Raw genomic sequence first — 55,851 nt, forward strand, 5'->3', positions numbered from 1 at the left:
GTTGGCCTGCGTGACCGTGAAGACGCGGACATCGTGCGCCTGTGCCTTCGCCTCGAGCTTGCGGCGGTGCTCGGCGACGCCGGAGTCCTCCACACCGTCGTCCAGGATGACCAGAGCGGGCCGCAGCTCCTCCGGCTTGTCGAACGGGTCGGCGAAGAGGTCCCGGGCCGGCTGGTTGAGCACCGGCAGCAGGTGACCGGCGTCAGCGGCCAGAGCGGGCCGTCCACTCGCCAGCCGGAACGCCTCGACCACACGGCGCGCAGCACGCGCCGCGAGGACCGAACCGCCCCACACCAGCGGCAACGCGTCGGCCAGCACCAGCGCGAGGTCCTTGGCCGGATTGGAGGCGACGTCGTTGTTCGGCGAGCACTCGATCGCGACGTCGTCCAGGATCGACGCGACGGCCTTGTGATCCACCTCGGGCCCGAGATCCATCTGGTGCAGCGCCTGCAGTACGGCGACCGCGGAGGCCAGCTGGTCGTCGGACTGCGACGGCAGGCGGATCGCGTGCCGCAACCCCGCCGAGGCGATCGCCACGGGCGAGTCCTCCGGCGCGGCCACCATCAGGCCGCAACCCCGCCGTACCGCCTCGCCCGCGGCCGAGACCGCGTCGAGGTCCTCGGCGGCGCCGGCGAGCACGACGACCAGGTCCAGCGGGCCGGCCCAACCGGGCAGACCGGGGCCCGGCCAGGCCAGGAACGGAACAGGGCAGACCGGCTCGAGCACGGCCCGGACCAGCCGGGCGTCGCGGCCGGCGGCCACCACGGCGCGCGGGCGGAAGCCGTCGGACGTCAGCTTGGACAGGACGTCCTCGGACGCCTCCAGCTCAGCACGGACGCGGGCACCGGCCATCGCCAGGCGGCGCAGCAGGTGGTCCGCCGCCTCGAGTGCGGCCGGGTCGTCCAGCCGCGTGTCGTCGAAAACGCTCATCAGGAGTCCGTCGAGGCCGTCTCTCGCGTGTCCCGGGCCTCGTCGATCAGCAGCACCGGGATGTCGTCACGCACCGGGTACGCCAGCGCGCAGCCGGCGTTGGTGCAGATCAGCTCGTTCGCCTCGTCGTCCACCCGGAACTCCGAGCGGCATTTCGGGCAGACCAGGATGCTCAGCAGGTCCGGGTCCAGATTGACTGCCATTCAGTTCTCCTCCACCGATGCGCCGGTGATCAGGGCCAGTACTTCGTCACGGACGCGTTCCATCTCGGCCCGGTCCGCGGCCTCGACGTTCAGCCGTAGCAACGGCTCCGTGTTCGACGCACGGACGTTGAACCACCACTGTCCCGCCGACACCGTCAACCCGTCCAGATGGTCGACCGTCACGCCGTCGACGCCAGAATACGTATCCTCGATGGCCGCGACGGTCGCCGCCGCGTCGTCGACCGTGTTGTTGATCTCGCCGGAGGCGACATACCGCTCGTAGTCGGCGAACAGCTCACTGGCCGGCTTGTCCTGCTCGCCCAGCGCGGCCAGGACGTGCAGCGCGGCCAGCATGCCGGTGTCGGCGCGCCAGAAGTCGCGGAAGTAGTAGTGCGCGGAGTGCTCACCGCCGAACACCGCGTCGGTCTCGGCCATCTTCTGCTTGATGTTGGAGTGCCCGACCCGGGTGCGGACCGGGACGCCGCCGTGCTCGGTGATCAGCTCCGGCACGGCCTTCGAGGTGATCAGGTTGTGCAGGATCGCCGCGCCCGGGTGCTTGGCGAGCTCGCGGACGGCGACCGCGGCGGTGATCGCGCTCGGCGAGATCGGGTCGCCCTTCTCGTCCACCACGAAGCACCGGTCGGCGTCGCCGTCGAAGGCGAGGCCGAGGTCGGCGCCGGTCTCGCGGACCTTGGCCTGCAGGTCGACCAGGTTCTTCGGGTCGAGCGGGTTGGCCTCGTGGTTCGGGAAGCTGCCGTCGAGCTCGAAGTACATCGGGACGATCGTCACCGGGCCGTCGGCGAACACGGCCGGGACGGTGTGGCCGCCCATGCCGTTGCCGGCGTCGACGACCACGGTCAGCGGACGGATGCCGCTGAGGTCGACCAGGTCGTGCAGGTGGTCCGCGTACGCCGTCAGCAGGTCCTTGCGGGTGATGTGCCCGCTCGAGGACCCGGTCGCCGGGCCCTCGGTCAGCGCCTTGGCGACCAGGTCGGCGATGTCGCGCAGACCGGAGTCGGAGCCGACCGGGGCGGCGCCCGCGCGGCACATCTTGATGCCGTTGTACTGCGCCGGGTTGTGGCTGGCGGTGAACATCGCGCCGGGCAGGTCGAGCCGGCCGGACGCGAAGTAGAGCTGGTCGGTGGACGCGAGGCCGATGTCGATCACGTCCGCGCCGGTGCTCGCCACACCTTCGGCGAAGGCCGCCGCCAGCGCCGGGCTGGACGGGCGCATGTCGTAGCCGATCACGACCGCGCCGGGACCCGCGAGCACGTCCAGGACCTCGACGAACGCCGCACCGGTCGCCCGGGCCACGGACTCGTCCAGCTGCTCCGGCACCACACCCCGGACGTCGTAAGCCTTGAAGATCCCCGCAACATCAGCCATGCACGGACCCTATCCGGCCCACCGGCAAAGCTGTATCTCAGCCTCGGTCCGCGCGGCGCGGCCGCCGCAGGCAACAACTAGGCATCGTTGTCAGCCGGTGTCCTGACGCTGCCCCCTTCGTTCCGTATGTTCGGGCCTGGTCACCGAGCGGCGTGGCCTGGCGGCTGGGGGGTGGCCAATGACGTTCCTGCGGCAGGCTCTGCGCTACCGGTGGTCCCAGGCGATGGTCCTGGCCGGGGTCAGCCTGTTGATCGGCACCTGCGCGGCGTTCGCGCCCTGGTTCGCACGCGCGGTCGAGCAGACCGTCACGACCGAGACCCTGGCGCGACAGTGGAACTCGGCCGCCTGGCAGGTCAAGACGGTCCCGAAGACGACCGTCGGCGGATCGTCCGAACCAACTCCGCCGGAGGAACTTGCCGAGCTCATTCCGGCCGACCTGAAGCAACTGTTCACCCCACCGGTGTACGGGCGGGCCGCCGCGGTCGTCTGGGGCCTCGGCGACGACCGACCGACCGTCCAGGGCCGGGTGGTCTGGCGGGACGGTTACTGCGCCCAACTCGAACTGACCGCCGGCCGGTGTCCCCGCAGCCCCGGTGAGGTCGCCGCGTCGGCAGCCGACGCGAAGAACTTCGGCCTGGCGGTCGGGGCGACGATCAAGGCCCAGACCGCCAGCAACCCCACGCGCAGCCCACTCCGCGTGGTCGGGATCTACCAGGCGGACGCCGAAGCCGTCTACTGGTTCGGCCGGAGACCGATCGGGAACTCGCGGCAGGCCAGCGACTCGCAGCCCCCGCTCGGCGACTTCCTGCTCACCGAGCGGGACACCCTCTCCACGGGGCCTTGGGGCACCTACTCGACGCTGGACACCCGCCCGCAGCCGGGAAGCGTGCGAGTCGACGACCTGGCTCGGATCCGTCAGGTGACCGATCAGCTCGAAGCACAGATCGCCGAACGCGGCATCGACGCGCAGAACAGCTCAGGGCTGATCGACGTCATCGACGGCATCCAGGCGGAGCGGCGCCAGGCCACGACGATCATCCCGCTGGTGATGGTGCAGGTGGCCCTGTTCGGCGTGGTCGTCCTGGCGCTCGCGCTGGCCACGGTGGTCGACCAGCGCCGCCCCGAGCTGGCCGTCTCGCGACTCCGCGGGTCGGGGGCAGGGTCGGTCGGCCGGGCGCTGGCCGTCGAGCTGAGCGTGCCCGTGCTGCTCGGTACGGTGCTCGGCGCGGCCGCCGGTTTCGCGATGCTCCTCGCCGTACGAGCGGCCTGGTTGGCCGGAGTACCGCCCCTCGAAGTGCCGTGGACGGTTCCGGCCGCGGTCGGTCTCGCAGCTCTGGCAGGGCTGGCAGTCGTCGCGCTGTCGGTTCGTACGGTCGTACGCCGGCCGATCTCCAGCTTGCTCCGGCGGATCGCGCCGCGCGGCAGCCACCGGACCATCGGTCTGATCGATCTGATCGTCATCGTCGTCGCATCGGCCGGACTGGTGACCGGACTGACCAGCGGCGGACGGGGTCCGTTGCCGATCCTGACCCCGACGCTGCTCGCGCTGGCCGCCGGCCTGGCCTTCGCCCATCTGCTGCTCCCGGCCGCCGGCCTGGTGAGCCGTCGGGCGCTGCGCAACGGGCGTCTCGGTCTCGCGCTCGGCGCTCTGCAGGTGGCCCGGCGTCCAGCCGTGACACGGCTCGTCGCCGTGGTCGCGGTCGCGACGGGCCTGGTGTCGTTCGCCGGCCAGGCGGCTTCGGTCGCCGGTCGGAACCGGGACACCAGAGCCGGCTACGAGACCGGCGCCGAGGCGGTCCTCGCGATCGACACCATCAACCTCATCGACTTCACCGCGGCGATCGACAAGGTCGATCCCGACCGGCGATGGCTGACGCCGGTCGTGCTCACCCAGGCGCCCGCCGCCGAGAGTCTGCGCGCCGTGCTGATCGAGCCGGACAGCTATCGGCGGATCGCCTTCCGCGGCGACCTGCTCGCCGAGACCGAGGGGTTCGGCAACCTCCGGGCGCCGGCGGAGCCGCAGCCGATCAAGGTCGTCGGCGACCAGCTGAAGGTGACCGCCGACGTCGGGACGACGGCGTCGTACGCGCCGCCCACCAGTGACGGCGAGGAGCTCGCTCCCGAAGGCCGGGCGAGGTCCGTGATCCTGCAGGCGACGGTGGTCAACCAGCGCAGAGGGGCGCGCTACCTGGTCCGTTTCGCGCCGATCCCGCTGGGCCGCAGCGGCCCGGTCCAGCTGAGTACGCCGATGGACTGCCGGCCGTCCTGCCAACTGATCCGGCTCGGAGTCGCCCGTGAGGTGGGTGACCCGGTGGGCGCCAAGGGCGAGATCGCGATCAGCCAACTGGCGACCGACACCCAGCCGTCGATCCCGCTGGGCAGCGCCCGGGACTGGACGAGCGGCCCGCAGGCAGGCGACGACGACCAGAGCCACATCGCGGCCAAGAGCCGGCCGAACGGACTGACGCTCGAGGTGACCAGTCTCGGGAGCGACCTGACCCTCCAGCATGCCGCGATCCCCACGCCCGTCCCGGCGCTGGTGAGTCAGGACTTCTCCGTCAGCGAGGTCCAGACCGTGCCCGGCCTCGACGGGCTGTCGATCCCCGTCACCAAGGTGGACAGCCTGCGGACACCGATGCCGCGGCACACCGAACGCGCCGCCGTGATGGACCTGGAGACCGTCCGCCGGCTCGGCGGGAACGTCGACGACACCTCGACCGATCTCGAGCTCTGGCTGAACGCCGACGGGCTCGCGAACCTCGGCAAGGTCGTCGACGGGCTGACCGCGGCGGGGCTGACCCCGACCCTCGTCGATCGGCGCTCCGACCGGATCGAGGGGTACGGGCGGTCCGCGAGCGCCCTCGCGCTCCAGCTCACCCCGGTCGTTGGACTCGCCAGCTGGGCTCTCGCGGTCATCGTGCTGCTGCTGATGGGAGTCAGCTCCTGGCGATCCCGGGCCCAGGACTACGCCAGCCTGCGCATCAACGGCGTACCGGCGTCCACGACCGGAGGGGCGGCGCGCTGGGAACAGACCGGTCCGGTCGCACTGGCGGCCTTGCTCGGGTCGGCCTGCGGCATCGTCGGCGCCCACGTCGCGCTGCCGATGTTCCCGCTCTTCGCGGAGACCGCCGACCCCTCGCCGATCCCGCTCGACCTGGCGATCAACTGGACCGGGGCGGTGATCCTGTGGCTGGCCGGAACCGTCGTACTGACGGCGACCACGCTGGTGCTGGGCACCGGTGTGAACCGGCGCGCGGGGTACGGCCGGATCCGGGAGGAGCTGTCATGAGCGGACTGGCGATCAGCACGAGCGGCCTGGTGCACATCTACCGCAGCCAAGGCCATGACGTCGCCGCCCTGTCGGGGATCGGGATCACCGTGCGTCCCGGCGAGCTGGTCGGACTGCTCGGCCCGTCCGGCGCCGGCAAGTCCACCCTGCTGCAGCTGTGCGGAGGTCTGCTGACGCCGAGCGCCGGGCGGCTGCAGATCGGCGAGCACAACCTGACCACGATGACCGAGCCCGAGCTCGACAAGATGCGCGCGCATGACGTCGGCATCGTGCTGCAGGGGGCCGGCCGCAATCTCATCCCGTACCTGTCACCCGTCGACAACGTGCGCTACGCACAGCGCGCCGCGTCGCGCGACCAATCCCTGCCGGCCCCGGAGGAGGTGCTCGGCCTGGTCGGTCTGGCCGACCACGCCCGTACTCCCCTGGCAGCGTTGACGCCCGGGCAGATCCAGCTCTGTGCGGTGGCGGTAGGGATCGCCACCTTCCCCGGTCTGCTGCTGGCCGACGAGCCCACGAGCCAGCTCGACCACCGGGCCCGGGACGAGGTGCTCGCCGCGATCTCGACCGTGAACGAGAGCACCGGTATGACGGTCCTGCTGGTCACTCACGACCCCGACGTCGCCGCGCTGCTCCCCCGGACCGTGACCATCCGCGACGGCCGGATCGCGTCCGAAGGGCGCAGCGGCGAGGAGTTCGCGGTCGTCGCCACCGACGGATCGCTGCCGCTGCCGCCGCACGTCGCCGAGCTGCTGGCCCCCGGAACCCTGCTCCGCGTCACCACCACCGAGGACGGCGACGTTCGCCTGAGCCGCGTACAGCACCATGGACAGCAAGAAGGTCAGTCGTGATCACGGTCACCAACCTCACCGTCGCGTACGACGGCCTCGTCGCCGTCGCGGACGTGTCCCTGCACGTGCCGCCCGGGTTCGTCCTCGCGGTGAGCGGGCCGTCCGGGGCCGGCAAGAGCTCGCTGCTGTGGGCGATCGCCGGCGCGGTCCCGGCGAAGTCCGGCCAGGTCGAGGTGGACGGCCTGACGATCGGCGACCGGCCCGCGGCCGCGGCGCACGGCATCGTACTGATCCCGCAGGGCAACGGGCTGGCCCGGGTCCTGACCGCGCGGGAGAACCTGTCGATGCCGCTGCTCGCCAAGCGCACCGAGCCGGAAGCGGTCGACCGTCACGTCGAGCAGGCACTGGCCGACGTCGGGCTGCAGGACAGCGGCGACCATCTGGTCGAGGAACTGTCCGGCGGCGAGCAGCAGCGTGTCGCCGTCGCCCGTGGACTCGCCCAGCAGGGCCGGGTCATCCTCGCCGACGAGTCCACCAGCGAACTCGACGGCGCGAACCGTGAGCGAGTCCTCGACCTCCTCCGCCGCGAAGCCGGCCGCGGCGCCGCGGTGATCATCGCCACGCATGACCCCAACGTCGCGGCCGACGCCGACGGCCACGCCACCATGGACGAAGGCCGCCTCACCTGGCAGCGGAGACTCTGACCGCTCTCAGGCCTTGTCGAACCAGCCGACGTCCTTGCGGTGGTGGACCGTCGGGAGTTGGCGGGGGCTGGTCGGGGCGGCCCACTTCGCGGCGTTGGCGATGATCTGCTGGACCTCGGGCTGGTGGTACGTCGGGTACTCCTGGTCGCCGGGGCGGAAGTAGAAGACCCGGCCCTGGCCGCGGCGGTAGCAGCAGCCCGAGCGGAACACCTCGCCGCCGGAGAACGAGCTGACGAAGACCAGCTCGTCCGGCTGCGGGATGTCGAACAGCTCGCCGTACATCTCCTCGCGCTCGATCACCAGCGGGTGCGGGATGCCCTGCGCGATCGGGTGGCCGGCCGCGACCGTCCAGATCAGCTCCCGGTCGTTCTCGGCGCGCCAGTCGAGCGAGCAGGTGGTGCCCATCAGCTTGATGAAGATCTTGCTGAAGTGCGCCGAGTGCAGCGCGATCAGGCCCATGCCGGACAGCACGTGCTGCTGGACCCGGTCCACGACCGCGTCGTCGACGTCGCCGTGCGCCGCGTGACCCCACCAGGTGAGTACGTCGGTGTCGGCGAGCACCTCCTCGGTCAGACCGTGCTCGTCCTGCTGCAGCCACGCCGTACGGACGACCACCTCTGGATTGTCACCGCCGAGCTTGTCCCGCAGCGCGGCGGCGATCGTCTCGTGCATGGTGTCCGGGTAGACCTTGCGCACGGTCTCGTCGCGGCCCTCGTGCACGTTCTCGCCCCACACCGTGACGCGAATCGGATCAGTCATGGAGCACAACCTCTCGTCCTGCCTTCGCCGAGGCGTAGCAGGCGTCGATGATCTCGGTCCGCAGCAGCGCCTCGGACCCGTTCTGGCCTTCCCACTCACCGCTCTTGACGATCCGGACGAACTCCGCCACGACCGCGCGGTGCCCGAGCCCGGCGCCGGTCGCCGGCTTCACCTCGGCCGGTACGCCGCCCACGTCGGTGAAGATCCGCAGGGTGTCGTCGTTGGTGTAGTTCTGCACCTCGATCTTGGCGCCGCCGTCGGTGCCGAACAGCTCGATGCCGAAGTTGTCACCCGGCGCCCGGTACGTCGCCCAGCTGGTCTCCAGCTGCAGCGCGCCGCCGCCCTGCAGCCGCAGGTACGCCGTCGCCAGGTCCTCCACCTCGAACGCCGAGCCGAGCGTGTTCGCGTTCGGGTCCCGGCTGCCCTTGCCGCGCGGGCCGAGCTCGGCGAAGGTGTTCGCCGAGACCGTGGTCACCTGCGGCTCGCCCATCAGGTGCAGCGCCATGTCGAGGATGTGCACGCCGAGGTCGATCAGCGGACCGCCGCCGGACAGCTCCCGGTTCGTGAACCAGCCGCCCATGCCCGGGATGCCGTTGCGGCGCATCCAGTGCGCCTTCGCGTAGTAGATCCGGCCGAGCTGGCCCTCGTCGATCTGGTGCTTGAGCGCCGCGACGTCACCGCGCTCACGGTGGTTGAAGACGACCTTCAGCACCCGGCCGGCCTGCTTGGAGGCCTCGACCATCGCGGTGCCCTCGGCCACCGTCCGGGCCAGCGGCTTCTCGGACAGCACGTGCAGACCCTTCTGCAGGGCCTTGAGGGCGATCGGGGCGTGCAGCTGCGTCGGCGTACCGATGCTGACCGCCTCCAGGCCCGGGGTCTCGAGCAGGTCCTCCCACTTCTCGTACAGATGCGGTACGCCGTGCTTCTCGCCCAGGCTGGTCAGGATGTCCTTCTCCAGACCCGCCAGCGCGATCACCTCGACATCCGGCAGCTCGGAGAACGCCTCCAGCGCCGTCCGCCCGGCAAAGCCCAGTCCTACGACACCGACCCGCAGTTTTTGATCGTTCACAAAGACGATCCTCTCCCGATGACAACGAAGGACACAACCGCTTCCCACACTACGGAACAGGTTTCAACACCCGTCAACCGACTTGTTTTAACAGACCGGTAACGGGCCGTGCGGCCGGCGCTACAGCTCAGTCGTCGTCGGAATCGAAATCCGGGTCGATCTGCTCGGGAGACAGCGCCAGGACGTCGGCGAGCTCGAGCACCAGCGCGGAGCGGACCAGCCAGGCCAGGCCGGCGCCGGAGCGTTCGGCGCGGAGCTCGATCGGGCGCCGGAACACGACGATCCGGTACGGCTCGTGCGACGTACCGCCGGTGGCGTGGGTCAGCGGGATCTCGGTGGCGTCCAGGTCCAGGTTCGGCACGTCCTCGATCGCGAACTCGACCCGCGCGACCACCTGCGGCAGCCGCTTCTCCAGCCGCGTCACCTCGATCGCGACCACCTCGTCGAACTGCGCCGCGGCGGACCGCTGCAGCGGCAGGCCCCGGGGCGCGAACGTGCTCGGCCGGCTGATCGGGCCGAGCATGCCGCGGCCGTGGCGGTCGATGTGCCTGCGATGACGGCGAGCCTCGGTCACGCGCTCAGCCTAGTGGGGGTAACGTCTGTCCGTGAGCATCGCCAGGATCTGTTCGCGTGCCGGATGTCAGAAGCCGGCCGTCTCGACGCTCACCTACGTGTACGCCGACTCCACCTGCGTCCTCGGTCCGCTCGCGACGTACGCCGAGCCGCACTGCTACGACCTGTGCGCCGACCACGCCGACCGCCTCACCGCGCCGAACGGCTGGGAGGTCATCCGGCTCGCTCCGGACCCCGCGGCCGCCGGTCCGTCCTCGGACGACCTGGAAGCGCTGGCGAACGCGGTCCGCGAGGCAGCGCGCCCGCTGCCGCGCCGCGAGCCCGGAACCGGTACGCCGGGAGCCCCGGTCGAGGTGGCCCGCCGAGGCCACCTGCGGATGCTCCAGGACCCCGGCGCCACCACGAACACGAACGAGGGCTGACCTACCGCAGCGCGGCGCTCACGTCGGGCTGCGCGCCCAGCTGGGCCCGGAACACCAGCGACGTGCTCAACGGCCACACGGCCACCTGCGGCACGTCGTCGTCGGCCGGTTTCGCGGCCGGCATCAGCGTGACGCCCGCGACGACGCTCCCGCGCGTCTGCTGAACCATCAGGTACGTCGGCCGCGGCTGCGCCGGGAACGAGATCTGCGACGTCGCGCCGCCGACGACGTCGAGCGCCCGCGTGCTCAGCACCCGGTCGACCGCGTCCCGCAGCTCGAACTTCACGCTGCCGTTCTTGCCCGGCGCCGTCACCTGCAGCACCGCCGGCTGCTTGTGCGCCGGGATGACCAGGTACGCCGGGCCGGTCAGCGCCTCGGCCGACCCGATCGACGCGAACTCCGTCCGGCTCGCGTCGGTCATCCGCAGCGACGCGGTCACCGGCTGGTCCGAGGTCAGCGTGACACCGCTGGCGTCGCCGTGCAGCACCGGGTCGAGCATGAAGGTCTTCACCGACCCGGCCGCGATCTGCACGGTCTCCAGACCGGCCGGCTTGAACGGTCCGTTCGGCCCGTTCACCGTGAGGCTCGCGGTCGCCTGCAGGTCCGTGGGGTTCGCCACGGACAGGATCCGCAGACCGCTGCCGGGCGCCACCGCGGGTACGAACACCTTGGTCGCGGGCGCTGCCGAGGTGTTCAGCCAGTCCACACCGGCCGGCTCGTTGCCGTTCGACGCGTTGGACCGGACAGCGGCCGCGACCCGGCCACCCGTCGATTCCACGTGCAGAGCGATATCGCGCAGGTTCGGCGCGACCTGCTTGAGGTACAGCTCGGCCGAACCGCGCGCCGGGACCACGATGCCGCGCGCCGCGGGCAGGTCCTGGGCACCGGTCCGCGCGTACACGCTGACGTTCACTTCCGCGTTGATGGTGTCCAGGTTGGTCAGCACCAGCACGTCCCGGCGGTCGCTCGCCCCGGACGCGCCGACGAACCAGAAGTCCGAGCCGGGCACCTGGCACGGCACGCTGGCCATGCCGCGGTTCACGCCTTCCTGCGCGGTCGTCGTACTCGTGCCGACCGTCCCCGCGGCCAGCGCTCCGGTGCCCTGGATGGACAGGGTCTGCGGCTTGACCACCACCGGGCTCGACCCGATGGTTCCGCGCTTCAGCAGCGATCCGACCGGGTCGGACGTCGCGGGCAGCGGAGCGATCGACAGCGGCTCGGCGGCCCCGGACGCGGTCGGCGTGCCGGCGGGCAGCGTCGGCGCCACGCCGTTCACCAGGCTGGCCATCTTGCCGCCGGGAGACAGCGCCGGACACGCCAGCGCCGTCCGGTTCACCACCGTGCGGGCCGGCTCGGTGACCGCGGCCTCCGCCCGGGTGTCCGCCTGCTTCGGGTGGGTGACGACTCCGAGCCCGGCCAGTGCGGCCATGGCAACGACAACGGCTCCGATCCGCAGTCGCGGGTCGGACAGCAACCGGCTCACCGGACCCTCCTCGCGTGGGTGCCCTGCGGTACGGCGACGGTGCGGCGCACGGTCGGCAGGCAGAAGATCAGTGCGAGGATCCAGCCGATGATGCCGAGGATCCGCCAGATCGTGTGGGTCTCGTCGGCCAACGGTGTCTTGCCCTCGACCTTCGACCGGTCCACCAACCAGGACGCGTCGCCGTCGTTCGCACTGGCCCTGGTCAGGCCGGGCAGTGAGTCGAGCGTCGACTGCAGCGTCGGATCCACCGGACCGGGCAGGTACACGTAGTCGATCGCGAGCGCGGCCAACTGCCGGCCTTCCTCGCCGCTACCGCCGCCGCCGAGCGTCGCCAGGACGTCGGTGAGCGGCTTGGTCTGCGCCGGTGTCGGCGCCGCCTCGAGCGATCCCATCCGCGGCCCGCCGTCCTTGACCAGCGAGAACCGCATCTGGCCCTCGGGCGCCTTCCGCACCACCAGGATCGACTGGTTCTCGGGTGGGTCCTGCGCGGCGACCAGGTACGCCGGGAGGTCCTGCGCGGGGCCGCGCCACAACGGGCCGTCGGTGCCACGCACCAGCCAGAAGCCGGCCGTCACGACGGTCGTCAGCAGCACGACACCCAGCACGCCCTGGACGATGATCTCGGTGGACTTGCCGAGCGAGTCCCACGCGACCGTGACGGTGATGATCCAGCCCGCGGTCATCAGGAACATCAACGGACCGCTGCCGCCGCCGAGCCGGCTGGCGACCAGCGTCCCGGCCAGACCGGCCAGTGCGGCAAACCAGCCGAGCAACTCGTACCGCTGCCGCGACTGACGCAGCAGGCTCACCAGCGCCACCACGATCAGCGGCACGGCGAACCACCACGGCGTCGGCGCACCGATCGGCGTACCGGTCAGCAGATGCGGCAGGCTGTCGCCCGGACCGACCGCCGCGGTCGGCGGACCGCCCGCCTCCTGGCCCAGCTTCGACGGGTGCCGGACGAGGTCGATCGTCCACGGCAGTACGAGCACCAGGCCCAGGACGACCGAGAACACCAACTGCCGGCCCTGTCGCCGCCAGCCGAGCCCCAGCACCGCGCCGAGGACCAGGCAGACAGCGACCAGCAGACCGAGCGCCGGAGTGAACGCCAGCAGCACGGCGAGGCAGATCCCGGCGAACCACGCGGCCCGCCAACTGCCCTGGACGTAAACGCGCCTGCGGCGGGCGACGGTGTGCACGGCCGCGCCGAGCAGCGGCAGCACGATCGCCGCCACACAGGTCCCGAGCCGCCCCTGCGAGATCGCACCGGTGGTGAAAACCGCCAGCCCGTACGCCGACGCGCCCCAGGCCCGCGCCACCCGGTCGACGACGAAGGACCGCAGCAGCGCCCACGCGGCGAGCCCGGCCAGCGGGACCGCGCCGAGCAGCAGGACGTTCGTCGCACCGGTCGGACCGAACATGACTGTCGAGAAGGCCCAGAACTGTGCCAGCCAGGCGGGCGGCGTCACGCCCGGCGGCGCCGAGGCCGCCGCATGCCACAACGCCGCAAGAGACTCGTGCGCCGGCAGCAGCAGGTGCGAGCGCAGCACTCCGCTGCCGATCAGTGTGCGGGCCGAGATCAGCGCGCCGATGGCCAGCACGACCCACGCGACCAGGAACGGCCGCCGGATCAGCTGCCGCCGCCACCTCGGCTGGTCGACCGCCACGCGCGCGGTCGACTTCGCGCGGCGCGCGGTCGTGACGACCTGCTCCTCCGGCTCGTCCGCCCAGGCCTCGCGGATCCGCTCCGAGATCGTGCTGGTCGTTTCCTCCAGGTTGTGCCGCAGGGCGTGCACCGACCGGGAGAACAACCCCTTGATGTCGTCGTACGGAACCTGGTCGAGATTCCGGCGGTTCTTGCGGGCCTGGGTCCAGCCACCGGCCAGCAGTGTGCCGAGCAGCGCGGTCCACTCGTCGACGGCGCCGGACGGCGTCTTGCCGAGCAGGAACCAGATCGACCGCATCACGGCGCCGAACAGGAACCGCAGGATCAGCAGCGGCAGCAGCTTGCCGGGAGCGTTCGCGAGCACGGTGTAGTACGCGTGCGCACGGTCGAGCTGGTACGCGTGCCGCCGGGTGCCGGCCAGCGCCCGCTCACCGGTCGCCGCGGCCTGCGCGTGGTAGACGACCGCGTCCGGCGCGACGCCGACCTGGTACCCCGCCCGGCTGGCCCGCCAGCCGAAGTCGATGTCGTCGCGGAACATCGGCAGCCGCGGGTCGAAACCGTGCAGCGCGTCCCAGACGTCGCGACGGACCAGCATGCCGGCCGAGCTGACCGCGAGCACGTTGCGCAGCTGGTCGTGCTGTCCCTGGTCCAGCTCGCCGTTCTCGACGCCGGTGTCGCGGCGGCCGCCGAGCGACGTGGTGACACCGACCTCGAGCAGCTCACGGTCCCGCGGCCAGAGCCGCAGCTTCGGGCCCCAGACGCCGGTGGCCGGCGACATAGTGGCCTGGAGCAACAATTTCTCCAAGGCCTTCGGCGCCGGCGCACAGTCGTCGTGCAGCAGCCAGAGCCACTCCACCACCGGCATGTGGCCGTCGTCGCCGTACGGACCGACGGCGCTCGGGATCGGCGCGAAACCGTGCGTCTCGAGACCGCGGGCGACCGCCGTCCCGAAACCGGTGCGCGCGGACACGCTCACCACCGGCTCGACGCCGGGCATCGCGGCGAGCAGTTCGGCGGTGTCGTCGGTGGATCCGGTGTCGACCGCGATCAGCCGGTCCGGGCGTGGGTTGAGCGCCCACAACGCCTCGGACAGCCACGGCAGCCAGGCCGCGCCTTCATGCCCGACCACCACCGCGGTGACGACATGCCGGACCCGCGGACGACCCATCGGGTCGTCGATGTGATCGGTCGGGAAGTCGACGGAGTCGAAGAACTCCCAGCCGGCCGGGGCTTCTTGTTCCATGCGGAGCTGTGACACCTCGATGCTTGCGGACGGTCACCGCGACCGCAGTCCCGGCGAGGAATCACCATACAGCCGCTCCAGGAGCGCTGGAAAAAGCCGCGGGCCCCGGGGTGATCGCCCCGGGGCCTCGCGGAAGTCCGTCGTGAAGTTGTGCTGCTGGTGTCCGGACCGTCAGACGGCCTTCTTCTTCAGCTTGCGGCGTTCCCGCTCCGACAGGCCGCCCCAGATCCCGAAGCGTTCGTCGTTCTGCAGCGCGTACTCGAGGCATTCGCCCCGGACGTCGCAGCCGAGGCACACCTTCTTGGCCTCGCGGGTGGATCCGCCCTTCTCCGGGAAGAACGCTTCTGGGTCGGTCTGGGCGCACAACGCCCGTTCCTGCCAGTTCGGCTCCTCCTCGATCGCCTCACCGTCGACAATCGCCATCAGGCTCTCTGTCACGGTCCGACCTCCTCGACCCTGTTCGTTCCCCTGTACATGTGGGTTTGCGGTCCACATGCCTGACCTCGTCCGTCCTGCGCTCTGCAACGGTCCCCGATACCGAGTGTCCTAACGAACGACACGGTTGAAATTACATTCCTGCAATCCACGAAAGTCAAGCCGTGCTCTGCTATTGGGATCATCCGCAACATGCCCGCAAAAGAACGAGAGGCCTGTAGATACAGGCCTCTCGCGCTGTGTACCCGGGGACAAACCTGATGTTGCCGGGATTTTCCCGCAGGGCTTGGTAAGGGCTTGCTGTCGCAGACCGCCCGAACTGTTGCCCGATCAGGAAGGCTGCGACCACCAGCCCTGCTGACCCTGACCCGGCTGGTTCGGGTCGTTCTTGTCCGACTCGGTCCGCGGGTCGATCCGGGTCTCGTCGGCGGACTCGGCCTGCTGCGGCTCGCTCGGCTGCGACTCCGCGGCCGGCGTCTCCTCAGCCTGCCAGGCCTGCTCCTGCTGCCACGCCTGCTGGGCAGGCTGGGCCTCGGCCTGCTCCTGGGAGCCCTCGGTGGCGCCGTGCTCCTGCTGGCCCCACTCCTGCCCGGACGCAGCCTGCTGGCCGTATTCCTGGCCCGCGGGGGTCTGCTGGCCGTACTCCTGGCCGCCCCACTGCTGCTGGCCGGCGTCGGCGCCGCCCCACTGCTGCTCCTGCGGCCACTGCTGCGCCTGCTGGCCCTGCTCCTGGCCGCCCCACTGCTGCTGGCCTTCGGAGCTCCACGCCTGCGTCGGCTCGACGCCCTGGCCCTCGGCGGGCCACGCCTGCTCAGAGCCCTGCTGCGCCGAGTGCTGGCCGCCGTGCTGCTGGGCCTCGGCCTCACCGGCCGACCAGGCCTGCTGCTGCTCGCCCTGGTTCCAGCCCTGCTCCTGCGGCCACTGCTGGCCCTGCTCCTGGCCGGCGGCGTAGCCACCAGCCGCACCAGCAGCACCAGCAGCACCCGCGGCACCAGCTGCGTAACCGCCGTACTGCTGGCCCTGGTCGTATTGGCCGCCGTACTGACCCTGCTGCTCGTAGCCCTGCTGCTGGCCGTAGCCCTGCTGCTGACCGTACGGCGCCTGCTGGCCGAACTGCCCCGGCTGGCCCTGCTGCTGGAACTGGCCCGGCTTCGGCGCACGCACCGGCGCGGGCAGCGTCTGGAACGTCTTCAGTGCGTACAGACCCACACCGCCGTACAGCGCGAGACCGCCGAGCGAGTAGATGAAGCCGACGATCTTCTCACCGGTCGTGCCGCTGCCGTTGAACTGCGCGAACGTGGCGATCAGGCCGATCAGCAGGAACAGACCGGTGATGACGAGCGTGCCCAACACGACGATCCGTGCGTTCGGCGTCCGCTCGCCTTCGTTCACCAGCCAGACCGCACCGACCAGCGCCGCGAGCACCATCAACGTGAAGTTCGACGGCGGGACGATGACGGAGTGCACGCCGCCGGAAGCGGCGACGAAGCCGATCCCGCCGACGAACAGCTGGAACAGCGAGGCCAGGACCAGCAGGCCGGCGAATGCGAGCAAGATGTACGCGACCGGCTCTCTGAGCTTCTTGGTTGCGTCGGTGACCACGAGGGCTCCTCGGATGTTGGGGGGCCGTACAACTGAGCTGTGCGGATGTGATGACCCTCCGCAGCATAGTCGTGCGGTGGTCCGACGCATTGACGACTCGGGCAGACTCTTCCCATGCGATTGACAGTGCTGGCCGGCGGCATCGGCGGCTCCACCTTCCTGCGCGGCCTGCTGAAGGCCCGTCCGGACGCCGAGATCACCGTCGTGGGGAACACCGCGGACGACATCACCCTGTTCGGGCTGCGGGTCTGTCCCGACCTGGACACCGTGATGTACACGCTCGGCGGCGGCATCTCGGAGGAGCGGAAGTGGGGCCGTGAGGACGAGACCTGGGTGATCAAGGAGGAGCTCGCCGCGTACGGCGTGGAGCCGACCTGGTTCGGGCTCGGCGACCGCGACGTGGCGACGCACCTGGTGCGGACGCAGATGCTGGACGCCGGCTACACGCTCAGCGCGGTCACCGAGGCGCTCTGTGCGCGGTGGAAGCTGCCGGTCCGGCTGCTGCCGATGAGCGACGACCGGATCGAGACCCACGTGGTGGTGGACGACCCGGAGCAGCCCGGGCGGCGCAAGGCCATCCACTTCCAGGAGTACTGGGTGCGCTACCAGGCCGAGGTTCCCGCGCACCAGATCGTTGCCGTCGGCGCCGACAAGGCCAAGCCCGCACCCGGCGTCCTGGAGGCGATCGCGGACTGCGACGTGCTGATCGTGCCGCCGTCCAACCCGGTGGTGTCGGTCGGCACCATCCTCGGCGTCCCCGGGATCCGGGACGCGGTCCGCGAGACCGCGGCGCCGGTGATCGGATTGTCGCCGATCATCGGCACCGGACCGGTGCGCGGCATGGCGGACAAGGTGCTCGCCACCGTCGGGGTGGCGTCCACCGCGTCGGCGGTCGCGCGGTACTACGGCTCGCGCGCGTCCGGCGGCGTCCTGGACGGCTGGCTGATCGACACCTCCGACGCGATCCAGGCGGACTCGATCGCCGGCGCCGGAATTCACGTCCAGGCCGTGCCGTTGTGGATGACGGACGAGACCACCACCGCCGCGATGGCTGACGCGGCACTGACCCTCGCGGAGGCCGTACGGCGATGAGGAAGCACCTGGAGATCTTCCCGGTGACCGGACTGCCGGAGGTGACGGCCGGGGACGACCTGGCCGCACTGATCGCCGACGGCACCGACCTGCGCGACGGCGACGTCGTCTCGGTGACGTCGAAGATCGTCAGCAAGGCCGAGGGCCGGCTGACGTTCGGCACCCGGCGCGAGGCGGTCGACGCCGAGCTGGTGCGGGTCGTCGCGCAGCGCGGTGAGACGCGGATCGTGCAGACCCGGCACGGCCTGGTGATGGCCGCCGCGGGCACGGACACGTCCAACACGGCGCCTGGCACGGTCCTGCTGCTCCCGGTCGACCCGGACGCGTCGGCGCGCGCCCTGCGGGCCGCGTTGAAGGAGCGGTACGACGTCAACGTGGGCATCGTCGTCACGGACACGCTCGGCCGCCCGTGGCGCAACGGCCAGACCGACCTGGCGATCGGCGCGGCGGGCGTCCGCGTCGTGGAGGACCTGCGCGGCACGACCGACAGCCACGGCAACGTCCTCGCGGTGACCGAGCCGGCGCTGGCCGACGAGATCGCGAGCGCGAGCGAACTGGTCAAGGGCAAGGCGGACGGGGTGCCGGTCGCCGTACTGCGCGGGCTCGACGACGCCGTGCTGCCGGTCGGCGAGCACGGGCCGGGCGCCCGGGCGCTGGTGCGGGACGCCGAGGCCGACATGTTCAGCCTCGGGACGCGCGAGGCCGCGCGGGCCGCCGTACTCGACCGGCAGCCGCCGGCCGGGCCGCGGGAGGTCGACCCCGCGCTGTGGTCCGGGCTGCTGGCCGATGTCGACGGCGTCCGCCTCGACCTGGCCGACAACGCTGTCACGGTGTTCGGCGACGAGCCGGTGACCGTCGGGGTGGTGGCCGAGCGTCTCGCCGTCCTGCTGCACGCCGAGGGGTACGGCGTCACGGTGCGGCCGGGGCCGGGCAGCGAGGCCACGGTCACGTTCGGCTCACGGTCGAAGTAGTTTTCTAGGCAACTTCTTAGGGTCACCTCGTACACTGCCCTGGCACGGCGGCGCGGTGGCCGCCCCTGTCCGGGAAGACCAACACTGTGGGTAAAGCGTCGTCGCAGAAGCAGTCGCGCCGCGAGATGATCGAGAAGATGCAGCGGGAACAGGCCCGGTCGGACCGCCGCCGCACGATCCTCATCGTGGTGTGCTCGATCGTGGTCGGCCTGGCCATCATCGCCTACCCGGCGATCAAGCTGATCCAGGATTCCCGGACCAAGGACCAGGCGCTGACCGACTTCGGCGTCGCCGCGTCGGCGGCGTCCTGTGACGCGGTCACCAACGACGACGGTGGCGGCACCCAGGACCACCGCCCGGAGGGCGAGAAGATCATGTACCCGGTCTCCCCGCCGTCGTCGGGCCCGCACTACCCGAACTGGGCGCCGTTCGACAAGAAGTTCTACTCGACCGGCGACCGGCCCGCGGTGGAGAACCTGGTGCACAACCTGGAGCACGGCTACACGATCCTGTGGTACCGGGACACGCTGCCGAAGGACCAGATCGACCAGATCGAGAAGATCTCCAAGTCGAAGCTCCCCGAGAGCTCGCTGAACAAGTTCATCGCCGCCCCCTTCAAGGCGGACGAGGGCAAGGCCTGGCCGGACGGCAAGAACCTCGCCTTCGCCCACTGGAGCGGACCGGACGCTTCCAACAAGTCGTTCGGTCACCGCCAGTTCTGCGGATCGGTCAGCGGTGACGCCCTGAAGCAGTTCATGGACAAGTACCCGGCCACCGACGCCCAGGAGCCGAACGGCGGCTGACGCCGAAGCCTGTGAGAACGCCCCCGAGGAGCATCTCCTCGGGGGCGTTCTCGTTCAGTCCAGGGCAGCCGCCTTGCGGAGCAGGACCGAGCGTTCGGGCTGGTTGGGGCAGAGGCGGGCGGCCAGTTCGAGTTCGGCGCGGGCCTCCGGGTGGCGGCCGAGACGCGTGAGGAGTTCGCCCCGGACGGTGGGGACCAGGTGTGACCCGGGGAGACGGTTCGTGGCGACCAGTTCGTCGACGATGAGCAGGGCCTGGGCCGGGCCGGTGGCCATCGCTACCGCGACGGCCCGGTTGAGTTCCACGATCGGTGACGGGGCGACGCGACCCAGGGCCTCGTACAGGACGACGATCTGCTCCCAGTCGGTGTCCTCGACGGACACTGCCGACGCGTGCGCGGCGGCGATCGCGGCCTGCAGGCCGTACGGGCCCAGGCCACGGGTGGACGCCACGGACAGCGCGGCGAGACCGCGCCGGACCGCCGCGAAGTCCCAGCGCGTGCGGTCCTGGTCCTCGAGAAGGATCGGCGTACCGTCGGCGGCCGTCCGGGCCGGGAAACGTGCCGCGGTCAGCTCGCACAACGCGAGCAGGCCGTGGACCTCCGGCTCGGTCGGCAGCAGCGCCGCCAGGGTGCGCGTCAGCCGGATGGCCTCGTAGGCGACGTCCGGACGGACCAGCCGATCACCGGACGTGGCCGTCGAGCCCTCGGTGAAGATCACGTAGAGGACGCTGAGCACACTGCCCAGCCGCTCCCGGCGCTCGTCCGGCGGCGGCAGCTCGAACGGCACCCCGGCGGCGGCGATCGTCTTCTTGCCGCGGGTGATGCGGGCCTGCACGGTCGGCACCGGTACCAGGAACGCGCGGGCGATCTCCTCGCTGGACAGGCCCGCCACGACGCGCAGGGTCAGCGCGATCCGGGCCTCGGGTGAGAGCACCGGGTGGCAGCTGATGAACATCAGCGCCAGCACGTCGTCGTCGATCGTCTCGGGATCGATCTCCTCGTCGACCGCGGCGGTAGGTGCCAGTAGCGCGTACCGGTCGCGGAGGGCGGCGCGGCGGCGGATCGCGTCGATCGCCCGCCGCCGGGCCGTGGTCATCAGCCAGCCGGCGGGATCGGCCGGGACGTCGTGCGGCCAGGACACCAGCGCCTCGGCCACCGCCTCCTGCGCCGCGTCCTCGGCCAGCCCGAAGTCGCCGGTGAACCGGGTCAGCGCGGCGACGATCCGCGCCGACTCGATCCGCCAGACAGCCGCGACGTCGGCCGTCGTCCCCATCAGACTTCCGGGACCTCGTCGTCGCCGGCCACCCGCCGGACCTCGATCTTGGAGCCGCGGGCCGCCGGGACCCGCTTGGCCCACTCGACCGCCTCGGACTGCGACGCGACGTCCAGCAGGAAGTAGCCGCCGAACAGCTCCTTCGTCTCCCCGTACGGCCCGTCCGTGACCACCGGAGCCGCACCGCCGAAGTCGACCACGACGCCCCGCCGCGGATCGTCCAGTCCCTCCGCGGCCAGCAGGACGCCGTCCTTCAGCATCTCCTCGATCAGCCGCCGGGTGGCGGCCATCGACTCCTCGATCGAGGCCATCATCGCCGCGTTCGACTCGTCGGTCCCCCGCATGATCAGCATGTACTTCGGCATCGTGTCCTCCTCGTCCCGCGGAGCCGCCTCCCGGCCCTCGCCCCCACAGGTCGAACGGGGGATCCCCGGATCGACAACGCTCCCGAAGTATTTTCCCCTGCGGGTCAGATGTAGCTGGAGTGGTCGGACTGGACCTGGGCGACCAGGTCCTTCACGCGTTCGCCGTCCGACAGCGGGCAGACCATCGTGACGTCCTGGGTGTGCACGATGATGTGACTGCGCAGCCCGACCGCCGCGACCAGGTGGTCCGGGTCGTCGGTGACGATGATGTTGTCGTGGGAGTCGAGCAGGCAGCTCAGCGTGATGCTGTCGGTGCGGTTGCCGTTCGCGTCGGCGGCGTAGGTGTCCGCGAGCGCCGCCCACGAGCCGACGTCCAGCCAGTGCACGGGCATCGGTACGACGACCACGTCCGCGTCGACCTTGCCCTGCGAGGCCGGCTCCATGACCGCGTAGTCGACGCTGATCTTGCGCAGGTTCGGGTAGATCTCCGCGAGCGTGTCCTCCCGCGCCGGGGTGTCCCAGACCGCGGCCACCTCACGCAGCCGCGCGGCCGGCTCCGGCAGCAGCGCGTCCAGCACGTTCAGGACCGTCGACGCCTGCCACACGAACATCCCGGAGTTCCACCAGAACCGCCCGGTGGCCAGGTACTCCTCGGCGGTGGCGCGGTCCGGCTTCTCCCGGAATCGGTCCACGACGTACGCCGACGTGCCCTCGATCGGCGCGCCGCGCTCGATGTAGCCGAGCCCGGTGTGCGGATGCGTCGGCTCGATCCCGAACGTCACCAGCGACCGGGGCCGCGCCTCCACCACCTCGAACCCGTGCTGGATCGCGGCCCGGAACTCGTCCTCGGGGCTGATCAGGTGGTCCGACCCGACGAACGCGACCACCGCGTCCGGGTCGTTGCGGGCGACCACCGCGGACGCCAGCCCGACGGCGTTCGCGGTGTCCCGCCGGGCGGGCTCGCCGATGATGTTGTGCGGGCCGAGCTCGGGCAGCTCCTGACGGACGACGTCGGTGATCGCGCCGACCGTGCAGACGTAGATGTTCTCCGGCTCGACCAGCCCGAGCAACCGGTTGTACGCCACCCGCAGCAGCGACTGTCCTGCCGCCAGCGGCAGCACCTGCTTCGGCCTGTCGTCTCTGGACATCGGCCACAGCCGCGTCCCCGAACCACCCGCCAGGATCACCACGTTTCGCATGAGGAGAGACCCTACCGGTCGTCACCAGGCGGCTGCGGAATCCGCAGGTGCTTCAGATCCGGCGGCACCGGCGTGTCCGCGGGCTGCCAGAACAGCTCGGACTGCCCGTCGAGCGCCGTCGCGGGCGCGTCCGTGAGCCGGAACCGGTCGCGCAGCCGGCCGTAGAAGTCGGTCGGCCGCAGCCGGACCAGCCGCAACCGCTGCGGTGACCCGTACACCCCGATCCAGTCGCCCGGGTCGAGGACGCCGCGCAACTGCCCGTCGATACTGACCGCGGCCTGTCCCGAGTGCGGCAGCACGCGGAGCGCGATCGGCTCGTCCGGGGCCGCGACGACCGTCCGGTTGAAGGTCATGTGCGGCGCGACCGGGGTGAACACGATCGCTTCGGTGTTCGGCGACAGGATCGGCCCGCCGGCCGCGAAGCTGTACGCCGTCGACCCGGTCGGCGTCGCCACGATCACCGCGTCGGCGGAGTACGACGCCAGCAGCCGGCCGGACAGGTACACACCGAGCGCCACCTGGTGGTCACGCGCGAGCTTCTCCACGACCACGTCGTTCAGCGCGGTCACGTCGAGCGCCATCCCCCAGCCGTCGCCCTCGGCCATCTCGTGCCGCACCGGCGGCGGGGGCAGCGCGGGTCCGTGCCCGTACCGCAGCAGGGACTCGATCCCGGTCGGGATCTCCAGCGGACGCGAGGCCCGCATGGTCAGCGTCATCCGCTCCTCGTACGTCGCGCTGCCGTGGTGGACCGCTTCGAGCGCCTTCTCGACGTCCTTGCACGCCACCTCGGTGAGGAACCCGACCTTGCCGAGGTCGACCCCGAGGACGGCGGCGTTGTTCTTGGCCGCGATCCGCGCGCCGCGCAGGAACGTCCCGTCACCGCCGAGCGTGACGACCAGGTCGGGGTCGCCGGCGTGATGCAGCTCGTCGGTCCCGGTCCGGCGTTCCTGGTGGTCCTTCCAGACGTCGATGTCGGTGCAGCCGATGTCGTGGGCGGTGGCCCACTTGCGCACCGTGTCGGCGGTCTCCACCGCCACCGGCCGCCCCTGATGAACGACTAGCCCCAGCCGCCTGATCGGCACGACGGTCCTCCTCCGGACGATTCCTGCCTACAAGCTACCTACAACCTAATCGGTGGCCCTGGTGCGGGCCGCCGCGCTGATGATGGGGTCGGTCTCGTCGTTGAACTCGCCGATGACCTCCTCCAGCAGGTCCTCGAGGGCCACCACGCCGATCGCTCGCTCGCCGCCGCAGACCACGGCCAGCTGGGAGCGTTCGTCGCGCATCGTACGGATGGCCTTGGCGACCGGGGTGTTCTCGCCCAACTCGAGCGCGGGCATCATCAGGTCCGACGCACGGCTGGCCGTGTCGCCGGCGGTGGTGACGCGGGCCGCGTCGCGGACGTGGACGATGCCGCAGATCCCGGGCTCCCCGTCCGCACCCGCGCTGACCACGGCCAGCCGGGAATGGCCCTCACGGCGGCTGGTGAGCTCGACCTCGCGGGCGGTCGCGGTCGACGGGACCGTCGACAGCCGCGCGATCGGCGTCATCACCTGGCCGACAGTGGTGTTCTGCAGCGCGAGCATCGCGGTGAGGAGCTCGTGCTCGGGTTCTTCGAGGGTGCCGTGCTCGCGCGAGGACTCGATCAGCAGCCGCAGCTCGTCCGGGCCGTGCGCGTTCGCGAGCTCGTTCTGCGGCGTCACGCCGACCAGCCGCACGCACAGGTTGGCGAGCCAGTTGAGGACGATCAGCAGCGGCCGGAAGACCCACGTGAACCCGCGGAACGGCACCGCCAGCACCAGGGCCGACCGCTCCGGATCGCTGATCGCCCACGACTTCGGCGCCATCTCGCCGAGCAGCACGTGCAGCAGGCCGATCCCGGCCACCGCGATGATCAGCGCGATCACATGGCCGACGCCCTCCGGGATGTGCGCCAGCTCGAACAGCGGATGCAGCAGGTGCGCGACCGCCGGCTCGCTCAGCGAACCCAGTCCCAGCGTGCACAACGTGATCCCCAGCTGGGCCCCGGCGAGCATCAGCGACAGCTCGCTGACCCCGGCGATCGCGGCCCGCGCCGCGAGGCTGCCGGACGCCGCGGCCTCCTCCAGCCGGTGCCGCTTCGACGCGACCAGGGCGAACTCGGCCGCGACGAAGAACCCGTTCAGCGCGAGCAGCACGACGGAGATGATCAACGCCCACGTCGTACTCATGCCGTCCGCTCCATCACCACGACGCCGGGCACCCGGCGCTCGATCGACTGCACCGTCAGCCGGACGAACTCGGCCGGGACCGGCCGGCCGTCGTGGTCGATCCGGTGCGGCAGCTCCACGACCAGCGAGTCGCCGACGTCCGGGATCCGGCCGAGCCGCGCCATCACCAGACCGGACACCGTCTCGTAGTCGTCGCTGTCCGGCAGCTGGACGCCGGTGGCCTCCGCGACCTCGTCGAGCCGCCACCGCGCCGGGACCGTCCAGGACCCGTCGCCGCCCTCGACCAGGCCGGTCTCGGGCAGGTCGTCCTCGTCGCGGATCTCGCCGACCAGCTCCTCGGCGATGTCCTCCAGCGACACGATGCCCGCGAACCCGCCGTACTCGTCGACGACGATCGCGAGCTGCCGGCGCGCGACCCGGAGCCGTTCGAGAACCGCGGGCAGCGGGAGCGTGGTCGGGACGGCGACCGGCGGCGACGCCAGCGAGCCGACCGCGATCGTGGCCCGGTCGGCCGGCTCGAGCTCGACCACCTCGCCGATCGCGACCACGCCGATCACCTCGTCGACCGACGCCCCGACCACCGGGAACCTGCTGTGCCCGGTGTCCTGCAGCTCCACCACCCGGGTCAGCGGCTCCTCGCGGTGCACGGTGACCACGTCGACCCGCGGGACCATCGCCTCGCCCGCGGTCCGGCCGCGGAAGTCCAGCCCGCGGTCCAGCAGCCGCGTCGTGTCCTGGTCCAGCAGGCCCTGCTCGTACGACGTCTCGATGATCCGGTCGAGCTCCTGCGCGGTCGCGCCCTGCGGCAGTTCCTCGACCGGCTCGATCCCGACCCGGCGGAGGATCCGGTTCGACGCCGAGTCGAACAGGTGGATCAGCGGCCCGGCGACGGTCAGGTACAGCAGGGTCGAGCGGGCCAGCCGGAGCGCGATCGCCTCGGCCTTCGCGATCGCCAGGTTCTTCGGCGCCAGCTCGCCGAGCACCATCTGGATGATCGTTGCCAGCAGCAAGGCCAGGAGCACGGAGATCGACGTGCTCACCGCGTGCGGTACGCCGGCCGCGCCGAGCAGGTGCTCGAGCCCTTCGCCGAGGTACGGCTCGGCGAAGTACCCGGCCAGCAGGGCGGTGATGGTGATCCCGACCTGCGCCCCGGACAGCACGAACGACAGCCGGGCGGTGACCTTCAGTGCTCGCGCGGCGGCCGCGTCACCTTCGGCGGCCAGCGTCTGCAGGCGGCTCCGGTCGACGGCGACGTACGCGAACTCCTGGGAGACGAAGTAGCCGGTGGCAACGGTCAGCACCAGGATCAGGCCCAGGCCGGCCAGGATCAGCATGGGACGACCTTATGAGAACTCCGGCGACCGGAGTACCACGGGGTCACGGCCGAACCGCGGATCGTCGCACCACTCACATTAGTTAGGCTAACCTAACCAGGCTGGAGGATCTTACGGCCTCCAGGCGAGCACCTCGCCGTCGCGGATCAGCTCGCCGTACCGGGCCGGGTCGACGTGATCGGCGAGGATCAGGTCGGCGATCGGTACGACGGCGTCGGCCGGCGACTTCGCCTGGCTGAAGTCGTCGAACCACGGGCGCGACGCGCGGGTGTCGACGAGCCCCGGGCAGACGGACGCGACCAGGGTGTTCTCGGCGAGGTCCCGCTCCCGACGCCCGGCCGCGACGGCACGGACCGCGGCGACCTGGGCCACCTTCGACGGCAGGTTGATCCACTCCGGCCAGCCCTGTGCGGCCGCCGTACCGTCGTGCACCGCCGTCCGCCACTCCTCCACGACCTTCTCGACGTCCTCCAGCGAGGCGCCGTCGAACCGGTCCCACAACTGCGGGGGCCAACTGCGCCAGCGTTCCCAGCGAACTCGCCACCACGATCAACCGCCCACCCGGCCGCAGAATCGCCCCGAAACTCCGCAGCACGTGCTGCGCCCCCAGATTGGCCACGTCGACGAACTCGTCCACCTGGTCCACCGGCGCCTTCCCCGGCTCCAACGGCCCCACCGCGTTGGACACCACGATGTCCACCCCACCCAGTTCCCCAGCCAGCCGAGCGACCGCCTCGCCGTCCGTCACGTCCAGCACCCGCCCCTCGACCCGCGCCTTCCCCTGCACTTGAGCCGCCGCGGCAGCGACTCGTTCCGGGTTTCGGCCGGTGAGGAGGACGAGGTCGTCGGGGTCCATCCGGTACGCGAGTTCTTCTACCAGTGCATATCCGATGCCTTGGTTGGCGCCGGCTACCAGTGCGATTCGTGGTGTCATGTGGCCACCGTAGGTCCGGGACTTGTATGACTCCAGCGAAAGTTCCGCACAGGTGGTATGCGTAGATGTCATGGATTTCACCGACGTCTCGCTGGTCGCGCTCCGGGTGTTCCGGGAGGTGGCGGAGCGGGGCACGTTCACGGCCGCCGCGGCCGCGCTCGGGTACACACAGTCGGCCGTGTCGCGCCAGATCGCCGCTCTGGAACGCGCCGCGGGCAGCCGATTGCTCGAGCGCCGCCGCGAAGGTGTCGCGCTCACCGCCGCGGGACGGGTCGTGCTCCGCAACGCCGCCGCCGTCCTCGACCGGATCGACGCGACCGCCCGCGAACTGTCCGGACTGCCGGTCGACGGCGGCACCGTCCGGCTCGGCTGGTTCCCGAGCGCCGGCGCGGTCCTGCTGCCGCGGGCGATCAGCGCGGTACGGCGTACGCACCCGGCGATCACCATGACGACACGCGAGGGATCCACGCCCACACTCGTCCGGGCGTTGCGGGCCGGGACCATCGACCTCGCGCTGATCGCGTCCGCGCCGCCGTTCCGCCCGCCGGACGCCGAGTCGCCGGCGCTGAAGCTGGAGACGGTCGCCGAGCGGAGCCTGCGGCTGGCGGTGCCGGCCGGGCATCCGCTCGCGGCGTACGACGCCGTGGACGTCGCCGACCTGCGCGGTCAGCGGTGGATCGCCGGGCCCGCGTCGAGCAGCGAACTGTGGATGGGTGTCTGGCCCGGGCTGGACGAGCGCCCGGTGATCGCGCACACGGTCCGCGACTGGCTCGCGAAGCTCCACCTGGTCGCGGCCGGGGCAGGACTCACCACGATCTCCGCGTCGATGGCGTCGGCGGTGCCACCCGGTGTCCGCGTGGTCACCGTCCGGGGCGGTCCGCAGGAGCTCCGCCGGACGATCCTCGCCCGGCTGCCCGGCCGGCTCCCGGAGCCGGTCGCACTACTGGCCGACGCCCTGCGCGCCGCCGCCCTCGAGATCACCTGAGCCCTGCGGAGCTGATGCCTGGGGAGCTGCCTGCGTGACCTGCGGCGGCGTCTCGTCGTCGTCGCCGTGGCGGGCCTTGTCGAACTCCTTCATCGCGCGGGCCGCGTTGCGGGTCAGCTCGGGGAGCTTCTTCGCGCCGAACAGCAGCACGACGATGACCAGGATGACGATCCATTCGCCGCCTTCGGGCAGCGCGAGTTCTGGCACCATGACAAGCCTTCTTTCCGGTCAATCCCCGTCCAACCTACGTCGGTGCGCGAACCGTAGGGTGGGCCATATGTCACGAGTTCTGCCCGAGCTGTTCGCGGCCGCGGTCCGCCGCGACGGCGCCGCCCCGTTCCTCACCTACTACGACGACGCGACCGGCGAACGCATCGAGCTCAGCACGGTCACCACCGCGAACTGGGTCGCCAAGACCGCCAACCTGCTGGTCGACGAGTACGACCTGGAGCCCGGCGAGACGGTCGCGATCGGCCTGCCGCCGCACTGGCTCGGCGTGGTCTGGGCCCTGTCCGCCTGGTCAGCCGGCGCGGCGCTGACCAGCGGCACCGGTACGCTCGCGATCACCGGCCCGGACTTCGCGATCCGCGGCGAGCGGGAGACGGTCGCCTCCGCGCTCCTCCCCCTCGGCGGCCGCTTCCGCGAACCGCTGCCGGACGGCATCCAGGACTACGGCGCCGAGGTCTACAACCACCCCGACCTGTTCGTGCCGTTCGACCCGCCGACGCCCGCCTCACCGGCGTACGACGACCTCACCCACGAGGACCTGATCGGCGCGGCGGAGCCGGTCAGCGACCGGATCCTGGTCACCCGGAGCCTGGTCGACCGCCACGGGCTGGGACTGCTGGTCGGGGTGATCGCCGGAGGTGGTTCGATCGTGCTCTGCAGGAACCTGGATCCGGCCAAGCTGGAGCGCCGGGTCGCGGACGAGAAGGTCGACCGGACGGTCGACGACAGGGAGGGGTAGCGTGCAGCGGTTCGAGGGCAAGGTCGCACTGGTCACGGCGGCGGCGCAGGGCATCGGTGCGGCGGTCGCGCGGCGGCTGGCCGACGAAGGCGCGTCGGTGCTGCTGACCGATCTCCAGGAGGAGAAGGTCACCGAGGTCGCGAAGGAGATCGGCTCGAACGCGCTCGGCCTGAAGGTCGACGTGACGAGTCGGGACGACGTCGACGCGGCGGTCGCGGCCGCGGTCGAGCGGTTCGGTCGCCTGGACGTCGTGGTGAACAACGCCGGCGGCTGCATCGTCCGGTCGGTTCCCGAGGACGCGACGGCCGAGGAGTTCCACGCGCAGCTCGACCTGACGCTGGTCGGCGCCTCGCGCTGCATCCAGGCCGCGCTGCCGCAACTGGTGAAGAACCGCGGCAACGTCGTCACGATCAGCTCGGTGAACGGGCTCGCCGCGTTCGGCAACATCGAGTACTCCGCGGCCAAGGCCGGACAGGTCGCGATGACCGTCAACTACGCGGCCCGGTACGGCAACCTCGGCGTCCGCTTCAATGTGGTTGCCCCAGGCACCATCCGGACGCCGAACTGGGACAACCAGCCGGACACCCTGGAGAAGTTCGGCACGATGTACCCGCTCGGCCGGGTCGGCGAGCCCGAGGACATCGCCGCCGCGGTCGCCTTCCTCGCGTCCGACGACGCCTCCTGGATCACCGGCCACACGCTCCCGGTCGAAGGCGGCGTCCTGACCGGCCCCGGGGTCCTCGACCTGACAACCTCCGGGCCCTTCAAGAAGGAGTACTGAACAGCTGCTCGGCTTCGGCCAGGGCAGCGGCATCGCCCGTGGTGCGGTGCAGGCCGCGCAGCGCGTGGGCCTGTTCGAACTTGTTGCCGAAGGCACCCCAGTCCGCGGCCGCTCGGGCGAATCCGGCGGCCGCGGCCTCGGTGTCGCCACGGTGTTCGGCGAGCAGCGCCCGGGCCGTCGTCGCGGCGTACTCGCGCATGGGCAGCACCGGCTCGACGAAATCCGCGAGGACAGCCGCGGCCTCGTCGTGGCCCACGGCGAGCGCCGCCCGCACCAAGGACGGCAGGCGGACGTCGAATTCGATGCTGCCGTGCAGATCGGCCAGCGAGGCGAGCAGCCGCAGGATCTCCAGCACACCGTCCCGGTCGCCGTCGTGCGCCCGCGTCGTCGCCGCGGGCGAGGCCGCGACGGCGATCATGTCCGGCCAGCCCGCCTCCACCGCCAGCCGGTACGCCTCCTCGGCGTGATCGCGAGCCTCCGGCAGGCCGGCCTCGGCCTCCGCGACCGCCACCGCGCCGAGGACCTCGATACGCCGCAACAGGGTGAACGCCGGTGACGGACGCTCGAGCTGGGCCCGGCACGCCGCGATCACCTCGGCCGGCCGGCCGGTCTCGATCATCAACTGCAGGACGGTACAGCCGATCTGCTCCTCCATCTCGGCCAGCCGGCGCCGGGCGGAGAACTCGCGGGCCGCTTCCAGCTCGCCCAGGGCAACCAGCGGTCCCTCGATCTGCCACAGCACCCAGCCGTAGTTCAGCCACGTCACCGCCGCGTCGCGCCCCCGGCCGCCCTCGAGCAGCGCGGTCAGCCCCTCCTTGACGTCGACCAGCCCGCCGGTGTCCCCCAGACCGACCCGGGCGAGCCCTCGCGACTCCAGCGCCCGGTGCGGTACGGCGTACCCCTGCTCGGACGCGATTCGCAGGGCACGGTTCGCCGAGTCGATCGCATCCTGGTAGCGGCTCGCGACCACCCGGATGCTCGCCTGTCCGGACAGCAACAGCACCAGGTCCTCGCTCGGCCCGAGCTCCTCGAGCATCCCGACCGCCCGGTCGACCGTCGCCAGGCTCTCCTCCATGCTGCTCAGCGAGTACGTCGAGGCTCGCAGGGCGAGTGCGACGCCGCGGACGTCCCCGATCGCCTCGAAACCGGCGATCGCTTCGAGGTACGCCGCCTGGGCGTCGTCGAGGCGGCCCGCCTGGAAAGCCGCCCAGCCCCAGCGCAGCAGGACCGTGGGACGTTCGGGATCGCCGGCCGGGCTCAGGGCCAGCGCGCGGTCGAGCAGGGCGAGCGCCTCGTTCGTGTCGAGGTTCATCGCCAGTTCAGCGGCCATCAGCTGGTGGTGCCGGGCCCGCGGCGCGATCTGCGCCGCCGCCTCGGTGTCGCCGCGTGCGGTGGCCAGGTCGAGCGCGGTGGTCAGGTGGTACGCGATCAGGTTCGGCGTCTCGGCCTGACAGGCGGCGCAGCGCAGCTCGAGCCAGTCGGCGGCAGCGAGGTGCCGCTCCGAGCGGACCGCACGCGGCACCTGGCTGTAGGCGACGTCGCGGGTCAGTGCATGCCAGAAGGAGTACTCGTGCTGGTCCAGCATCGACGACCGCCGGACCGGTCGCACCAGCTCCTTGCGGGCCAGTTCCTGGAGCTCTCGGACGACGTCCGCCGGGTCTCGCCCGGACATCGCGGCGACGGCCTCGGCCCAGAACACCCGGCCGACCACGGCGGCATCCGCGAGCAGTGCCTTGCGATCGGGTTCCAGCGTGTCCAGCCGGGCCGCGATGAGCGCGGCGATCCCCGCGGGCAGGTCGGCAGAGGCCGCTTGGTCCGGGCCGCAGTCGGTCACAACCCGGGCGAGTTCTTCGGCGTACAAGGGGTTGCCGTCGGCACGGCGGACCAGGCGCCGCCGGATCTCCGCCGGCACGTCCTGACCGGCGAACATCCCGGTGAGGAGCTGATCGGTCTCGTCGGCCGTCAGCGGTGAGAGGCCGAGGGTGAGGGCGTTCTGCATCCCGCGGGTCCACTGCGGTCCGCGTTCGAGCAGCTCGGGGCGGGCGGTGACGACGACCACCAGCGGCAGGTCGGTCAGCCATTCGGCCAGGTGATCGACGAAGGCGAGCATCGCGTCCGTCGCCCAGTGCAGATCCTCGAGCACCAGGACCACCGGCGACTGCTCGGTGAACGACTCCAGCAGTTGCCGCCAGGCCGCGAACGACTCCTCCTGGGTCGCCGGCCCCGGCTGGGCGGACTGGTCGGCGCCGACCAAGGGGCCGACCCGGGCCCGCAACCAGGCACGGTCCGCGCCGTCCGGCACGATCGCGTCGAGCTTGGCGACGGCCTGCGCCGGCGGGTCGGTGTCCAGGATCCCGGCCTGGACCTTGAAGATCTCGGCGATCGGCCCGAACGGCGTCTCGCCGTACGGCAGCGCCCGGCCTTCGCGCCAGGTGACGAGCTCGTCGTGCCGATCCAGCCAGGCGCCGAACTCCGCGGCCAGCCGCGACTTGCCGATCCCCGGCTCGCCGAGCAGCGTGACGAACTGCGGCACCCGCTCCGCGAGCGCCTTCTCGAACGCCGTGCACAGCAAGGTCAGATCACGCTGCCGGCCGACCATCGGCGTACTGAGATCGCGGATGACGTCGGTCCCGAAGCGGGCTCGCGGCGGGCCGGCCTGCCAGCGTTCGACCGGACGGCTGACGCCCTTGGCCGCAACGGGTTCCAGCGCGTCGTAGCCGAAGACGCGGTGCGTCGCCTCGTGGGTGCCGTGCCCGACGACGACCGCGCCGATCGGCGCGGACGATTGCAGGCGGGCCGCGAGGTTGACCACCATGCCGGTGACGAACGGCTCGCCGAGCTCCGGTCGTGCGTTCAGCTGGACCAGCGCCTCACCGGTCTCGATCCCGATCCGGACCTCCAGCGGCCCGTCCGGCAGCGTCCGCACCGCCTCGAGGATCGCCAGGCCGGCCCGGACCGCCCGTTCGGCGTCGTCCTCCCGGGACCGCGGCGCGCCGAAGACGGCCAGGACGGCGTCCCCGGCGAACTTCTCGACGGTCCCGCCGTACCGCTCGACCGTCTGCCGCAGGGTCGAGTGGTACGGCGCCAGCCAGCGCCGGACGTCCTCGGGGTCGGCGGACTCGGACGCGGTGGTGAACCCGACGAGGTCGCAGAACAGCACCGTGACGACCTTGCGTTCCTCGGTCATCGCGCCCCCACGCGGTTCGGGCCGGATCGGCTCAGCTCCCGGACTCGAGACCGCGGATCCGGGCGGTCAGGGCCTTGAGCAGTGCGTGAGCGACGTCCGGGTTCTCCTTCACGACCGGCTCGAACGCGAGCGCGGACAGCGCGAACGTCGTCAGCCCGTCCGGCCCGGCCACCACGGTCGCGGACCGCGGCAGGCCGTCGATCATCGAGATCTCGCCGAAGTAGTCCCCCACTGCCAGCGGCTCACGGACGACGCCGTTGACCTCCACGGCGGCCGAGCCCTCCAGCACGACCTGCAGGCCGGCGTCGTTCGCACCCTGCTCGACCACATGGCTGCCGGCCGGAACCTTCAGCGTGGTGCCACGCTCGATCAGGTCGGACAGCGTGTCCTTGGACAGCCCCTCGAAGAGATCGATCTTCGCCAGGAACTGCGGCAGGCTCTCGTGACTCATGGATCGCACCCCTCGATCGTGCCCGTTGCCCGGGCAGCAACTGTGAACTGCGCCACAGGCTACAACCGCCGGGGATCGCTCACCACTCAGCTTTTCGGCCAGGCCTCCCAGGCGGTCGCGAACATGTCGTCGACCGTGGAGGTGTTCTGCCAGGCCAGGTCGCGGGCGGCGAGGTCGCCGTTCGCGACGACGCGGGACGGGTCGCCCGGGCGGCGCGGGCCCTCGGTCGGGGTGAAGTCGATCCCGGTGACCCGGCGGGCCGCGTCCATGATCTCGCGGACCGACGTCCCGGTGCCGCTGCCCAGGTTGTAGACCCGCTCGAGGGTCTTGCCCGACTCGAGCGCGCGGGCAGCGGCCACGTGTGCACGGGCCAGGTCGGCGACGTGCACGTAGTCCTTCACCGACGTACCGTCCGGGGTCGGGTGGTCGGTGCCGTAGATCTGCGGCACCTTCCCCTGGGTGAGCAGGTCGCAGACGATCGGGAACAGGTTGTACGGCGACGCGTCGTACACCGTCGGGTCGCCGGAGCCGACGACGTTGAAGTAGCGCAGCGAGGTGTGGTGCAGCTCGGTCGCGGCGGCCTGGTCGCGCAGCAGCCACTCACCGATCAGCTTCGACTCGCCGTACGGCGACTGCGGGTCCGGCGCGGTCTCCTCGGTCACGACCTCGTCGCGGGGCGTCCCGTACACACCGGCGCTGGACGAGAACACGATGTTGCGCACCGACGCCTCCGCCATCGCCTCGAGCAGCGACACCATCGCGGTCACGTTCTGCGTGTAGGTGTGCAGCGGGCGCTCGACCGAGACCCCGGCGTACTTGAAGCCGGCGAGGTGCACGACGCCGTCGACACCCTCGAGCGCCTGGCGTACCGCCGTACCGTCGAGCAGGTTCGCCCGCACGAACGGCACACCGTCCGGAACGAACTCCGCCTTCCCACTCGACAGGTCGTCGATCACGACCACGTCGATCCCGTCGTTGCGGAACGCGCGCACCACATGCGCCCCGATGTACCCAGCACCACCAGTCACGAGCCACGTCATGTCTCAGATCCTGCCACCCGGCCACACCCGGGACGGCGGAAACGGGCCGAACCCGTACCAGATCAGCAGACAGTTGCCAGCCAGAAGTACGTCAGCTCGGTCCACTCCACCTCGGCCGGCATGACCGCCGCCGCGAACTCCTCGCGCGCCGGGAAGTTCTTCAGAACCTCGAACGTGCGCCCGTCGGACAGTTGCCGGGTCTGGTACGTGTCCCCGCTGGCCGTCGTCCGGGTGATCGGATAGTTGCTGCCCTCCACGTACCGGTTGTCGGCGAGGATCACCACGCCGCCCGGCTCGACCCGGTCCTGCAGCCCCCGGACCCAGCGCCGGACGTCGGCCCGCGGCACGTGCGACCAGAAGAAGCCCGCGAAGACCGCGTCGAAACGGCCCTCGACGGCGCCGAGGTCGTACGCGTCCGCGGTCTCGAAACGAACCTCGGCCGGGCCGTACGAGCGGGTCCGGGCGACGGCGAGGGTCTCGTCGTTCAGGTCCGTCGCGACCACCGAGCGCGCGGTGCTCGCCAGCGCGGTGGTCCAGTAACCGGTGCCGGCGGCAACTTCCAGCACCGACCGGCCGGCGACCAGCGGCGGCAGGAGGGCCCGCAGGCGGGCGAGGTCCTCCTGCCGTTCCGGCTTGTCGTACACCGCGTCGTACTCCTGGGCCCGCTCGCGGTAGTAGTCGGCGAGGTCACTCACGGGTTCCCAGTTTCGGTGCCAGTTTCGGTGCCAGTTTCGGGGTCAGCAGGAACGCTCCGACGTAGAGCAGCGCGGCGATGATCAGCAGGCCGTGGAAACCGATGATCAGCGCGGCGTACTCCAGGCAGCCGCCGAGCATCGCGCCGAGCAGGTTCGCGCCGAACGACGCCGTCCCGTCGGCGGTGTCGGTGAACCGCTTCGCGAAGATCACGTTCGCCGCGAAGATCGGCAGGAACGCGATCAGCACCGCGACCAGCGCCCGCAACCCGACCGGCATCGCCAGCAGCCAGCTGTCCGGGAACACCCACGACAACGCCAGGCCGCCGAACAGGATCGCGAACATCACCTTGATCGGTGGTGTCTTGAACCGCCTCGTCACTTCGACCGCCGCGAGCACCGCCACCAGCACGCCGGCGAAGACGATCGCGTTCACGACCCACGTCGTACCGAACAGCAGCGCGAAGCCGGTGATGCTCTTCGTCTCCAGCAACATGAACCCGGCGCCGAGCAGGAACAGGTCGGCGTACGGACGCATCCGCTTGTACGACGCGCCGCCACCTGCGATCCCGACGCCGACCAGGCCGGCGACCAGGATCAGCCCGAGCGTCACCAGGTACAGCGACGGGATCCGGTCCGTGAACAGGTACAGGAACGGGCGGTTGTCGGTCGCGGGCGGCGGCGTCGTCGCGGACGCACCCGGCCATTCGGCGGCACACGTCTGGTCCTGCTCGGTCAGGCCGACCGTCACGACCGCCTGCTGCAGGCCGTCACCGATCTTGTCGACACACGGCTTGTGCCCGAAGGCCTGCTGCGCCGTCGACGCCAGCCGGTCGATCAGCCAGGTCTCGCGGTAGTAGTTGTACATCGCGAACGCGCCACCCGGGTTCAGGTGCTCCTTCGCGGACTCGAACGCCTGCTGGGTGAACAGGTAGCTCTCCAGCCGCAGCGAGCTCGCGCCGTTCACCAGCGTCAGCGAGTCCGGCAGCGCCAGCAGGATCAGGTCGTACTTCTTGTCCGTGCGGGACAGGAACGCGCGCCCGTCGTCGATGTGCGAGGTCACCCGGGGGTCCTGGTACGGACGGTCCGGGTGCAGCGCCTTGCCGAGGTCGCGGATCCGCGGGTCGATCTCGACCGCGTCGACGTGCTGCGCGCCCTTCTTCAGCGCGATCGCGACGTCCGAGCCGGAGCCGGCGCCGATGATCAGGACGTTCTTCGGCTGCTTGCCGGCGGTCGCCCGCTCGTACGGCAGCCCGTACTGCGGCTCCCACTGCAGCCGCGCGTCGGCCGGGATCGCCTGCTGGTGCGGTACGCCGTTCACCGTGATGGTCAGCAGCGGCACACCCTCCCAGGTATACTGCTTCGTCTGCACCTTGTAGTACGGCGACCAACTGTTGTCGGCCCTGGTCGACTCGTGGAACAGGACGCCGAGCATCACGATCAGCGGCGACAGCACGAGCGCGGCGCTGAGGCCGGTCGCCACCGCGCGGCGGCCGCTGAACGCGGCGGACCGCGGGATCATCAGCGCGGCGAACACCAGCGTGACGATCAGCCCCCACCAGATCGGCGGCGCGCCCAGGAACGACAGCCCGGTGAACGTCGCGATCCCGACCAGGCTGCCGACCAGGTCGAACCGGTACGCCGTCAGGCGCGGCAACTCCCCGAAACAACGGCCGACCAGCTCGGCCGGACCGGCCAGCACCACGGCGGCCGCGACGAAGATGACCGGCAGGATCAACCAGACCGGCGGGCCGGTGGTGTTCAGGCTGGTGAAGTAGATGACGCTGGACGAGCTGCCGCGGTTGACCGTGACCGGCTTCCACGCGATCACCAGGACCAGCAGGCCCAGCATGATCGGTGAGTAGTAGGGCAGCCGTTTCGCCCGTCCGGAGCGGAGCACGCCGATCCCGATCCCGAGGAACGAGCCGAGCAGCACGAAGTTCGAGAAGTAGCTGAGGTGGACGACGTTCGAGCCGGTCCAGCGGATCAGCGCGAGCTCGACGAACAGCATCAGTGCACTGGACGCGACCAACCGGGTCCGAACCCCGAACGGGCTCGGCCAACCGGTCGTGACGACGGGATCAGTAGCGGAGTCGACTGCCATGCGGGGCGACGTTACCGGATATCGAAGTGCTCTGCGTCACCCCGCAGGCATCGTTACTTTCTGTTCGAACCGCCGTCAGTGACGGCGGGCCGGCTTGGGCAGTTCGCAGCCGGACTTGTTCAGGTCGAGGGTCCGGTTCGCGGTCAGGCAGGTGTAGAGCCACCAGGTCTGCTGGCCGTACGCCGCGCCCTGGTCGACCGTGACGTTGCCGTCGGCGTCCACCTCGCACGGGTTGTTGACGGTGCACTGCTCGCCGTCCTCGTTACCGGTGTTGTTGACCCCGATGACCTCGCCGGTCGAGGTGCTGACCACGGGCGATCCCGACGTACCGCCGATGGTCTCGCACCCGGGCTGCTGGTACTTGATCGAGTTCTGCCAGGTCCAGTCGCCCTCGCGGAGCTGCGGGATCGTCGCCTGCACCGAGCAGGTGTAGATCCGCTTCCAGTAGCCCGACACGACCGCCATGCCGGCGCCGTCCGCGGGGCCCTGCTTGGCCAGGGTCAGCGGGGTCACGTTCAGGCGGCTCTTGATCGAGGCGTAGCTCTCGTTGACCTGGTACACGATCATGTCGGTCTTGGTCATCGTGCCGAACAGGATCTTCTCGGCGCGGATCGTCCCGGCCCGGCTCGAGTCCGGCTTGAGCAGCGTGATCGAGCGGGTGGACGTCTTGTTCACCAGGACCTGGCCGGGCTGCAGGAACCCGCCCTCGTAGCAGTGCCCGTTGGTGAGCACGAGCGCCTTGTCGGTGCTGACCGACTCGGCGTACCGGACGAGGGAGGCGGAGCAGTTGCTGAGCGCCGCGATCCCGGTGAAGTCGGCGCCAGGTGCGGCGGCTTGGGCGGAGCTGGTGCCGAGCAGGGTGGTGCTTGCGACCGCGGTGGCAGCCAGCAGCGTACGGAACAGTTTCATGGGGGCGGTTTCCTCACTGTTTGGGCTTAGAGGTCTTCGTAACGCATCCCGCCGCCGCCGACCATCACAGCTGTGTGAAGCAGGGTCAGATCAGGGGTTTTCCTGCGCTCCGTGTCAGGACTGCTACTCTTCGTCTCCGGATCCGCCCGGGCTCGAACCATCCCCGCCCCCGGCACGTCGTACCAGTGCACGGTTGGGGCACAAGGTACGGTCGGCATCAGCCGCCTCGGAGGAAACGGAAGGACGTCATGCCGCAGGAGAAGCCAGACCTGCGCAATCTCCGCGAGCCGGTGAGGTTCAAGCGGGCGCTGACGCTGTTGCTGATGACGCTGGTCCTGCCCGGCTCGGCGCAGGTCGTCGCGGGCAGCCGCAAGACCGGCCGGTGGGTGTGGCGCGTGGTCGCCGGGTTGATCGCGATCGTGGTCTTCTTCGTCGTCCTCGGCCTGATCTGGCGGTCCGGCACGATCAACATCCTGGCCCGCCCGGGCACGCTGCGGATCGTCCAGGTGCTGCTGATCCTGCTCGCGGTCGGCTGGGCCGCGCTGTTCGTGGACGCGTACCGGCTCGGTCAGCCGCTGACCCTGGAGCGGAACCACCGGCTGACGGCCAGCATCCTCGACGGCGCGCTGATCTTCGTCGTCGTCGGCGCGCTGATCTACGCGAGCGTGATCGTGAACACCCAGCGCGACTTCGTCGCCAGCGTGTTCGGCAGCGGCCAGAAGTCCAAGGCCGACAAGGGCCGCTACAACGTGCTGCTGATGGGCGGCGACTCCGGCGCGGACCGAATCGGCACCCGGCCGGACAGCATGACGGTGGCCAGTATCGACGCCGACACCGGCCGGACGGTCCTGATCGGCCTGCCGCGGAACCTGGCCAAGGTCCCGTTCCCGGCCGGTACGGCGATGGCCAAGCAGTTCCCGGAGGGCTTCAAGTGGAAGAACTGCGGCGCCGAGTGCCTGCTGAACGCCGTCTACACCTACGCCGCCAACCACAAGAACCTGTTCCCCGGCGACCCGAACCCCGGTGAGACCGCGACCACGCAGGCCATCGAGGCGGTCACCGGGCTGAAGATCAACTACTTCGTGCTGATCGACCTGGCCGGCTTCCGCGACCTGCTGAACGCGGTCGGCGGGATCACCCTGGACATCGGCAAGCGGGTCCCGATCGGTGGCGGCAGCTCGCCGATCAAGGGCTACATCGAGGCCGGCAAGAACCAGCACCTGGACGGCTACCACGCGCTCTGGTTCGCCCGGTCCCGCGCCGAGTCGTCGGACTACGAGCGGATGGCGCGGCAGAAGTGTGTGATGTCCGCGATGCTGAACCAGCTCTCCCCGTCGACCGTGCTGACCAAGTTCCAGGGCATCGCCTCGGCCAGCAAACAGGTCGTCAAGACCAGCATCCCGGCGGGCGAGCTGGGCACCTTCACGGATCTCGCGCTGGACGCGAAGAAGCTGCCGGTGTCAAGCTTCTCCGCGGTCCCGCCGTTGATCCACACCGGCGACCCGGACTTCGCGCTGATCAGGACCAAGGTCGCCGAGACGATCGCGAAGTCCGAATCGCTGGACAAGGAAGGCTCGGGAGGAGACGGTAAGAGTTCGAGCACTCCGAGTAGCAGCAAGCCGACCAGCAGCAGTACCACGAAGAAGCCGAGCACGAGCACCACCAAGAAGCCGACAAGCTCACCGACCACACCCGCCACCGGCGTCGACGACGTCGCATCGATCTGTAAGGCCTGACCTGATATGCCGCTGTCCCACTGGCCACCCGTGTCCGTCGTGATGCCCGTGCTGAACGAGGAACGCCACCTCGAGGAGGCGGTCGGCCGCGTACTCGACCAGGACTACCCCGGCCAACTCGAAGTTGTGCTGGCGATCGGCCCGAGCAAGGACCGGACCCAGGAGATCGCGGACAAGCTGGCCGAGAAGGACCACCGGATCAGCATCGTGCCGAACCCGACCGGCAAGACACCGGCCGCGCTGAACGTCGGGATCGCGCACGCCAAGCACGACATCCTGGTCCGGGTCGACGGGCACGGCGCGCTCACCGACGGCTACATCACCCGCGCGGTCGAGGTGCTGGACGAGAGCGGCGCGGACAACGTCGGCGGCGTGATGGCCGCCGAGGGCCGGACCCCGACCGAGATGGCGGTCGCCTGTGCGTACCGCTCCCGGCTGGGTCTGGGCGCGTCCACCTTCCACCAGGGCGGCCAGGCCGGCCCGGCCGACACCGTGTACCTCGGCGTCTTCCGGCGGGCCGCGCTGGAGCGGGTCGGCGGCTTCGACGAGACCATGCACCGGGCGCAGGACTGGGAGCTGAACTACCGGATCCGCAAGACCGGCGGCCTGATCTGGTTCAGCCCCGACCTGTCCGTCACGTACCGGCCGCGGTCGTCGCTGTCCGCGGTGGCCAAGCAGTTCTTCCACACCGGCCAGTGGCGCCGCGAGGTCATCCGCCGGCACCCGGAGACCGCCAGCAAGCGGTACCTGGCGCCGCCGGTCGCGGTCATCGGCCTGGCCGTCGGCACGATCCTCGGCATCATCGGCCTGATCACCGGGATCAGCTGGCTCGACATCGGCTTCCTGGCGCCGCTGGGCTACGCCCTGCTGCTGATCTTCGGCTCCGCGATGGAGGGCCGCTACCTGCCCTGGAAGGCGCTGTTCTGGATGCCGCTGGTCTGCGCGACCATGCACGTCTCCTGGGGTCTCGGCTTCCTGATCGGCCTGCGCGAGCGCCCCAAGGCCGTCTAGCCCGCCCTGGTGGACTTGATGTAGGCCGCGACGACCTCGTCGACCGGCCCGTCGAGTTTCAGCACGCCCGCGTCCAGCCAGAGGGCGCGGTTGCAGGTCTCCTGGACCACGTCGAGGCTGTGGCTGACCAGGAACACCGTGCCGGCCTCCGCGCGGAGCTCCTTGATCCTGCGCTCCGACCGGACCCGGAACTCGGCGTCACCGGTGGCCAGTGCCTCGTCGACGAGCAGGATGTCGTGCGTCTTCGCGGACGCGATCGCGAACTTCAGCCGGGCCGCCATCCCGGACGAGTACGTCGACATCGGCAGGTCGATGAAGTCGCCGATCCCGGAGAAGTCGACGATCTCGTCGTAGCGGCGCCGGATCTCGTCCCCGGACATCCCCATCGCCAGACAGCCGAGGACGACGTTGCGGTCGCCGGTGAGGTCGTTCATCATCGCCGCGTTGACGCCGAGCAGCGACGGCCGGCCGCCGGTGTAGACGGCCCCGGACGCGGGCGGCAGCAGGCCGGCGATCGCGCGCAGCATGGTGGACTTCCCGGAGCCGTTGCGGCCGATCACACCGATCGCGTCGCCCTTGTACGCGGTGAAGCTGACGTTCTTGACCGCGTGCACCTCGCGGATCGTCGGCCGGTCCTGGCGCTTCACGATCCGCCGCAGGGCGGTCGCCGCCGTCCCCTTGCCGCCCTGGCCGGCGATCACCTTGTAGATGATGTCGAGCCCGTCGGCGATGACTGTCGGTTCAGCCCCGGTCTCAGCCACGGCCATAGCGGTCCTCCGCCTGCCAGAAGTACACGAACCCGGCCACGAGCATGACGAACGACCAGATGATCGCGATCGTCCACGCGTGCGGCAGCTGGTTGGCCTCGTGTTCGGCGAGCAGCGAGCGCCGGACGATGTCGATGTACGCCGAGATCGGGTTCAGCGCGAGCACCTTGATCACCCAGGCCGGGGCGTCGATCTCGTTGAGCTTGGCCGGCAGCGAGAAGAAGATGCCGGACGCGTACAGCCAGGTCCGGGTGACGAACGGCAGCAGCTGCGTGATGTCGGAGACGAACGTCCCGATCCGCGCGAAGACCAGCGTGATCCCGATGTTGAACATCACCTGCAGCAGCATCGCCGGGACGACGAGCAGCCAGCGCCACGCCGGGCCGTCGGTGAACCCGACGACCACGAACAGGATGCCGAGCGACACCAGCATCTGGTTCAGCTCGTTCAGCACGTAGGCGAGCGGCAGGGTCGCGCGCGGGAAGTGCAGCGTGCGGATCAGCGACAGGTTCAGCGCGAGCGAACGGGAGCCTTCGGTCATGCAGCGCTGCGTGAACGTGAACACGAAGATCCCGCTGAGCAGGAACGCGACGTAGTTGTCGATCCCGTTCTTCGTGCCGAGCAGTACGCCGAAGGCGAGGTAGTACACCGCGGCGTTGAGCAGCGGGGTCAGGACCTGCCAGATCGACCCGAGGCGCGCCCCGGCGTACATGGCGTAGGTGCGGGCGGTGGCGTAGCTGACGACGAACTGGCGACGGCTCCACAACTCGTGCAGGTACGCGCCGAACGGCGGCCGCACCGAGCTCTTGGACAGCCCGTACCGTCGAGCCAGCGCCGCTGCGTCGGTCTGCTGTGCGGCGGTCGGCATTGCGCCAATGTACTGCGGTGGGTGACGCCGTGGTGACTCAGGTCAGGCCACTAAGCGGGCTCTCAGCTGCCGCAGGTCCGCGGCGGTCAGACCACCGTGCAGCAGGTATGCCTCCGGGCCGCCGTACTTCTCGTCCAGATGCCGCAGGATCGCGACGATCGACTCGGCGCGGGTGTCGCGGAACTCGATCATCTCCGGGTGCTTGGACGCGTCCGGTTCCTCGGCGAGCTGCTCGGCCAGCCAGCCCGCGAGCCGCGACTGGGTCAGGTAGTAGTCGGCGACGATCTCGTCCTCGGGGACGCCGGCCACGCTCAGCGCCAGCGCCACGACCATGCCGGTGCGGTCCTTGCCGCCGTGGCAGTGCACGACGACCGCACCGTCCGGCTCGTCCGCGATCGCCTTCACCGCGGCCGCGAACAGCTCCGGTCGCTGGTCGAGCATCCAAGTACAGGCCTCGACGATGGTCGGCTGCCCGTGGTCGGGGTCCGCCGGGTCCACCAGCCGCTGCCGCACCGCCAGCGCCGTACCGGTGAACGGCGTCGGCGCGATCGCGACCTCACCGTCGCCGCGCAGGTCGAGGATCCTGGCCACGCCGGATCGCCGGACCGCCTCGACGCCGTCCGCGGTCAGGTACTGCAGGCTGTCGGCGCGGATCAGCACGCCCTCGCGCACCACCCGTCCGTCGCCGGTCGGCAGACCGCCCACGTCGCGGACGTTGCGGCAGCCGGGCCAGTCGAGATCCATCGCGGTCACCTGTCCTGGGGGCGGTCGACGGGGCGGTCCTGCGGGCGGTCCGGGTTGGGGCCCGGGTGGTACGGCGGCGGCGCCGGGAAGGTGTGCTGCTGCGGCGGGGGCATCGGCGGGTAGTTGCCCGGGGCCCCTGGTTGTCCGGGGAAGGTGTTCGTGGGCCGGTTCCGCCGGGCGGTCCTGACCGCGCCGACGGTGAGGAACGTGATGCCGAGCCCGATGAAGATCAGGAACCCGAAGACCGTGCCGAGGATCGACAGCACGAACCCGACCACCGACGACTTCGGCCCCGCCGCATACGTCGCGCCGGTCTCGTCGTCGGTGCACGAGATGCTGTAGTCCCCGGCCGGGACGGTCTGCGTCGAGCGTGCGACGACGTACCAGCTGTCGCCGTTGATAGTGATCGTCTCCGACCCGTTCGGCGGCTCGATCGGGACGTCGTTGCCGCTCGCGTCCTGAGCCTCGCACGGCGGGTTCAGCACCGGGATCGAGGCGTAGATCGTCAGCCCTTCCTTCGTCAGGTGGACGACACCGTCGTCGATCGGCTGCGGCGTCCGCGGCGCGGTGACGACGATCCGCCAGACGAAGAAGCCGACCACGACCGCGCCGACGACGAAACAGGCGACGGCGAGCTTCGGCAGGACCGACTTCTTCGGTGCTCCGGGCGCCGGCGGATACATGGTCATACCCGCACGGTATCCGCTACGAGGACTGACGAGTGAGTGTCAGGTCGTCGCAGTAGCCGGATCCGGCGCCGGCCCGCGTGAAGCAGTACACGGTCGCGGTCGTGCTGCTCGGCCCGGTGGTGAAGGTGACGCTGCCGCCGCGCCAGGTCGTGTTGACGAAGGCCGGCGCGCGGATTTCCGACGGACCGCCGAACGCCTTCGCGCCGATCACGATCTCGGTGTCGTACGCGCTGACACGTCCCCAGCCGGACAGCACGTACGTCGTACCGGGCTGGACTGCGACGACCTGCTCCGCGCTCGCCTGCGACGGGCCCAGCTTGAGGCTCTTCGCGCCGCCGTGCGCGGTGTCGGTGACGACGGACGCGCGTCCCGCGGTGACGCTCCAGCTTGCTGTCGTGCCGGACTCGAAGCCGCCGTTCTGGACCAGGTTGCTACCCACGCAGGCCGCGTCGTCGAAGGCCGAGCGCTGGTGGAATCCGATGTCGGGCCGGCAACTGCCCGGGACGGGGTTGCCGAAGTAGTCCGTGGGGCTCGATCCCACCAGGTTCAGCCCGCTGCGCAGGGCGGGCGATCCCGATCCCAGCTGGTACCCGTCCGGCGCCGAGCTGCCCGGTGCGGCCAGCAACGGGTTCGCGGTCGACTTGTACGGGTCGGAGGGTTCCGACGCCGGATGGTTGCCGTAGTAGAGGTTGCCCCGGAAGACGTAGTTGCCGACCTGGTCGTAGCCGCCGCTGCCGAGGTTGTAGATGAGGTTGTTCGTCCAGGTCGCCTTGGTCGAGGCGGATCCGTTGTCCTCGATGATCTTGGTCGTCGACCCGGCCGGCAGGTAGATCGTGTTCCCGTAGATCTGCGCCGCGCTCTCGCCCGCGGCGTACAGGATCCGGGACTTGTCGTTGACCGACAGGTTGTAGCGCACGGTCGTTCCGGACGTGCTCCAGCCGCTCGAACAGCCGCAGAACAGGACGAATCCGCCCTCGTTGTCGTGGCTGTAGTTGTACTGGAAGACGACGCCGCGGTTGCCGCCGTCGGAGTCGAACGCCATCCCGTCGTTGCAGCACGGCCGGCGGACCCGGTAGACCTCGTTGTACTGCACGACGGTCCGGTCGCTGTTGATGGTCCAGATCCCCGCGTTGTTGCCCGCGGACCGCATCCAGATGTCGTACGCCGTGTTGCGCTCGACGACGGCGTCGGCGCCGATCCGCAGGACGATCCCGTCGCCGCCGATGTCGTGGATGCGGTTGTTGCGGAAGACGATGTTCGTGTTCGCGGTCCACGCCGGGCCGGAGGTGCAGGCGTAGATCGCGCGGCAGCCCCAGCTCGACGCCGTGGTGAGACCTTCGCGGTCGACCCGGTAGATCTCGGAGTTCTCGACGGTCACGCCGTTGAAATGGGTGGGCGTCGTCGTGCCGCTGACCCGGAACTGGATGCCGTTGCTGTTCTTGGTGTCGCCGCCGTTGACGTCGTGCACGTAGACATTGCCGATGACGTAGTGCGAGCCGGTGCCGAAGTCGGCGAGCTCGACGAGGATGCCGTTCCGCTCGGCGGCCGAGGCTCCCAGGTTGGTGACCTCCAGCCCGCGGACCTCCCAGTACTGGACGTTGTAGAGGTGGATCGCGGCGTACACGGCGCCGCCGCCGGCGATGACCGGGCGTGCGGTGCCTGTCCCGTACGCGTCGATTGTGATCGGCGCGGCGGCGGTTCCCGATCCGGACGGTTTCAGCTGACCGGCACAGGTGACGCCGCGGGCGAACAGCAGCCGGTCGCCGGCCGCGAACCCGTGCGCGTTGACGGTCGCGAGCGAGTTCCACGGCGAGGTCTGGCTGCCGTTGCCGCCGGACGCGGCCGAACAGTCGACGTAGTACGAGGACGCCGCGACCGACGCGCCGGCGACGGATCCCGGCCAGGCCAGTGCCATGACCAAGAACGCGAGAGCGACTTTGAGTCCGATGGAACGCAGCATGCGATCACCTCCGGTGGGCGGACCATCAGGTCACCACGGATCGCTTCCGCGGCACGCCGATTCGGACAAAAGACGACATGTCCTCCTCTAGGGTTCCGGCCATGAGGCAGCTTCTGGGGTCGCAGCGCAGGGAGCTTCTGGTCAAGTGGATCGAGCGCACGGGTTCCGTGTCGGCCCTGGAAGCGGCGACCGCCCTGGGCGCCAGCGTGCGGACGATCCAGCGCGACATCGAGGAACTGTCCACCGCGGGACGCCTGACGCGAGTCCACGGCGGCGCCGTCGGGGCGGCACGGCGTACCGCGCCCGTCGGCACGCAGCTCCGACTCGGGATCCTGCTGCCGACGAAGGGCTATTGCTTCGATGCTGTCCTCGCGGGCGCCGAGAAGTCCGCGGCGGCGACCGGCAGCACGCTGGTGGAGGCCGACTACGACTACGCCGACGACCTCGCCGCGGCGCGCTACGCGCGCATCTCGCGTCTGAAGCTCGACGGGTTGCTCGTCACGCCGCAGCCTCCGGCGGCGACCTGGGGTCAGCTCTGCCGCACCGACGTACCGGTCGTGCTGATCGAGCGACCGTGGGAGCTCGACTGGGTGCGTGACCTCGACCCGGCCACGTCCGTCGCGGCCGCGGGATCCCCGGTGGACCACGTGTTCACCGACCACGAGGCCGGATCGGTGCTCGGCCTCGATCATCTCGCCGCCCTCGGACACCGCACGATCCAGTGCCTGATCCGCGATACGCCCACTGCGCCCGCGTTGATCCGCACGGCCTCGGCGTACGGCGCCACGATCGCCCCGGCGCGCGGCGTGACGCTCGGGATCACGCAACTGCGGCGGTCTCCCGATCAAGCGGGCGTACTGACGAGCGCGCTCGACGACCTCCTCCGCGGCCCGAGGCTGACCGCGCTGTTCATCCACACCGACGAGGACGCGGTCACCGCCCGGGAGTTCCTCGCGGCCCGCGGCATCGAGGTCCCGGGGGACGTGTCGATCCTGTCGTACGACGACGCGCTGCCCGGCAACCCGGCGGGCGGCCTGAGTGCCGTCGCGCCGGATCGGGTCGCCCTCGGCCGGCGCGCGGTCGAGATGATCGTCGACCGCCTCAGCAGCCGAGGGCAGCACACGCACGAGGCGCACCCGCCCACCAAACTCGCCATCGTCCCGCGGCTGCACCAGCGAGCGACGACAGGACCGCCCGCCTAAGGAACGCCGAGCAGGCGGAGACCGGCGGCGGTCGCGGCCGCCGCGACCACGACGAGCACGAACGGCGCCCGGCGCCAGGCCAGGATGCCGCCGACCAGGACGCCGGCGGGGCGGGCGATGCCTGCCGGGCCGTGCCCCTCGGTGAGCGCGGAGGTGGCGACCAGCGCGGTCAGCAGGACGATCGCGGCCGCGGCGAGCAGTTGCTGCGCCCGCTCCGGCACCTCGAACCGGCTCCGCAACGCCGGCCCCGCGAACCGCAGCGAAAAGGTGCCTACGGCAAGCACTCCGATCCCGATCAGCAGCAGTGGAGTGTTGTTCATCGGGCGACCTCCAGAGCCGGCTTCTCGGCGCGGTAGAACAGCAGACCGGCCAGCGCGCACAGCACCGGCAGACCGGCGGGCAGGAACGGTGTCGTCGCCAGCGCGATGACGACGCCGACCAGCGCCGCCGTGCGCGTCGACCGATCGCGCAGCGAGGGCAGGACCAACGCCAGCAGGACGGCCGGGAACGCGGCGTCCAGACCGAACACGTCGGTGTCGGTGATGACCGAGCCGGCCAGGCCGCCGACGACGACGCCGATGTTCCAGCAGACGAAGATCCCCAGGCCGCCGGCCCAGTACGCCGCCCGCTTCTGCCGCACCTCGTCCTGGCCCATCGCGAACGCGACGTTCTCGTCGGTCATCACGTGGCTGCCGAGCCAGCGCCGCCATCCGCTGCCGATCACGTCACTCATGGCCAGACCGAACGCGACGTGCCGGCTGTTCACCAGCAGGCCCGCGACCATCGCCGCGATCGGGCTGCCACCGGCCGCGACGATCCCGACGAACAGGAATTGCGACGCACCCGCGAACACCACGACGGACAGCAGGATCGGCACCCACAACGGCAGCCCGCCACCGACGCTGATCGCGCCGTACGACAGCCCCACGACGCCGTCGGCCAGGCAGACCAGGCCGATGTCGCGGGCGAGTCCCGGATCGAGTGTTCGCCAGATCGAACGCATGGGCATTATGATGAACACCTCGCCACGTGTTCGTCAAGCCGAACAAACAGACCGATGGAGCGAACAATGGACTCCCGCGCGCCCCTGGACGTCATCGCCGCCTCCCTCCGTAGGCACCGAGCCAGGGCCGGCCTGTCGCTGACCGAGGTCGCAAAACGCGCCGGGGTCGCCAAGTCCACCCTGTCCCAACTCGAGTCCGGTACCGGCAATCCGAGCGTCGAAACCCTGTGGGCGCTGGCCGTCGCGCTCGACACCCCGTTCGCCGCGCTGCTCGACCCGCCGCGGCCGAAGGTCCAGATCATCCGCGCCGGCGAGGGCCCGGCGATCTACTCCGACCAGGCCGACTACAGCGCCACGCTGGTCGCGTCCAGCCCGCCGAACGCGCGCCGCGACATCTACCGCATCGTCGCCTCGCCGGGTCCCGGCCGGAAGTCCGAGCCGCACATGCCCGGCGTCGTCGAACACGTCGTCCTCGGCTCCGGCCGCGCCCTGGTCGGGCCGCTGGACGACCCGGTCGAGCTCGGCCCGGGCGACTACATCGCCTACCCCGGCGACCTCCCGCACATCTTCCAGGCCCTCGAAGAAGGCACAGCCGCCACGCTCGTTTCCGAGCACGTGTAACGTTAACTGCTCAGCTCTGGACATTCATGCGCAGTTCTGCGCATCATCACCTTAGAGAGCGCTCTGGTCGAAGTCCGCCCCACTTCGCTTGGAGGTAGCACCCCGATGAGACTCAAGTCCTTGCTGCTGTGCGCCCTGCTCGGCCTCGCGGCCGCCCTGGTCCCCGCCTCCCAGGCCGCCGCCGTCGGCGTCACGCCCGGCACCTACGTCAACTACACGTTCGACACCGCGTCGCTCACGCAGGCCGAGTTCCGGATGACGATCAACGCCTCCCCGGGGCGCGCGAACGTTTACTGGGCCAACCAGTTCGGCTTCACCGGCGGCGACGTCGGCGGGTACACCGGCATGCAGACGCATCGCGACGGCGGCGGCATGTTCCTGTACTCGCTGTGGAACTCCACCGCCTGGAAAGCCGGCGACGCCGGCACCTACTGCATCCAGTTCCAGGAGGACGGGACCGGCGGCAGCTGCCGCCTCGACCAGGCCCCGACCGCCGGCCACACCTACGCGTTCGCCGTCGCGAGCGAAGGCAGCGGCTGGTACGGCGTGACGGTCCGCGACCTGACCGCCGGTACGTCGTTCAAGCTCGGCAGCCTGCAGACGGGATCCGGCAACACGATCAGTACGTCGGGCATGGTCAGCTGGACCGAGTACTTCGACTGGAACAACGACAAGGCGACCTGCGACGACGAGCCGTACTCGAAGCTGACGATGAGCGCGCCGACCAGCGGCAGTCTCACCGCGCACTTCACCGGCACGTCGGAGAGCAGCGGCTGCGCCGCGGACAGCCAGGTCACACTGAGCGGATCGACCGCCGTGCAGGAGAACGGCATCGGCAATTCGGCGTCGGGTGACATCCGCGGCAGCGGCGGCTGCCTGGACGTCTCCGGCTCGGACGGTACGACGATCCTGTTGTACAGCTGCACCGGCGGCAACAACCAGAACTGGGTGCACGCGCAGAACAGCACGTTCCACGCCTTGTTCAGCTGCCTCGACGCGAGCGCCACGCAAGCCGGAACCGTGATCCTCTACAGCTGCCACGGCGGCACGAACCAGCAGTGGACGCTGCCCGGCGACGGCACGATCCGGTCCGGCGGCCGCTGCCTCACCGCGCCCGCAGCGCTGGGCAATCCCGTGACTGTTGCCACCTGCAACAACTCGGCCGCGCAGCGCTGGACGGTCTGACAACGAGCGACGCCCGGGACCGCACAGTGGGTCCCGGGCGTCGCGACGTACGGCTGCTTGCTAGAGCTTGCGGCCGACCGCGCCGACGATGCACTCCTCGACCTGGTTCAGCGGCTTGAGCCGCGGGCCGTCCGGCCACCAGTCGTCGCAGAGCACCAGGCCCGGGGCGACCAACTCCTGGCCGGGGAAGAACTCCAGCAGTTCCGCGCGGGTGCGGAACCTGCCGCTGCCCATCGGGCTGTGGATGAACTTCTCCTCCATCCGCTGGGCGACCTCGGTGTGCTCCGGCGTCTCCGGGTCGTAGAAGTGCGAAATCACCGTGTACGACCCGGGCACCACCGCGTCGACGTACTTCTGCATGATCTGCGCACCTTCGGTGCCGATGTAGTGGTGCAGCGTGCCGGCCTGCATCACGGCGATCGGCTGGCTGAAATCCAGGAAGTCCCGGACCTCGGGCTTGCTCAGCACCTCGTCCGGGTCGAAGATGTCGGCGCTGACGAACAGGGTGTTCTCGTTCTCCTCCAGCAGCGCCCGGCCGTGCGCGAGCACCACCGGGTCGTTGTCGATGTAGAGCACCTTGGCCTCGGGCTGGATCCGCTGCACGACCTGGTGGGTGTTCTCGGCGGTCGGCAGGCCGGACCCGCAGTCGAGGTACTGCGTGATTCCCGCCTGGCCGGCCAGGAACCGGCACGAGCGGATCAGGAAGTTCCGGTTCGACCAGGCCAGGTCCTGGGCCTGCGGCGCGGCGGCCTGGACGCCACGCAGTACCTCGCGGTCGACCTCGAAGTTGTCCTTGCCGCCCAAGAAGGCGTCGTACACCCGGGCGATGCTGGCCCGGGTGGTGTCCACGCCGACCGGGATCGAACTGGGTGCCTTGGTGGCGTCGACCATCAGTGAACCTCGCAGAGGGTGATCGGGAATTTGGTGGTTCCGACTCTACTGACCGTAGGGTGCTGTGAACACCGCGTGCAGGCGCGTCGGGGTGGACGAGGTCACGATCTGTTGTGAAATGATCAGCTGTTGGTATCGGGCAGCATCTGCTGGGAGGCGAGAGGGTGACCGAGCCAGGCGCGTACGGCGGCCCGACCGCCCTGCGCATCATGCTTGGGGTGCACCTGCGCCGGCTCCGCGAGGACGCGGGCGTCACCCGCACCGACGCGGGCTGGGCGATCCGCGGCTCGGAGTCGAAGATCAGCCGCCTGGAGCTCGGCCGGGTCGGTTTCAAGGTCCGCGACGTCGACGACCTGCTGACGCTGTACAAGCTCGAGGACCCGGAAGAACGCGACCGGCTGCTCACACTGGCCCGCGACGCGAACAACCCGGGCTGGTGGCAACGGTACGACGACCTGACGCCGCAGTGGTTCCACTCCTACCTCGGCCTGGAGATGGCGGCCGACCTGATCCGTACGTTCGAGTTGCAGTTCATCCCCGGACTGCTGCAGACACCCGACTACGCGCGCGCCGTCGTACAGCTCGGCCGTCAGGACCAGTCGTTGTCACGAGCCGAGCAGGAACGCCTCGTGTCGTTGCGGATGAGCCGCCAGGAAGTGCTGACGAGGCAACGGCCTGCCCGGTTGTGGGCCGTCATCGACGAGGCGGTGCTGCGCCGCCCGATCGGCGGCCGCGCGATTCTCAAGGCACAGTTGGAGCACCTGATCGAAGCCGCCCGCCGGCACAACGTGACGCTGCAGATCATCCCGTTCGACAAGGGCGGGTACACGGCGACCGGCGGCGCGTTCACGCTGCTGCGCTTCAACGACGCCGACCTTCCCGACATCGTCTACATCGAGCACCTGACCAGTGCGGTCTACCTGGACAAGCGCGAGGAACTCGACACCTACGTCGTCACGATGGACGCCGTCTCCATCACCGCGGCCCAGCCCCGCGAGACCGAATCCATCCTCCGCAGGGCGATCGCCGACCTCGAGGCCTAACGCGGTTGCGCGCCCGGACCGGGGCGGAAGGCAACCTCGCGCGGGGTCGGCTCGTGGCCGGCCTCGCACTGCATGACCACGGTGACGCGCTCGCCGCAGTCGCCGCGGTGGCGCGGCTCGATCGGCGGGCCGGCGTCGAGCGGCAGGTACTGATCGGCCCACTGGATCATCGCGACCAGCACCGGGTAGAGATCCATCCCCGCCTGGGTCAGCCGGTACTCCGAGCGCTCGCGCTGACCGGGCAGACGGTACGGATGGCGGCGGATCAGGCCGCGCTCGATCAGCGCGGCGAGCCGCTCGGTCAGCACCTGCCGCGGGACGCCCGCCCGCGCCCGGATGTCCTCGAACCGGCGCACACCCACGAAGACCTCGCGCAGGACGTGAAACGTCCACTTGTCGCCGAGGATGTCCATCGTCCGGGAGATCGTGCAGTTCTCCGTGGACCAGTTCATCGCCTCGGGCAGCTGCTCGCCGACCATCATGCTCATGTCCCGATGATAAGTCTGCTTGACAGACTCAGCCAAGTGGAGCAAGGCTGAATCCGTGAATCAGACTCAGGCGAGACCGCCACTGGTCCGCCGCGCCGGCGAACCCGACGCGGACGAGCTGGCGAGGATGCTGTCCGGGCTGACGGACCTCAGCCGCTACTTCCGGTTCCAGACCGCGATCGGTACGCCGCCGCGGCAGGCGTTGCTGCTGCGGATGCTGTGCCCGACCGGCGCCGCGTTCGTCGCGACCCGGGCCGGAACGATCGTCGGCCACGCGATGTGGGCCTGGGCGCCCGGCGAATCGACCGCGGAGCTCGCGGCCGTGATCGCCGAGGACGACCAGCGCCGCGGCCTCGGCATCCGGATGCTGTCGATCGCCGCCGCCGACGCGATCGCCGCCGGCGCCACCCACTTCCTGTTCGTCGTCAGCGCCGCCAACGACCGCACCCTGCGGATGGTCCGCCGCCGCTGGCCCGACGCGACCGTCGAACGCGACGGCACCCTGCTGAACTTCGTCGCTCCCGCGCGCCTACCGGACCAGGCGGAAGAACGTGCGGAGGTCGTCGATCAGCAGGTCGGGAGCTTCGAGCGCGGCGAAATGGCCGCCGCGGGAGAACTCCGACCACTGGACGATGTGGTGCCGGCGGTCTAGGACCCGGCGGATCGCGGGATCGGTGGGGAAGACGGCGACGCCGGTCGGCACGCCGGGGCGTCCGTCGTCCGCGGCCGAGCGGTTCTCGTAGTACAGGTTCGCGGAGGTGGCGCTGGTGTTGGTGAACCAGTAGATCGACACGTCGGTGAGCAGGTGGTCGAGATCGACCGCGTCCTCGGGCAGGTCGCGGTCCGGATCGGTCCACTCCCAGAACTTCTCCAGGATCCACGCCAGCTGTCCGGCCGGCGAGTCGCTCAACGCGAACGAGACCGTCTGCGGCCGCGTGCCCTGCAGGTCGGCGTACCCGGTGCCGACCGCGCGCAACCGCTCGGCGGCGGCGAGGCGCTCGCGCTCGGCCGCGTTCAACTGCTCTCGATCGCCGGGCTCGAGCGGCGGGAACGCCAGTCCCCCGTTGATGTGTACGCCGACCACGTGCGCCGGATCGACCTGCCCCACCAGGGGTGACACGACCGAGCCTGTGTCGCCGCCTTGTGCGCCGTACCGCCGGTAGCCCAGGCGGCGCATGAGTTCCGCCCAGGCGTGGGCGATCCGCGGGTGGTCCCAGCCGGACGTCAGCGGCACCGAGAAACCGTGGCCCGGCACGGACGGCGCGACGATGTGGAACGCGTCGCGCGGATCCCCGCCGTACGCCGCCGGATCGGTCAACGGCCCGAGCACCTCCAGGAACTCCGCGACCGACCCGGGCCACCCGTGCGTCATGATCAACGGCAGCGCATCCGGCTCGGGCGACCGCACGTGCAGGAAGTGGATGGTCTGGCCGTCGATCTCGGTTGTGTACTGCGGATACTCGTTGAGCCTGGCCTCCCACGCCCGCCAGTCGTACGCCGCCCACCGATCGGCTGCGCGACGCAGATAGTCGACCGGCACACCACGCGCCCAGCCGGCGCCGGGTAGTTGACGCGGCCAACGAATTCGCCCGAGCCGGGCGCGCAGGTCCGCCAGCTCACGCTCCGGGACCGCGATCCGGAACTCAGAGATCATGGGCCCGCTCGTGCAGCGGCTCGTACAGCCCGACCTCACCGCCGCCCGGCAGCCGGAACGCGGTCAGCACACCCCACCGCTGCCGCTCGACCGGCCGCACGAACTCCACACCCCGCGCCGCCAGGTCCGCCATCGTCTGCTCGAGATCGTCACACATCAGCAGCAACTCGTGCGCCCCGGCCTCCGCCGGATGCAGCGCGACCTCGGCCGGCGGCAACGTGAAGATCAGCCAGCCGTGCCCCGCGTCCACCGACGGATACTCCAGCACGTCCCGGAAGAACGCCCGATCCGCCTCGGCGTCGGTGCTGTAGATGATCACATGCGCTCCGTTGATCATCTACAGCACTGTAGCCGGGAACTCAGTCCTCGACGACGATCGCGAGGGCCGGGCAGACGGCCGCGGCCTGGTGGACGTCGGCCTGCAACTCCTCGGACGGGTTGTCGGTGAGCAGGACGACGATGCCGTCCTCGTCGCGCTGGTCGAACACGTCGGCGGCCGCGGTCACGCACTGGCCCGACGCGACGCACTTGTCCTGGTCGACGATGATCTTCATGAGGTCTCCTTTCACCACGTCACGGGGAGCGAGTAGACGCCGTACACGGCGCCGTCGTGCTTGAACGGGATCTCCTCCAGCGCCACGGCGCGCCGCAACGTCGGGATCCGCCGGTACAGCGTGCTGTACACGACCTGTAGCTCCAGCCGCGCCAACGGTTGCCCGAGGCATTGATGTACGCCGAACCCGAACGCCACATGCCGCCGCGCGTCGCGGTGCAGGTCGAGCGTGTCCGGCTCGGCGAACACCGACGGATCGCGATTGCCGATGTCGTTCGGGAAGATGATGCCTTCGCCGGCCTTGATCACCTGCCCGTGCAGCTCGATGTCGTCCAGCACCGCGCGCCGCCGGCCGTTGTGGGTGATGTTCAGGTACCGCAGCAGCTCCTCGACCGCTCCGGCGACCACCTTCGGGTCGTCCGTCTCCCGCAGGACGGCGAGCTGCTCCGGGTGCTCGAGCAGCGCGAGGGTGCCGAGGGCAATCATGTTCGCGGTGGTCTCGTGCCCGGCGATCAGCAGGAGTACACCCATGCCGGCCGCGTCCTGCCGGGTCAGCTCGCCCACCTTCACCCGCTCGGTCAACCCGGACAGCAGATCGTCGCCGGGGTTCGCCAGCTTCTCCCCCACCAGGTCGTCCAGGTACGACGCGAGGTTGCCGTGCGCCGCGGCACGCTCCTCCGGCGTCGCCGACATCCGGATCAGCAGCTTGCTGTTCTGCTGGAAGAAGTCGTGATCGGCGTACGGCACCCCGAGCAGCCGGCAGATCACCAGCGACGGCACCGGCAGCGCGAACGCCTCCACCAGGTCGACCGGTTTCGGCCCGGCCAGCAGGTCGTCGATCAACGAGTCGACCAGCGTCTGGACGGCGGGACGCATCGCCTCGATCCGCTTGATCATGAACGGCGCGGTCACCATCCGCCGCAGCCGTGCGTGCTCCGGGTCGTCCATCAGGATGAACCCGATGCCGACGCCGTCCTTGCGCGGCGGCGCGCCGGTCGGACTCGGGTAGCCGGGTTTCGTGACGTCGGAGCTCAGTCGCGGATCCGCGAGCAACGTGCGCTGGTCGTCGTACCGGGTGACCAGCCAGGCCTCCTTGCCGAAGACCTTCACCTTCACCAGCGGCGCGTCCTGCTGCAGCTCCCGCAGCTGCGGCGGCGGGTCGAACGGGCAACCTGTCGCCCGGGTCATCGGATAGACAGGAGCGGTCATACGAATCCTTCCCCAGAGAGGTTTCGAACTGAACATCCCACCAGCACGGTCACGAAGTCACCGGTGCAGTCAGCAGCCCGACGATGCCGTCGATCAAACCGTCGGCCATCTCCTGCCAGGTCGCTCGCGCGGTCGGCCGGCCCTCGGCCAGCGCGAGCTCGAACTCCGCGGTCATCTGGATGATCAGGTGCCGCGCCATGTCGCCGCGCTCGATCCGGACCGCCGGCGGCAGTTCGGCGAGATGCTCGCCGAGCCCGTCGACGACCCGCTGCAGCGACGGCGAGTTCCGCGACTCCTGCAGCTGGATCTCCCGCAACGCCGGATCGTTCATCAGCTGCGCACTGAACCGCGCGAGCCAGCTGGGCGTCCCCAGGCTGCC

The 55,851-nt window shown here is 70.5% G+C and carries 54 protein-coding genes and 2 pseudogenes (2 of these 56 running past the window's edge); 17 read left to right on the forward strand and 39 right to left on the reverse strand.

Going from position 1 to position 55,851, the window contains the following annotated elements; genetic code table 11:
* The 3 genes in view from ABZW60_RS02960 to ABZW60_RS02970 are tightly spaced (each overlapping or abutting the next) and all read right to left on the reverse strand, a layout consistent with a single transcriptional unit that may run on beyond the window.
* Positions 1-930: the 5' portion of an SIS domain-containing protein gene (locus ABZW60_RS02960; RefSeq protein WP_355473408.1), read on the reverse strand. The gene continues 147 nt to the left of window position 1, outside the view; only the first 930 of its 1,077 coding nucleotides appear in the window; the start codon lies at positions 928-930; the stop codon falls past the left edge of the window.
* Positions 930-1,133: a Trm112 family protein gene (locus ABZW60_RS02965; RefSeq protein WP_355473410.1), complete on the reverse strand. Its 204-nt coding sequence runs from the start codon at positions 1,131-1,133 to the stop codon at positions 930-932. The genes ABZW60_RS02960 and ABZW60_RS02965 overlap by 1 nt, the downstream gene beginning before the upstream one ends.
* Positions 1,134-2,519 (reverse strand): phosphomannomutase/phosphoglucomutase, encoded by a 1,386-nt coding sequence (locus tag ABZW60_RS02970; protein WP_355473412.1) that lies wholly within the window; start codon positions 2,517-2,519, stop codon positions 1,134-1,136.
* 178 nt (positions 2,520-2,697) lie between these two features.
* Between ABZW60_RS02970 and ABZW60_RS02975 the strand changes: the two genes are divergently transcribed.
* From ABZW60_RS02975 to ABZW60_RS02985, 3 genes are read left to right on the forward strand one after another with little or no spacing between them, the layout of a single operon-like run.
* Positions 2,698-5,808: an FtsX-like permease family protein gene (locus ABZW60_RS02975; protein WP_355473413.1), complete on the forward strand. Its 3,111-nt coding sequence runs from the start codon at positions 2,698-2,700 to the stop codon at positions 5,806-5,808.
* Positions 5,805-6,656: an ATP-binding cassette domain-containing protein gene (locus ABZW60_RS02980; RefSeq protein WP_355473415.1), complete on the forward strand. Its 852-nt coding sequence runs from the start codon at positions 5,805-5,807 to the stop codon at positions 6,654-6,656. Before ABZW60_RS02975 ends, ABZW60_RS02980 begins: the two co-directional genes overlap by 4 nt.
* Positions 6,653-7,300 (forward strand): ATP-binding cassette domain-containing protein, encoded by a 648-nt coding sequence (locus tag ABZW60_RS02985; RefSeq protein ID WP_355473417.1) that lies wholly within the window; start codon positions 6,653-6,655, stop codon positions 7,298-7,300. The genes ABZW60_RS02980 and ABZW60_RS02985 overlap by 4 nt, the downstream gene beginning before the upstream one ends.
* Before the next feature lie 6 nt (positions 7,301-7,306).
* On the opposite strand, the gene ABZW60_RS02990 is transcribed toward ABZW60_RS02985, so the two are convergent.
* From ABZW60_RS02990 to ABZW60_RS03000, 3 genes are all read right to left on the reverse strand, one after another.
* Positions 7,307-8,059, reverse strand: coding sequence for a ThuA domain-containing protein (locus tag ABZW60_RS02990; protein ID WP_355473418.1), 753 nt, complete (start codon positions 8,057-8,059; stop codon positions 7,307-7,309).
* A complete protein-coding gene (locus ABZW60_RS02995) occupies positions 8,052-9,128 on the reverse strand; it encodes a Gfo/Idh/MocA family oxidoreductase (RefSeq protein ID WP_355473420.1) in 1,077 nt (358 codons plus the stop codon). Before ABZW60_RS02995 ends, ABZW60_RS02990 begins: the two co-directional genes overlap by 8 nt.
* 127 nt (positions 9,129-9,255) lie before the next feature.
* The gene (locus ABZW60_RS03000) at positions 9,256-9,702 is read right to left on the reverse strand and encodes a metallopeptidase family protein (protein ID WP_355473422.1); all 447 of its coding nucleotides are present in this window, start codon (positions 9,700-9,702) and stop codon (positions 9,256-9,258) included.
* 31 nt (positions 9,703-9,733) lie between these two features.
* Here ABZW60_RS03000 and ABZW60_RS03005 point away from each other — a divergent pair, with 31 nt between their 5' ends.
* Complete coding sequence (locus tag ABZW60_RS03005; RefSeq protein WP_355473424.1) at positions 9,734-10,123, forward strand: DUF3499 domain-containing protein; 390 nt, start codon at positions 9,734-9,736, stop codon at positions 10,121-10,123.
* Position 10,124: 1 nt separating this feature from the next.
* On the opposite strand, the gene ABZW60_RS03010 is transcribed toward ABZW60_RS03005, so the two are convergent.
* The 4 genes from ABZW60_RS03010 to ABZW60_RS03025 all read right to left on the reverse strand — a co-directional run bounded on the left by ABZW60_RS03010 (position 10,125) and on the right by ABZW60_RS03025 (position 16,552).
* Complete coding sequence (locus ABZW60_RS03010) at positions 10,125-11,606, reverse strand: DUF5719 family protein (RefSeq protein WP_355473426.1); 1,482 nt, start codon at positions 11,604-11,606, stop codon at positions 10,125-10,127.
* Positions 11,603-14,515 (reverse strand): glycosyltransferase family 2 protein, encoded by a 2,913-nt coding sequence (locus tag ABZW60_RS03015; protein WP_355473428.1) that lies wholly within the window; start codon positions 14,513-14,515, stop codon positions 11,603-11,605. The genes ABZW60_RS03010 and ABZW60_RS03015 overlap by 4 nt, the downstream gene beginning before the upstream one ends.
* A gap of 171 nt (positions 14,516-14,686) precedes the next feature.
* A complete protein-coding gene (locus ABZW60_RS03020) occupies positions 14,687-14,953 on the reverse strand; it encodes a WhiB family transcriptional regulator (protein WP_355473429.1) in 267 nt (88 codons plus the stop codon).
* A 327-nt stretch (positions 14,954-15,280) separates the two neighbouring features.
* Complete coding sequence (locus tag ABZW60_RS03025; RefSeq protein ID WP_355473431.1) at positions 15,281-16,552, reverse strand: hypothetical protein; 1,272 nt, start codon at positions 16,550-16,552, stop codon at positions 15,281-15,283.
* A gap of 114 nt (positions 16,553-16,666) precedes the next feature.
* Here ABZW60_RS03025 and cofD point away from each other — a divergent pair, with 114 nt between their 5' ends.
* The 3 genes from cofD to ABZW60_RS03040 all read left to right on the forward strand — a co-directional run bounded on the left by cofD (position 16,667) and on the right by ABZW60_RS03040 (position 19,418).
* Positions 16,667-17,644 (forward strand): 2-phospho-L-lactate transferase, encoded by a 978-nt coding sequence (gene cofD / locus ABZW60_RS03030; protein ID WP_355473432.1) that lies wholly within the window; start codon positions 16,667-16,669, stop codon positions 17,642-17,644.
* Positions 17,641-18,615 carry a coenzyme F420-0:L-glutamate ligase gene (locus ABZW60_RS03035; protein WP_355473434.1) on the forward strand — a complete coding sequence of 325 codons (975 nt, stop codon included), beginning with the start codon at positions 17,641-17,643 and terminating at the stop codon, positions 18,613-18,615. The genes cofD and ABZW60_RS03035 overlap by 4 nt, the downstream gene beginning before the upstream one ends.
* A gap of 86 nt (positions 18,616-18,701) precedes the next feature.
* Positions 18,702-19,418, forward strand: a complete 717-nt coding sequence (locus ABZW60_RS03040) for a DUF3105 domain-containing protein (protein WP_355473436.1) — start codon at positions 18,702-18,704, stop codon at positions 19,416-19,418.
* Positions 19,419-19,472: 54 nt separating this feature from the next.
* Here the strand turns inward: ABZW60_RS03040 and ABZW60_RS03045 are convergent, their stop codons facing one another.
* From ABZW60_RS03045 to ABZW60_RS03080, 8 genes and pseudogenes are all read right to left on the reverse strand, one after another.
* Positions 19,473-20,690, reverse strand: a complete 1,218-nt coding sequence (locus tag ABZW60_RS03045; RefSeq protein ID WP_355473437.1) for a DUF6596 domain-containing protein — start codon at positions 20,688-20,690, stop codon at positions 19,473-19,475.
* Positions 20,690-21,055 carry a YciI family protein gene (locus ABZW60_RS03050; protein ID WP_355473439.1) on the reverse strand — a complete coding sequence of 122 codons (366 nt, stop codon included), beginning with the start codon at positions 21,053-21,055 and terminating at the stop codon, positions 20,690-20,692. The genes ABZW60_RS03045 and ABZW60_RS03050 overlap by 1 nt, the downstream gene beginning before the upstream one ends.
* Positions 21,056-21,159: 104 nt before the next feature.
* Positions 21,160-22,254: a sugar phosphate nucleotidyltransferase gene (locus ABZW60_RS03055; protein WP_355473441.1), complete on the reverse strand. Its 1,095-nt coding sequence runs from the start codon at positions 22,252-22,254 to the stop codon at positions 21,160-21,162.
* Between the two features lie 11 nt (positions 22,255-22,265).
* Entirely contained in the window at positions 22,266-23,336 is a 1,071-nt protein-coding gene (locus ABZW60_RS03060; RefSeq protein WP_355473443.1) for an NAD(+)/NADH kinase, read from the reverse strand.
* Positions 23,337-23,381: 45 nt separating this feature from the next.
* Entirely contained in the window at positions 23,382-24,464 is a 1,083-nt protein-coding gene (locus ABZW60_RS03065) for a hemolysin family protein (RefSeq protein WP_355473445.1), read from the reverse strand.
* Complete coding sequence (locus ABZW60_RS03070) at positions 24,461-25,798, reverse strand: hemolysin family protein (protein WP_355473446.1); 1,338 nt, start codon at positions 25,796-25,798, stop codon at positions 24,461-24,463. The genes ABZW60_RS03065 and ABZW60_RS03070 overlap by 4 nt, the downstream gene beginning before the upstream one ends.
* A gap of 111 nt (positions 25,799-25,909) precedes the next feature.
* The gene (locus ABZW60_RS03075; RefSeq protein WP_355474495.1) at positions 25,910-26,299 is read right to left on the reverse strand and encodes a hypothetical protein; all 390 of its coding nucleotides are present in this window, start codon (positions 26,297-26,299) and stop codon (positions 25,910-25,912) included.
* Positions 26,300-26,330: 31 nt separating this feature from the next.
* A pseudogene (locus ABZW60_RS03080) lies at positions 26,331-26,804 on the reverse strand (SDR family oxidoreductase); the annotation flags it as partial.
* On the opposite strand from ABZW60_RS03080, the gene ABZW60_RS03085 reads away from it, so the two are divergent.
* On the forward strand, positions 26,803-27,717 hold the full coding sequence (locus tag ABZW60_RS03085) for a LysR family transcriptional regulator (RefSeq protein WP_355473448.1): 915 nt from the start codon (positions 26,803-26,805) through the stop codon (positions 27,715-27,717). The pseudogene ABZW60_RS03080 and the gene ABZW60_RS03085 overlap by 2 nt on opposite strands.
* On the opposite strand, the gene ABZW60_RS03090 is transcribed toward ABZW60_RS03085, so the two are convergent.
* A complete protein-coding gene (locus tag ABZW60_RS03090; RefSeq protein WP_355473450.1) occupies positions 27,673-27,927 on the reverse strand; it encodes a twin-arginine translocase TatA/TatE family subunit in 255 nt (84 codons plus the stop codon). The genes ABZW60_RS03085 and ABZW60_RS03090 overlap by 45 nt on opposite strands.
* 67 nt (positions 27,928-27,994) lie before the next feature.
* Here ABZW60_RS03090 and ABZW60_RS03095 point away from each other — a divergent pair, with 67 nt between their 5' ends.
* Both ABZW60_RS03095 and ABZW60_RS03100 read left to right on the forward strand, forming a co-directional pair.
* Positions 27,995-28,684: a TIGR03089 family protein gene (locus ABZW60_RS03095; RefSeq protein ID WP_355473452.1), complete on the forward strand. Its 690-nt coding sequence runs from the start codon at positions 27,995-27,997 to the stop codon at positions 28,682-28,684.
* 1 nt (position 28,685) lies between these two features.
* Entirely contained in the window at positions 28,686-29,465 is a 780-nt protein-coding gene (locus ABZW60_RS03100) for an SDR family NAD(P)-dependent oxidoreductase (RefSeq protein ID WP_355473454.1), read from the forward strand.
* Here ABZW60_RS03100 and ABZW60_RS03105 read toward each other — a convergent pair.
* From ABZW60_RS03105 to ABZW60_RS03130, 6 genes are all read right to left on the reverse strand, one after another.
* A complete protein-coding gene (locus ABZW60_RS03105) occupies positions 29,449-32,652 on the reverse strand; it encodes an adenylate/guanylate cyclase domain-containing protein (protein ID WP_355473456.1) in 3,204 nt (1,067 codons plus the stop codon). The genes ABZW60_RS03100 and ABZW60_RS03105 overlap by 17 nt on opposite strands.
* 31 nt (positions 32,653-32,683) lie before the next feature.
* Entirely contained in the window at positions 32,684-33,103 is a 420-nt protein-coding gene (locus tag ABZW60_RS03110) for a cyclic nucleotide-binding domain-containing protein (RefSeq protein WP_355473457.1), read from the reverse strand.
* An 86-nt stretch (positions 33,104-33,189) separates the two neighbouring features.
* Entirely contained in the window at positions 33,190-34,143 is a 954-nt protein-coding gene (galE, locus tag ABZW60_RS03115) for a UDP-glucose 4-epimerase GalE (protein WP_355473459.1), read from the reverse strand.
* Between the two features lie 62 nt (positions 34,144-34,205).
* Complete coding sequence (locus ABZW60_RS03120) at positions 34,206-34,838, reverse strand: class I SAM-dependent methyltransferase (protein ID WP_355473461.1); 633 nt, start codon at positions 34,836-34,838, stop codon at positions 34,206-34,208.
* A complete protein-coding gene (locus ABZW60_RS03125; RefSeq protein ID WP_355473463.1) occupies positions 34,831-36,939 on the reverse strand; it encodes a spermidine synthase in 2,109 nt (702 codons plus the stop codon). The genes ABZW60_RS03120 and ABZW60_RS03125 overlap by 8 nt, the downstream gene beginning before the upstream one ends.
* Positions 36,940-37,014: 75 nt before the next feature.
* Entirely contained in the window at positions 37,015-37,848 is an 834-nt protein-coding gene (locus ABZW60_RS03130; RefSeq protein ID WP_355473465.1) for a serine protease, read from the reverse strand.
* A 248-nt stretch (positions 37,849-38,096) separates the two neighbouring features.
* Here ABZW60_RS03130 and ABZW60_RS03135 point away from each other — a divergent pair, with 248 nt between their 5' ends.
* Both ABZW60_RS03135 and ABZW60_RS03140 read left to right on the forward strand, forming a co-directional pair.
* A complete protein-coding gene (locus ABZW60_RS03135; RefSeq protein ID WP_355473467.1) occupies positions 38,097-39,584 on the forward strand; it encodes an LCP family protein in 1,488 nt (495 codons plus the stop codon).
* Between the two features lie 12 nt (positions 39,585-39,596).
* On the forward strand, positions 39,597-40,595 hold the full coding sequence (locus tag ABZW60_RS03140; RefSeq protein WP_355474479.1) for a glycosyltransferase family 2 protein: 999 nt from the start codon (positions 39,597-39,599) through the stop codon (positions 40,593-40,595).
* On the opposite strand, the gene ABZW60_RS03145 is transcribed toward ABZW60_RS03140, so the two are convergent.
* From ABZW60_RS03145 to ABZW60_RS03165, 5 genes are read right to left on the reverse strand one after another with little or no spacing between them, the layout of a single operon-like run.
* Positions 40,592-41,362: an ABC transporter ATP-binding protein gene (locus tag ABZW60_RS03145; RefSeq protein ID WP_355473469.1), complete on the reverse strand. Its 771-nt coding sequence runs from the start codon at positions 41,360-41,362 to the stop codon at positions 40,592-40,594. The genes ABZW60_RS03140 and ABZW60_RS03145 overlap by 4 nt on opposite strands.
* Positions 41,349-42,230 carry an ABC transporter permease gene (locus ABZW60_RS03150; protein WP_355473471.1) on the reverse strand — a complete coding sequence of 294 codons (882 nt, stop codon included), beginning with the start codon at positions 42,228-42,230 and terminating at the stop codon, positions 41,349-41,351. The genes ABZW60_RS03145 and ABZW60_RS03150 overlap by 14 nt, the downstream gene beginning before the upstream one ends.
* A 42-nt stretch (positions 42,231-42,272) precedes the next feature.
* A complete protein-coding gene (locus ABZW60_RS03155) occupies positions 42,273-42,974 on the reverse strand; it encodes a tyrosine-protein phosphatase (RefSeq protein WP_355473473.1) in 702 nt (233 codons plus the stop codon).
* A gap of 5 nt (positions 42,975-42,979) precedes the next feature.
* Positions 42,980-43,663: a hypothetical protein gene (locus tag ABZW60_RS03160; RefSeq protein WP_355473475.1), complete on the reverse strand. Its 684-nt coding sequence runs from the start codon at positions 43,661-43,663 to the stop codon at positions 42,980-42,982.
* A gap of 16 nt (positions 43,664-43,679) precedes the next feature.
* Positions 43,680-45,623: a carbohydrate binding domain-containing protein gene (locus ABZW60_RS03165; protein WP_355473477.1), complete on the reverse strand. Its 1,944-nt coding sequence runs from the start codon at positions 45,621-45,623 to the stop codon at positions 43,680-43,682.
* Positions 45,624-45,724: 101 nt separating this feature from the next.
* On the opposite strand from ABZW60_RS03165, the gene ABZW60_RS03170 reads away from it, so the two are divergent.
* Positions 45,725-46,825 (forward strand): substrate-binding domain-containing protein, encoded by a 1,101-nt coding sequence (locus ABZW60_RS03170; protein WP_355473479.1) that lies wholly within the window; start codon positions 45,725-45,727, stop codon positions 46,823-46,825.
* On the opposite strand, the gene ABZW60_RS03175 is transcribed toward ABZW60_RS03170, so the two are convergent.
* Both ABZW60_RS03175 and ABZW60_RS03180 read right to left on the reverse strand, forming a co-directional pair.
* Positions 46,822-47,145: an AzlD domain-containing protein gene (locus tag ABZW60_RS03175; RefSeq protein ID WP_355473481.1), complete on the reverse strand. Its 324-nt coding sequence runs from the start codon at positions 47,143-47,145 to the stop codon at positions 46,822-46,824. The genes ABZW60_RS03170 and ABZW60_RS03175 overlap by 4 nt on opposite strands.
* Positions 47,142-47,828, reverse strand: a complete 687-nt coding sequence (locus ABZW60_RS03180; protein WP_355473483.1) for an AzlC family ABC transporter permease — start codon at positions 47,826-47,828, stop codon at positions 47,142-47,144. The genes ABZW60_RS03175 and ABZW60_RS03180 overlap by 4 nt, the downstream gene beginning before the upstream one ends.
* A gap of 66 nt (positions 47,829-47,894) precedes the next feature.
* On the opposite strand from ABZW60_RS03180, the gene ABZW60_RS03185 reads away from it, so the two are divergent.
* Positions 47,895-48,449, forward strand: coding sequence for an XRE family transcriptional regulator (locus tag ABZW60_RS03185; protein ID WP_355473485.1), 555 nt, complete (start codon positions 47,895-47,897; stop codon positions 48,447-48,449).
* Between the two features lie 105 nt (positions 48,450-48,554).
* Positions 48,555-49,634, forward strand: coding sequence for a ricin-type beta-trefoil lectin domain protein (locus ABZW60_RS03190; RefSeq protein ID WP_355473487.1), 1,080 nt, complete (start codon positions 48,555-48,557; stop codon positions 49,632-49,634).
* 60 nt (positions 49,635-49,694) lie between these two features.
* On the opposite strand, the gene ABZW60_RS03195 is transcribed toward ABZW60_RS03190, so the two are convergent.
* Positions 49,695-50,525, reverse strand: a complete 831-nt coding sequence (locus ABZW60_RS03195; protein ID WP_355473489.1) for an SAM-dependent methyltransferase — start codon at positions 50,523-50,525, stop codon at positions 49,695-49,697.
* 164 nt (positions 50,526-50,689) lie between these two features.
* Between ABZW60_RS03195 and ABZW60_RS03200 the strand changes: the two genes are divergently transcribed.
* Positions 50,690-51,568, forward strand: a complete 879-nt coding sequence (locus ABZW60_RS03200; protein WP_355473491.1) for a helix-turn-helix transcriptional regulator — start codon at positions 50,690-50,692, stop codon at positions 51,566-51,568.
* Here the strand turns inward: ABZW60_RS03200 and ABZW60_RS03205 are convergent.
* A complete protein-coding gene (locus tag ABZW60_RS03205) occupies positions 51,565-52,056 on the reverse strand; it encodes a helix-turn-helix domain-containing protein (protein ID WP_355473493.1) in 492 nt (163 codons plus the stop codon). The genes ABZW60_RS03200 and ABZW60_RS03205 overlap by 4 nt on opposite strands.
* Positions 52,057-52,270: 214 nt before the next feature.
* On the opposite strand from ABZW60_RS03205, the pseudogene ABZW60_RS03210 reads away from it, so the two are divergent.
* Positions 52,271-52,504: pseudogene (locus ABZW60_RS03210) on the forward strand (GNAT family N-acetyltransferase); the annotation flags it as partial.
* An 81-nt stretch (positions 52,505-52,585) separates the two neighbouring features.
* On the opposite strand, the gene ABZW60_RS03215 reads toward ABZW60_RS03210, so the two are convergent.
* The 5 genes in view from ABZW60_RS03215 to ABZW60_RS03235 are tightly spaced (at most 49 nt apart) and all read right to left on the reverse strand, a layout consistent with a single transcriptional unit that may run on beyond the window.
* On the reverse strand, positions 52,586-53,710 hold the full coding sequence (locus ABZW60_RS03215) for an epoxide hydrolase family protein (RefSeq protein ID WP_355473495.1): 1,125 nt from the start codon (positions 53,708-53,710) through the stop codon (positions 52,586-52,588).
* A complete protein-coding gene (locus tag ABZW60_RS03220) occupies positions 53,700-54,047 on the reverse strand; it encodes a VOC family protein (RefSeq protein WP_355473497.1) in 348 nt (115 codons plus the stop codon). The genes ABZW60_RS03215 and ABZW60_RS03220 overlap by 11 nt, the downstream gene beginning before the upstream one ends.
* A 22-nt stretch (positions 54,048-54,069) precedes the next feature.
* Positions 54,070-54,264 (reverse strand): ferredoxin, encoded by a 195-nt coding sequence (locus tag ABZW60_RS03225; protein WP_355473499.1) that lies wholly within the window; start codon positions 54,262-54,264, stop codon positions 54,070-54,072.
* A gap of 11 nt (positions 54,265-54,275) precedes the next feature.
* Entirely contained in the window at positions 54,276-55,472 is a 1,197-nt protein-coding gene (locus tag ABZW60_RS03230) for a cytochrome P450 (protein WP_355473501.1), read from the reverse strand.
* Between the two features lie 49 nt (positions 55,473-55,521).
* Positions 55,522-55,851: the 3' portion of a helix-turn-helix domain-containing protein gene (locus ABZW60_RS03235; RefSeq protein ID WP_355474481.1), read on the reverse strand. The gene runs 321 nt beyond the window's last position; the window shows 330 of its 651 coding nt (coding positions 322-651); its start codon lies off the right edge, out of view; its stop codon occupies positions 55,522-55,524.

The sequence above is a fragment of the Kribbella sp. NPDC003557 genome, assembly GCF_040610805.1.
Classification (GTDB): domain Bacteria; phylum Actinomycetota; class Actinomycetes; order Propionibacteriales; family Kribbellaceae; genus Kribbella.

Coding starts and splice junctions, on each gene's coding strand:
- ABZW60_RS02965 (WP_355473410.1), bottom strand. CDS start 1,133: ATGGCAGTCAATCTGGACCCGGACCTGCTGAGCATCCTGGTCTGCCCG.
- ABZW60_RS02970 (WP_355473412.1), bottom strand. CDS start 2,519: ATGGCTGATGTTGCGGGGATCTTCAAGGCTTACGACGTCCGGGGTGTG.
- ABZW60_RS02975 (WP_355473413.1), top strand. CDS start 2,698: ATGACGTTCCTGCGGCAGGCTCTGCGCTACCGGTGGTCCCAGGCGATG.
- ABZW60_RS02980 (WP_355473415.1), top strand. CDS start 5,805: ATGAGCGGACTGGCGATCAGCACGAGCGGCCTGGTGCACATCTACCGC.
- ABZW60_RS02990 (WP_355473418.1), bottom strand. CDS start 8,059: ATGACTGATCCGATTCGCGTCACGGTGTGGGGCGAGAACGTGCACGAG.
- ABZW60_RS03015 (WP_355473428.1), bottom strand. CDS start 14,515: ATGGAACAAGAAGCCCCGGCCGGCTGGGAGTTCTTCGACTCCGTCGAC.
- cofD (WP_355473432.1), top strand. CDS start 16,667: ATGCGATTGACAGTGCTGGCCGGCGGCATCGGCGGCTCCACCTTCCTG.
- ABZW60_RS03035 (WP_355473434.1), top strand. CDS start 17,641: ATGAGGAAGCACCTGGAGATCTTCCCGGTGACCGGACTGCCGGAGGTG.
- ABZW60_RS03045 (WP_355473437.1), bottom strand. CDS start 20,690: ATGGGGACGACGGCCGACGTCGCGGCTGTCTGGCGGATCGAGTCGGCG.
- ABZW60_RS03050 (WP_355473439.1), bottom strand. CDS start 21,055: ATGCCGAAGTACATGCTGATCATGCGGGGGACCGACGAGTCGAACGCG.
- ABZW60_RS03055 (WP_355473441.1), bottom strand. CDS start 22,254: ATGCGAAACGTGGTGATCCTGGCGGGTGGTTCGGGGACGCGGCTGTGG.
- ABZW60_RS03065 (WP_355473445.1), bottom strand. CDS start 24,464: ATGAGTACGACGTGGGCGTTGATCATCTCCGTCGTGCTGCTCGCGCTG.
- ABZW60_RS03070 (WP_355473446.1), bottom strand. CDS start 25,798: ATGCTGATCCTGGCCGGCCTGGGCCTGATCCTGGTGCTGACCGTTGCC.
- ABZW60_RS03085 (WP_355473448.1), top strand. CDS start 26,803: ATGGATTTCACCGACGTCTCGCTGGTCGCGCTCCGGGTGTTCCGGGAG.
- ABZW60_RS03090 (WP_355473450.1), bottom strand. CDS start 27,927: ATGGTGCCAGAACTCGCGCTGCCCGAAGGCGGCGAATGGATCGTCATC.
- ABZW60_RS03095 (WP_355473452.1), top strand. CDS start 27,995: ATGTCACGAGTTCTGCCCGAGCTGTTCGCGGCCGCGGTCCGCCGCGAC.
- ABZW60_RS03105 (WP_355473456.1), bottom strand. CDS start 32,652: ATGACCGAGGAACGCAAGGTCGTCACGGTGCTGTTCTGCGACCTCGTC.
- ABZW60_RS03110 (WP_355473457.1), bottom strand. CDS start 33,103: ATGAGTCACGAGAGCCTGCCGCAGTTCCTGGCGAAGATCGATCTCTTC.
- galE (WP_355473459.1), bottom strand. CDS start 34,143: ATGACGTGGCTCGTGACTGGTGGTGCTGGGTACATCGGGGCGCATGTG.
- ABZW60_RS03125 (WP_355473463.1), bottom strand. CDS start 36,939: ATGGCAGTCGACTCCGCTACTGATCCCGTCGTCACGACCGGTTGGCCG.
- ABZW60_RS03130 (WP_355473465.1), bottom strand. CDS start 37,848: ATGAAACTGTTCCGTACGCTGCTGGCTGCCACCGCGGTCGCAAGCACC.
- ABZW60_RS03135 (WP_355473467.1), top strand. CDS start 38,097: ATGCCGCAGGAGAAGCCAGACCTGCGCAATCTCCGCGAGCCGGTGAGG.
- ABZW60_RS03145 (WP_355473469.1), bottom strand. CDS start 41,362: ATGGCCGTGGCTGAGACCGGGGCTGAACCGACAGTCATCGCCGACGGG.
- ABZW60_RS03150 (WP_355473471.1), bottom strand. CDS start 42,230: ATGCCGACCGCCGCACAGCAGACCGACGCAGCGGCGCTGGCTCGACGG.
- ABZW60_RS03155 (WP_355473473.1), bottom strand. CDS start 42,974: ATGGATCTCGACTGGCCCGGCTGCCGCAACGTCCGCGACGTGGGCGGT.
- ABZW60_RS03160 (WP_355473475.1), bottom strand. CDS start 43,663: ATGACCATGTATCCGCCGGCGCCCGGAGCACCGAAGAAGTCGGTCCTG.
- ABZW60_RS03165 (WP_355473477.1), bottom strand. CDS start 45,623: ATGCTGCGTTCCATCGGACTCAAAGTCGCTCTCGCGTTCTTGGTCATG.
- ABZW60_RS03170 (WP_355473479.1), top strand. CDS start 45,725: ATGAGGCAGCTTCTGGGGTCGCAGCGCAGGGAGCTTCTGGTCAAGTGG.
- ABZW60_RS03175 (WP_355473481.1), bottom strand. CDS start 47,145: ATGAACAACACTCCACTGCTGCTGATCGGGATCGGAGTGCTTGCCGTA.
- ABZW60_RS03180 (WP_355473483.1), bottom strand. CDS start 47,828: ATGCGTTCGATCTGGCGAACACTCGATCCGGGACTCGCCCGCGACATC.
- ABZW60_RS03185 (WP_355473485.1), top strand. CDS start 47,895: ATGGACTCCCGCGCGCCCCTGGACGTCATCGCCGCCTCCCTCCGTAGG.
- ABZW60_RS03190 (WP_355473487.1), top strand. CDS start 48,555: ATGAGACTCAAGTCCTTGCTGCTGTGCGCCCTGCTCGGCCTCGCGGCC.
- ABZW60_RS03195 (WP_355473489.1), bottom strand. CDS start 50,525: ATGGTCGACGCCACCAAGGCACCCAGTTCGATCCCGGTCGGCGTGGAC.
- ABZW60_RS03205 (WP_355473493.1), bottom strand. CDS start 52,056: ATGAGCATGATGGTCGGCGAGCAGCTGCCCGAGGCGATGAACTGGTCC.
- ABZW60_RS03215 (WP_355473495.1), bottom strand. CDS start 53,710: ATGATCTCTGAGTTCCGGATCGCGGTCCCGGAGCGTGAGCTGGCGGAC.
- ABZW60_RS03220 (WP_355473497.1), bottom strand. CDS start 54,047: ATGATCAACGGAGCGCATGTGATCATCTACAGCACCGACGCCGAGGCG.
- ABZW60_RS03225 (WP_355473499.1), bottom strand. CDS start 54,264: ATGAAGATCATCGTCGACCAGGACAAGTGCGTCGCGTCGGGCCAGTGC.
- ABZW60_RS03230 (WP_355473501.1), bottom strand. CDS start 55,472: ATGACCGCTCCTGTCTATCCGATGACCCGGGCGACAGGTTGCCCGTTC.